Below are 56377 nucleotides of genomic sequence, written 5' to 3'. Positions count from 1 at the left end.
GGCAGGACGGGGTCGTTCTGCCGGAAAAGGCGCTGTGCGGCATGCTCGGCGCGCTGGTGGCTGTGACGGCCGGCTGCCATGTGCTCGACCCCGGCGGAGCGCTTCTGGTCGGTGCCCTAGGCTCGATCATCGCCGTCTTCGGCAACCAGTTTGTCGAGGAAAAGCTGAAGGTCGACGACGCGGTCGGCGCCGTCGGCGTGCATGCCTTTGCCGGCGTGGCAGGCACGCTGGCGCTTGCCCTTCTCGCTCCCGTCGACCGTCTTCCAGCCGGTGGGCGTTTCGACCAGCTCTATATCCAGATCTTCGGCTCGGCTCTCAATTTCTACTGGGCCTTCGGCCTCGGCTACGCCTTTTTCTGGACCCTCGACAAGCTGGTCCCGATCCGTGTCTCTGCCGAGGTCGAGGATGTCGGTCTCAACGTTGCCGAACACGGCACGCGCCTCGGTGTCGGCCATGTGGAGGATGCGCTGGCGAAACTGGTTTCGGGGAGCGCCGATCTCGGTGACCGGTTGACAGTCGACCCGGGTGACGAGGCGGAAAAGCTCGCCCGGCTGTTCAACGGCCTGATGGACAATATCCAGCAGCAGGAGCGCAGCCGCCAGGAACTCGAGGGGCAGGTGCGCGACCAGGAGGAATCCGAGCGGGTGTCGGCGCTCGCCAACGCCACGTTCGAGGCGATCGTCATGTATGAAAACGGCACGATCATCGACGGCAACGAGCAGCTCGAGCTGCTGACGGGCCGAGATCTGAAGACGCTCGTGGGATCGTCCATCCTCGATCTGGTGGACGCGGAAGGGCGGCGCATGCTGCTGGACGATCCGAACCCGGCGCCGAATGTCTCCCGTGAGCTCCACATCGTGCGGCCGGACGGACAACGAATTCCGATCGAGGCGAGAGGCCGCAACATCGAATATCGCGGTCGCCACATTCGCATCGGTTGTCTCGTCGATCTCAGGGAGCGCAAGGCCGTCGAAGGACGCATGCGCCATCTCGCGGAGCATGATCCGTTGACAGGCCTGGCCAACCGCGCACTCTTTACCGAGACGCTGTCAGCCCAGGTCGACCGCCCCAATCGTGATTGGGGTTGTGGTGTCCTGCTCGTCGATCTCGACCACTTCAAGGATGTCAACGATCTCTACGGTCATCCGGCCGGCGACGAGGTCATCCGCGAGACCGCCCGGCGGCTGTCGGCGGCTCTGGGATCAGCGGACATGGCTGCGCGGCTGGGTGGCGACGAATTCGCAGTCATTCTCGGCAATTGCCATTTCGAGGCACAGCTCGAGGATATGAGCCGCCGGCTGATCGATGCCTTTCGGCAGCCTTTCGATACGGGGCAGGGCGAACGCATCAAGTGCGGCATCAGCATCGGCGGCGCGCTGTTTCCCGAACATGCAACCGAGCTGGACGAATTGATCGGCCGCGCCGACGTTGCGCTCTATCATGCCAAGAAATCGGGGCGGAACACGTTTCGCGCCTATCGCAAGGGCATGGACGAATTGATTGAGAAGCGGCGCGCCCTGGAGGCCGATATCGAGCGGGGGCTGGAGCGCGGCGAATTCGAGCTCTATCTCCAGCCGCGCGTCTCGGCCCGAGACGGCGCGATCATCGGCTACGAGGCCTTGCTGCGCTGGAACCACCCGGAGCGCGGCATGGTGCAGCCTGGTGATTTCATTCCCGTGGCGGAAGTCTCCGGCAAGATCATCGGTCTTGGAGAATGGGTACTGCGCGAAGCCTGCCGGCTGGCGGTCGACCTGCCGCCGCATGTCCATTTGAGCGTCAATGTCTCACCGGTCCAGTTCCGGCACCCGGATTTTCTGGCCGGCATCGAGGCAATTCTGCAGGAGACCGCCGTCGCGCCGCAGAAGCTCGAGCTGGAGATTACCGAAAGCGTCTTGATCGACGACGACCAGAGGGCGCGTCTCATCCTCGGCCATCTGAAGACGCTGGGGGTCAAGATCGCGCTCGACGATTTCGGCACGGGCTATTCGTCGCTGAGCTATCTGAGCCGGTACCCGTTCGACGTCATCAAGATTGATCGCAGCTTTGTTTCGGCCCTGGGCGAGCAGGAGACCGCGAACGCCATCGTGCGCACCATCATCGAGCTCGGCAACGGACTTGGCATGCGTGTCGTGGCGGAGGGGGTGGAAACCGTGGAACAGGCTAGCTACCTGAGTGCTGCCGGTTGCGACGAGCTGCAGGGCTATCTGCTCGGTCGACCGCAGCCGGTGGTCGCCATCGCTCGTGAAATCAGTGAGACGGTCGCCATCGAGCTGAGGCGGATCGCGCGGCGCACAGTCCATCGGGACAAGCGCCCGCCCCATGCGGGGAACGAGACAGCGCTTGCCCTGGCGGCAAACGGCAACTGAAGGTGCTTGCCGTTTGCAAAGGCGAGTACGGCCGGTTTGCCGCGCTCGTAGGTTCTGGAAACAGGAGAGCTAAGGATCAGGCGGCCTGGGCCAGTTCCACGACCTTGGCCTGTGCGGCCGCGACGGCCTTTTCGGCTGCTTCCGGGCCGTAGGCCAAGCCTTCGACATAGACAGTTTCGACAAGATCAATGCCGAGAAAGCCGAGGACCGTCTTGAGGTAAGGCACCGCGTGGTTCATCGGCGCACCGGGACCGGAGGAATAGACGCCGCCAGCGGCCAGCACCAGATAGGCCTTCTTGCCCTTGGCAAGGCCGACCGGACCGTTTTCGGTATAAGTGAAGGTGAGGCCGGCACGAGCGACGTGGTCGATCCAGCTCTTCAGCGACGAATAGATGTTGAAATTGATCAGGCCGGTGCCGATGACGATCGTGTCTGCGGCCAGGAGTTCGGCAACGAGCGCGTCGGACATGACAACGGATTCGGTTTCTTCGGCAGTGCGGGCATCGGCCGGCTTGCGGATGGCGGCGGTGAAGATGCCGTCGACATGGTCGAGCTGGGTCTCGACAAGATCACGGCGGACCAGCGCGCCACCGGTCTGGGCTGCGAATTTCTCGGCGAGCTGGGATGCAATCGAGTTCGAGAGGGAGTCAGAGCCGCGTGGGCTGGAAGTGACGAGAAGGATGGACGACATGGCAGTTCCTCGGATGTTGGAGGGCCCTTGGGAGCAGGCCTGCCATGCATGTAATCCTGCGCACCTATCGATGAAACTGTGATAATGTAGATCGATCTTATCGAACAATTGGATGGATGCTCGAAAGCCATGGATGCCAACCCCACCCTCGACCAGCTTCAGGTCTTTCTCGCAGTGGCCGATGCCGGCAGCTTTTCGGCCGCCGCCCGCCTGCTCAACCGGGCGCAATCCGTGGTGAGCTACACGATCGGAAACCTGGAGAGCCAGCTCGGCGTATCACTCTTCGAACGGACCGGCACGCGCCAGCCAAGGCTGACCGAGGAGGGCAGGGCGATGCTGACCGATGCGCGCCGGATCGTTGGCGACCTGCAGGTGATGCGCGCCAAGGCACGCAGCATGCGCCAGGGCCTGGAGGCCGAACTGTCGATCGCGATCAGCGTGCTCGTGCCGATGCCGGCGGTGCTTGCGGTGCTCCGGGAATTCCAGACCGAGTTTCCCTCCGTCTCCCTCAGGCTTGAAGTGGGGGAACTCGGCCGGCTTGTGGAACTGGTCCTGAGTGGTCGGGCGACAATCGGCATCGGCGGTGCGCCCCTTCATCAGGACGATACACTGGTTGCCGACCGCATCGGCCACAGCTTTCTGTTGCCGGCCGCCGCAGCCGACCACCCGCTGGCGGCCCGCAAGGTCAAGCTGTCGCTGCGGGACGTGCGGGAGGAAACGCAGATCGTCGTCAGCGATGCCTCGGACCTGACCCAGGGGCGAGACTTCAATGTCCTCTCCTTCAAGACCTGGCGGGTGAGCGACATGGCGACGAAGCACCAGCTCATTCGCGGCGGCCTGGGCTGGGGCGGGCTGCCGGTCTCGATCATCCACGAGGACCTGGCGCAAGGCCGGATCGTGCATCTCGACCTGCCGGCCTATGAGCAGGGGGCGTACAACCTCCATGCCATCCGCAGGGCCGACAATCCTCCGGGACCTGCCGGCCTCTGGCTGATCCGCGCATTCGAGGAACACCTGTCGAATTGCCCGGCAGAATTTCCGTCGTCCCTTCTTTCCGAAGCGGTTTAAGGAATCGATTCAAGCCTTTGAATCGATTCCCAACCCGTTGATCCGCAACGCGCCGAAGCTCGGCCGTCAAAGCGTCAGCCGGAACTTCGCGAATCCATCAGCCGCTTCACCGGCATCCTCGATCTTGGCGCCCTGGAAGCCGGCGAGATGCTCGCGCGCCCTGGGGCCCGTTTCGAAGGTGACGGTTGTGTCGCCGATTGGCGCGAAGGACCAGTTGCCATCGGCCGAGGGATTGATCGTGCCCTGCTCGACGATGTAGCGGACGATGATGTCGCGGTTGGTGTCCGGTCCGACGAAGATCACCTTGTCCGCAGCGATCTCGGGGAACTTGCCACCGCCTCCGGCGCGGTAGTTGTTGGTCGCGACCGCAAACGTCTGGCCCGGATCGATGGGCTTGCCATCGAACTGCAGGTTGACGATGCGGCTCGTTTCCGGGTGCACGGCGACGCCGTCCTTGTCATAGCGCGCGGGTTTGGTCAGGTCGATCTGATAGGTGACGCCGTCGATCACATCGTAATTGTAGGATGGGAAGTCCGGGTTGATGAGAGGCGCATCCTGCGCTCCCGGCTCGATCTGGTTGAAGATACCGGCCGACATTTCGAGCCAGTTCTTCACCTGTTCACCGGTGATCGCGACCGCCTGGATCGTGTTCGGATAGAGATAGAGATCGGCGACATTCTTGATCGCGATGTCGCCGGCCGGCACGTCGGTGAAGTAATCCGCACCGCCGCGACCGCCCGCCTTGAACGGGGCGGCAGCCGACAGGACGGGAAGGTCCTTGTGCGGGCCGTCCTTCAGCATGGTCTTGATGTACCAGGACTGGGCGATCGAGACGATCTGGATCGAGGGATCGTCTGCGACCAGCGCGAAATAGGAATAAAGTGGCGCGGAGGTCTTGCCGACCGGCGTGCGGACATAGTCGAGCGTTGCCTGATGTTCGGTCGCGACCGAGGCGATCACTTCGGGCTTGTCCTTGGTATCGGCGACGACCTTGCGGTTCTCGTCGCGGTGGTAGATCGGCCGCGCCTCGCAGGTGAAGTCGACGATCTTCCAGCTCGCGCCGTCCTTTTCCAAGAGCAGATCGATCAGGCCCATATGCGAGCCCCAGAAGCCCGCCATGACGGCCGGCTTGCCCAGTAGCGTGCCCTTGACCGCATCGGCCCCCGGCACCTCCTCGAAATCCTTTGGTCCGGGGAAAACGAGATGCTGGTGGCCGGTGAAGATCGCATCGATGCCTTCGACGCCGGCGAGATAGAGCGAGGCATTTTCCATGCCCTCGCTCTCGCCATGGCCATCGATGCCCGAATGGGAGAGCGCGATGACGATGTCGGCGCCTTCCTCACGCATCTGCGGCACCCAGGCGCGTGCCGCCTGAAGGATGTCGCGCGTCTGCGCGCTGCCTTCGAGGTTCTTCGCATCCCACAGCATGATCTGCGGCGGCACGAAGCCGATGAAGCCGACCTTGATCGGGCTCGTGGCGCCCGAGCCGTCGCGGATCTGCTTCTCGATGATCACGTAAGGCTTGAAGTAGAGCGCATCCTGCTTCGGATCGGCAGAGAGCTCGCCCTTGGTCAGGTTGGCGCAGACAAAGGGAAACTGCGCGCCGGCCAGCGTGTTGAACATGAAGTCCAGGCCATAGTTGAATTCGTGGTTGCCGAGCGTGCCACAGTCATAGCCCAGCACGTTCATCGCCTTGATCACCGGATGCAGGTCGCCAGGCTTCATGCCCTTCTGATAGGCCATGTAATCGCCCATCGGATTGCCCTGCAGGAAGTCGCCATTGTCAATCAGCATGGAGTTGCCGGCTTCCGCGCGGATGGAATCAATCAGGCTTGCGGTGCGCGCCAGTCCCATCGTGTCGTTCGGCTTGTCGGCGTAATAGTCGTAAGGCATCACGTTGACATGGATGTCGGTTGTTTCCATCAGCCGCAGATGCGCCTGATTGGCGGAAGCGCGCGCGGCAAACGGATGAAGCGTGACGAGGGCTGCCGAGGCGGCGATGCCGCTGAGGAAAGAGCGGCGGGAAATCGGGTGGAGATCGAGGATGGACGACATGGGGGCCTCACGAAGAACTGGTTCTGAAAGAGAAGGAGGTTAAGTCGCTTTCCAGAGGCTTGCACCTGGAAAATGACAGGGGTGAGACATGGAAGGATCCAATGCAACCCATGCTAGATGGCGGTTGAATATTAGCGCAATGATTGATTTTGCCGGGCCTGCGAGGTATTGTTCTCTTGTCATCGATGGGGGATCGACTCATGCCATGGCTCAACACGGCATTCTTTGCAGGTGCAATCGGCGGAATGTCGCCTGAACTGGCGCGGATCCTGGTTCGTGCCCAGGGAGGGCAGATCGCGGACTGGTTTGAGAAACTTGCGCAAGAGCCCTGGCTCTCGATCCTGGCACCGATAGCCGGTTCGATCGCCATCCTGGTCCTGTTGGGCCTCATCGGCGGGATCGTGGCCCATTACGGTAATGAGCCGAACATCAGCAAGGCATTCGTGCTCGGCATTGGCGCGCCCGCCTTTCTGCTTTCGACTGCCGGTGCGATTGCCCCGGTGAAGGACGTTGTCAAAGACACCGAGGTCAAGGCCGTCAGCGTGGAGATCGATCCAAAGCCAACGGAGCTCTTGAACTACCTGGGCGAAATACTGGTCACGACGGGGCATGCTCAGGATCTCCCGTCAGAGGCTGCCCCCGCACCTCAGCTGATCTTCGACACGAAGGCGATTGCCGGAGCTTGCCCGGCATGCCGCGTGGAATTCCAGGATTCGTCCGGCAGCGTGTTGTCGTCCGAAACGGTTGGCGGCGACAAGGCAACTGTCGTGACGGTACCCGATACCGCAACCTCGGCCATCCTCTCCGGCGTCCCCGATTCCAACAGCGCAAAGTTTTCACTGGAGTCTTTGGCGCCGCCCAGTGCGCAAGAAGGCGATCGCCCGATCTCGGTGGAGGTCACCAAAAGCCGAAACTATCTCAATGACGTCCTGTACATCCTGGGCAACAGCGCAATCGAACCGTTCGATCTCGAATTGAAGGCTGCCGGGGCCGAATGACGGGCGCCCACCTGTCAGGTGTGGCCCAGGGATTGATGGAAGTTCCGGAAATAGGCCGTGATCTGAGCGACCGCATTGGTGGACTGATCGAATTCCAGTCCCATCTTTCCTGCCCTGTACCAGCGCACGGTGCAGTCGATCCGACCGAGTTCGGCACACCGCACGCAGACCATCGCGCCGCGCTTGGCCTCGATCCACCCTTCGAGCTGCAGCGCCATGCCGCTATGTGAAATGTCGAGAATACGCACGTCCAGCCTCTGGCCGATAAATTCCAGCGTGCCTCTGATATGACAGCGCAGGCGTTGGTTTCGACGACCGTCCGGATTGAGTTTGCCAGCAAGCATCTGACTGCGCTCCATCAAAACTGATTGGAAGAAACGCAGGAAATCTCGGTCAGGCGCCTTAACGGCATCTGGCCGAGGTCATTAGAATGCGAGCAGTCACCCTGGCAGATTTAGGGTATTTGACCTGTATTTGCGGGTGTTTACCGTTAATTGCGCTGTGGAGGCAGACCTTAGCGCGTGAGAACCGGGCGGACTTCCTGGTGGAAGTTGCGGAAATAGGCGGCGACCTTGGCAATCGAATTGCTGTTGGGCCTGAACATGATGCCGATCCGCCCGCCATAGTTCCAGCGAACCACACCTTCGAGCAGGCCGATATCAGCGTTCTCGATGATGACGGGGCTCCCGGCGGCGGCCGGGAACTTGGACGAGAGTTCAAGCGCCAGGCCATTGCGCGAGATGTTGACTACGCGTCCATCGGCTTCCTGCTTGAAGTAACGAACCTTGCTGTCGATCCTGCAGCGACTGCGAGGAGATTTGCGAACATCCATTCCGAGATTATTGCTCATGATGCCGTCCTGATGAGAAGAATGGCGGGAGCTTACGTACAATCCGTGAGAACGGTCTAAATCGAATCATTAGGATTTTCAGGACCCCTGCTCAAAGCCCCACATTGGGACGCTCGATGACCTCGCGCAGCGCAAAGCTAGAATTGATCTTCACCACATGCGGCAGCGCGGACAGCCAGTCGCGGTGGATGCGCTCGTAGTCTTCGAGATCCTTGGCGGCCACTCTGAGTATGTAATCATACTCCCCCGACATCAGGTAGCAGACCAGCACGTTCGGACAGCGTCTCACGGCCGCCTCGAACTCGGTCAGTGTCTTGGCGAACTGGCCCGACAGCGAGATATGCACGATAACCATCATCTTGTAGTCGATCGCCTTGTGCGACAGGCGCGCATGATAGCCGCTGATGACGCCAGACTTTTCCAGCATGTCGTGCCGCCGCGAGCAGGCGGAGGGCGACAAGCCCACCGTCTCGGCGAGTTCGGCATTGGTCATCCGACCATTCTCCTGAAGCGCCTTCAGAATGGCACGATCGATGGCATCCAGTTCCGCCATTCGTAGAATTCCCCGTTATTGGCATGCGTCACGCAAGAAGCTGCGAATTCTGTCGCGCTCCATGCCTCATTTTGCAAGGACATTTTACGGGATCGATGGTTGAATTTTAGCATCTGAAACAAAGCGGCTTCGGCTGCAGATAAAAGAGAGGAACGCTTCATGCGTGTCGGTTGCCCGAAGGAAATCAAAAACCATGAATACCGTGTCGGCCTGACCCCGGGTGCCGTCAGAGAATATGTGGCGCATGGCCATGAGGTCCTGATGGAAACGGGTGCGGGCGCCGGGATCGGTGCCGATGACCACGCCTACATCGCCGCTGGCGCGAAGATCGCAGCCTCGGCCAAGGACGTGTTCGAAAAGTCTGACATGATCGTCAAGGTCAAGGAACCGCAGCCCTCGGAATGGGTGCAGCTGCGTGACGGTCAGATCCTTTACACTTATCTCCATCTCGCGCCGGATCCGGATCAGACCAAGGGTCTGCTCGACTCTGGCGTGACCGCCATTGCCTACGAGACCGTGACCGATGAACGCGGCGGCCTGCCGCTGCTGGCTCCGATGTCGGAGGTCGCCGGGCGTCTCGCGATCCAGGCCGGTGCCACGGCGCTGCAGAAGGCCTATGGCGGCCGCGGCATCCTGCTCGGCGGCGTTCCGGGCGTTCTGCCGGCCAAGGTAACCGTCATCGGTGGCGGCGTCGTTGGCCTGCATGCAGCCAAGATGGCGGTGGGCCTCGGCGCCGACGTGACCATTCTCGACCGTTCGCTGCCCCGCCTGCGCCAGCTCGACGATATCTTCGGCGGCCGCGTGCACACGGTCTATTCGACGATCGATGCACTGGAGCAGGAATGCTTCTCGGCCGACCTCGTCATCGGCGCCGTCCTCATTCCCGGAGCAGCTGCCCCGAAGCTGGTCACCCGCGAAATGCTCTCGGGCATGAAGAAGGGCTCTGTCGTCGTGGATGTCGCCATCGACCAGGGCGGCTGTTTCGAGACATCCCATGCCACGACCCATTCCGACCCGACCTATGTCGTCGACGGCATCGTGCATTACTGCGTTGCCAACATGCCGGGTGCTGTGCCGATTACCTCTGCCCATGCGCTGAACAATGCGACCCTGGTGCATGGCCTGGCGCTTGCCGATCGCGGTTTGCGCGCCATTGCCGAGGATCGGCACCTGCGCAATGGTTTGAACGTGCACAAGGGGCGCATTACCAACAAGCCGGTAGCCGAAGCCCTGGGTTATCCGGCCCATGCGCCGGAAGCCGTGCTGAACGTCGCGTAAGGTCTGCCTCTCCGGTTACCTGACGTTACGTCAGGTCCGCGCATGTCTCGCGTAAACGCGGCCATCTGGGCCGGCCATCCCATCGGCCGGCCCATTCTTATTGGGGGGTGATGCCAGATTCAGTTCGACAGCGTATTGCGGCCTCGCGGACCGAACAGCCGCCGCGGCAGTCGACCGTCGATCAGGACGAGGCCGGCCACGATCGTCGCCATGCCGATGAAGTGCTGCGGCGCGAGTACCTCGTTCAGGAAGAGCCAGCCAAGAAGGATCGCGCTCACCGGAATGAGGAAAGTCACCAGCATGAGGTTGGTCGCCCCCGCCGAGGCGAGGATGCGGAAGAAGAGAATATAGGCAAGCGCCGTCGAGATCAGCGCGATCGCGACGAGAGCAGCCATCGTCGGCAGTCCCGGTGCCGCGAGGGTCCAGGGCTGTTCGATGACGAGCGCGAGCGGAATCATCAGCATGGCAGACGCGGAGATCTGACCGGTGGCGGTGACAATCGGGTTGATGCCCATTGCCTTGAATCGTCGGCCATAGACCCCGGCAAAGGAGTAGGAGAGTGCGGCTCCGAGAATGGCAAGTTCCGCCATGAAATGCGAGCCGATACCGGACAGGGCAGACGGCCCGATCATCAGGGCCACGCCGGCAAAGCCGACGATCGTTCCGGCGAGGCGCCCGCCGGTCATCTTCTCGTCGCGCGTCAGCAGATGGGCGACCACGACCCCGAACAGGGGCGTCGTCGCATTGAGGATCGAGGCAAGCCCGCTGGCGATAGTTCCCTGACCCCACACGATCAGCGAGAAGGGGATCATGTTGTTCAGCAGACCCATGCCGAAGAAGGCGAGCCAGATCTTCGGCGCACGCGGCATCGAGATCCCGGCGAGCCTGAGACCGAGGAGAAGTGCCAGAGCGGCAAGTCCGACCCGCGCCGCAACGATGGTGAAGGGGGGAAGCTCCTTGACGGCGACCCCGGTGAAGAAGAAGGACCCGCCCCAGATCACCGAGAGCAGCAGCAGGAGGCTCCATTCCGTCGGGTTCATGCTTCTGTGCTGTGTCATCTGGATGTTCCGGATTGGGCTGGCGGCGCGAGCCGCTCGATTCGACATTGATAGCAGTTGTTGCGGGCCGAGCGGACATGAACATAGGCGATGTCGGGATCGTCGAAGAGTGCCTCCGCCCGCACCATGATCGCCTCGGTCGGCACCACGCTGCCGCTGCCATAGACGATGCGATCGTCCGGGCCATATCCGCGCATGATGTAGTCGGGGCTCGCAAGCGCTGGCGGCAGAACCTCCGTCGCCTCGTAGCGCGGACAGGCCTCCGCATGCAGAAAGATCGGTCCGGTCTCGGCATAGGGCTGCAGCGTGGGGAAGGGGCGATAGGCCAGCGTCAGATAGGCTTCGCCGGCAGCGATCTCGGCGAGGCAATGCCGGCAGGGATAGCCTCCAGGCGAAATGCGGCGTTCGGGCGCAAGACCGTAGGCGTCGACTGCCCCGGCCCGGTAGGAAGCGGCCTCGGTGGAGGACATTGGAACAAAGCAAACAGCGGTCATGAAAGCCTCTCGGATGGAGTGAAGGCCGCATTCTCACCCCGGCAGCACCTGCGCCGCCACCCGAATCCTGCGCAGATTGTTCATGTCAAAAATGGCGTTTTTCTCTCGCTTAACCTCTGCGCTACATAGTGCGGTGATCCAATTTCGGGTGAGGGGCTCCCATGATTTCCTATCAGTCCGCCGCGGCGGCCGTGCTGGCGCTGTCTGCCGCATGTCTCTTCCAGCCATCCTCGAATCTTCGGGCAGCCGAATTGACCGAGGAACAGGTGCAGGAAGGCCAGAGATTCGTCGTCAACAACGCGATCTTCATCCTGTTTCACGAGGCGGGCCACATGCTGGTTTCGGAGCTTGGCCTGCCGGTGCTCGGGCGCGAGGAGGATGCCGTCGACGCGCTCTCCTCCGTGCTGCTGCTCGGCGCCGAGGACGAGGAGCTCTACACCACCATGCAGGACAGCGCCGATGGCTGGTTCCTGCTGGACGAGGCGAATGAAGGCGGTCCGCAGGAGGACGACTTCATGGGGACCCACGGTCTCGACCGGCAGCGGGCCTATGCAATCGTCTGCATGATGACCGGGGCGAACGGCGAGTTCTTCGAGGAATTTGCTGATTCGCTCGAATTTCCGGCAGAGCGACGGGAAGAATGCGTGCTCGAATACCAGAAGGCCCGCGACAGCTGGATGGGCCTGCTCGCCGCCAACATGAAGGATGGCGCGAAGACGAAATTCGAGGTCACCTATGAGCCGGCCGGCAATGAGGACCTGCAGGGCTTTGCCGATCTCTTGAAGAGCGCCGGTGCGCTGGAGGCCGTCGCCACGGTTTTCGAAGATGGCTACGCCCTGAAGGACGGGATCAAGATCACCGGCAAGACCTGTGGCACCGAAAACGCCTTCTGGTATGCCGGCGATCGCGAGATCACCTATTGCTACGAAATGGCGTCTTTCCACGCCGGTCTGATCGCCAACTGGTTCGAGAACCAGGAGGTGGACGAGACCACCGGGGATGCCCTTGCCGAAGACGAGAGCGCCACGCAGGCCGACCTCGGCACCGTGAAGCTGAAGAAGAAGGAATGAGCGACGGCGTCACCCGTCGCGCTTGATCAGCGCAAGCAGCTCCTGATCGGTCATCGGATCGACCAGTGCGTCATAAGTCCCGACCGGCGAGAAACCGAACTGCTGATAGAGCTGCAGCGCGCGGGGATGGTCGAGCGTGTTGGTGGTGACCGTCACCTTCTTCGGATCGGTTGCCCAGGCCGCATAGAGACATTGCAGCAGGAACCACTTGCCGATGCCAAGGCCGAGCGCGTGTTCGAACAGGCCGAAATAGGAGAGTTCGACGAGATCGTCGTTTTCCTGCGACAATTCGTAGAAGCCGGCCGGGGCGCCATTCACGTAGAGAACCGAGATCGAAACCTTCGGCTGGTGGATGATCGCCTTCAGCTGGTCGTCGGGCATGCGCAGCCGCTCGTACCAGTGCCAGCGGGCGCCGACCTGGCGATGCAGGAAGCGGTAGAAGGACAACGGAATTTCATGCGTGCGCATGATTGCCGTCTGGATGTTGACCGGCACCGGCAGGCTGGACTTCGGCGGTGCCGTCATCTCGAGCTGCGTCACATGCGCCGTCAGCGGGCCTGATGTCTTCGAGCCAAGCGGCTCCGCCTTGCCGGTTGCAACAGGCGTATCGGTCTTCGAGCCCCATTCCGACCAGGAGCCATCATAGAGCGAATTGTCGGTATGCCCGAGGCTTTCGAGCGCGAGTGTCACGACCGCAGCCGTGATCCCCGAGCCGCAGCTCGTGACGACAGGATTGTTGAGGTCGATACCGGCATCGGTGAAGATCGAGCGCAGTGTGGCGAGATCCTTGAGGCGGCCATTCTCGGAGAGCGAGGCTGCAGGCACGCTGCGGGCTCCCGGCATATGGCCGGAGCGCATGCCCTCGCGGGGTTCGGGTTCCTCGCCCGTGAAACGACCGGCGGGGCGGGCATCGGCGATCTGTTTGTCGCCCTCGTCGGCAATCCCGGACATCTGGTCAAAGGAGGTGAGCTTCGCGCGGTCGAAATGCGCCTCGAAGGTAACCGGTGCCGGTTCGGGCAGGTCAGTCTCGAGCCTGCGCCCTTCCGCCTTCCAGCCGTCAATGCCGCCTTCGAGCACGTAGACGCGGCGTGCACCCATGACACGGAACATCCACCAGACGCGCGGAGCCGAGAAGAAGCCGGGGCCGTCATAGACGACGATCGTGTCTTCGGCCGAAATGCCGAGCTGGCCGACGGCTTGAGCAAAGAAGGACGGCGAGGGCAGGGAATGGGGAAGGCCGGTCGTGGTATCGGCAATCACGTCCTGATCGAAGAAGACGGCACCCGGAATGTGGCCGGAGGCATATTCGACGGCGCCGTTACGCCCCTGTGCGGGCAGATACCAGGAGGCATCGACGAGTTTGAATCCGGGGGCTCCGAGGTTCTTTTCGACCCAATCCGCCGAAACGACGAAACGGCTTCTTTCACCGGACATGCACTTCTCCCGTAACGTTCCTAGAGCTCAGGCGTCCGGGGCTCCGAAGCGAATGCGGAACCGGCGGTTCTCCTTGCCCTTCTTTTCAATCTTGGCGATATGAATCGCACCGACCTCCTGGGTCTCGGAAACATGTGTGCCCCCGCAGGGCTGACTGTCAACGCCGGAGTTCTCGCCGATGCAAACGAGGGAGACACGGCCGAGGCCGACAGGTGGGCGGACATTCTTCGACTTGACGATGCCGGGATTGGTGGCCAGCTCGTCGTCGGTGATCCACTGAAGAGTGATCGGATGGTTTTCCCCGACGAGTTTCATCAGGTCCGCCGTCACCTGATCCTTGTCGATCGTTTCGCCCATGTCGAAATCCACCCGGCTTTCCTCTTCGCCGACGGCAGCTCCGGTGATCGGATAGGGGCAGACGACGGAGAGCAGGTGGCAGGCTGTGTGCATGCGCATCAGCTTGTAACGGCGCGTCCAGTCGACATGCAGCACAAGTTTCTCGCCAACCGAGGGCAGCGGCTCGCCTTCCAGAGGGCGGTGCAGGATGACATGTTTGGCGGTGCCGTGGCGGGTCTCTGACAGCTGGATGCGGCTGCCGTCTGCGCGCTCAACGAAGCCGGTATCGCCGGGCTGGCCGCCGGATGCGGCATAGAAGCAGGTCTGGTCGAGTTCGACGGCGCCGTCCTCATGCACTGCGGTCACCACCGCCTCCGCCGTCGAGAGATAGAAATCGTCGCGGTAGAGGGCGATGGTGGTCATGACAATGCTTTCGGATGGATGCGGAGATCAGACGGTCTCGAAGGGCAGGTCGAAATCGGCGCGCTTTTCGAGCCAGGCCGGGATTGGCAGGTTCTTCGAGCGCAGGAAATCCGGGTTGAACAGTTTGGACTGGTAGCGGTTGCCGTAGTCGCAGAGGATCGTCACGATCGTGTGGCCGGGGCCGAGTTCCCTGGCAAGCCGGATGGCGCCCGCAATGTTGATGCCCGAGGAGCCGCCGAGGCAGAGGCCCTCGTTTTCGACGAGATCGAAGACGATGTCGAGCGCTTCGGAATCGGGGATCTGATAGGCGAAATCGGGCTTGAAGCCTTCGAGGTTTGCCGTGATGCGGCCCTGGCCGATGCCCTCGGTGATCGAGGAGCCCGAGGACTTCAATTCACCGTTCTTGTAATATTCGAAGAGGGCGGCGCCTTCCGGATCGGCAATGCCGATCTTGACGCCGGGCTTCCTGTTGCGAAGTCCGATCCCGGTGCCGGCAAGCGTGCCGCCCGAGCCGACCGCGCAGATGAAGCCGTCGACGGCGCCGCCGGTCTGCTCGAAGATTTCCTTCGCCGTCGTTTCGATATGCGCGTCGCGATTGACGGTGTTGTCGAACTGGTTTGCCCAGATGGCACCATTCGGCTCGGTCTTGGCGAGTTGGGCCGCCAGACGGCCGGAGATCTTCACGTAATTGTTCGGGTTCTTGTAGGGCACTGCCGGGACTTCGACGAGTTCGGCGCCGAGCAGTTTCAGCGCGTCCTTCTTTTCCTGGCTCTGGGTCTCGGGAATGACGATCACGGTGCGATAGCCCAGCGCCTTGGCAACCAGCGTCAGTCCGATGCCGGTATTGCCGGCCGTGCCCTCGACGATCACGCCGCCGGGGCGCAGAAGCCCGCGCCGCTCGGCGTCACGGATGATGAAGAGGGCTGCGCGATCCTTGACCGACTGGCCCGGATTGAGGAATTCGGCCTTGCCGAGAATGCTGCAGCCGGTCGCCTGGGAGGCGCCTTTCAGCCGGATGAGCGGCGTATTGCCGATCGCCTCGAGCACGGAGGGATGAAATGCCATGATGTCTGCCTTTTTTGTCTGACGCGGACACTAGAACCAAATGCGCGGGGAAGAAAACCGCCCTCGTGAGAGATTTTGTCCTTCTGGACAAGATTGTGCGGGCGGCGGTCCGCGCGGGAATGAACGGGTCTTTTCCGCCCGGAGCCAGCAATTGGCAAGGAATGGCTTTTCGCGGTGGCCCAAGGGGAGGGAAAATGCGTTCGGGGAGGGGTTAGGTTGTGAACTTCGGGTCAATCGCTGTGGATCCGATATCGGCGGGGCCTGGATAGGACATCAGGAACTCGCCGAAATTCGGTCTCGGCTTTGTCATCACCCTTTTTGCCGCCTCTCCGGCGTCGACGCTGACCAGCATAGCGACGGGCTCGCCGTGGCGAGTGATGGTAATGAAGGCACCGTTGGCGGCGGCGTCCACCAGACCGGCGAATCCGGCCTTGGCATCGGCAATGCTCATGCTCGACATGCTCGCCTCCGAAAATAACTGGATGTGGTCAACTTAATGCTGGGCTGTGCATCGGGCAAGCGAGGCCCGAATCCTCTGCCGATCGTTACAAGTTTAAGCATTCTCTTCACCGGATTTTCACGCCTGACCGGGAAGTCTGCTGCTGATGCGGCTCAAGGTTGTGCGGAGAGAGGATGCTGAGGGTTCTCGTGGCTTTGGCCGTGTTTCTGCCGATCGCCGGCTGCGATCTGCTTTTCGATTTTCCGGAATGGCAATGGCATCAGAAACTCACGGTGTCGGTCATGACGCCAGAGGGCATGAAGGTCGGCAGCGCGGTCACCTCGGCGCGGATCGAGTTTCCGCCCAAATGGACCGGCGTGGGCGATGCGGCCGGTATGCAGCGTGGCGGCGTTTCCGGCGAGGCGGTCGTAGTCGATCTCGGCGAGGGCCGTTATCTCTTCGCGTTGCTGCAGGGCTATAGTGAGTGGACGGCCTATACCGCCTTTTTCCCGGAACTTGAGGGAAAGGCGATGCTGAAGGAGGAGATGTTTCCTTACCTCGACCGGATGGTGGCGAGCGACGGGCAGTCCCGCGACGTGCCGCGCAAGCACTATCCGCTACTGGTCACGTTCGATGACATAAACGACCCGGCCTCGGTGCGCCGCGTCAATCCCGGCGATCTCGCTGCTACATTCGGGCTCGGCTATAGGCTCAATGCGATTACGCTGTCGATCACGGACGAGCCTGCGACCGAGGGGAGGGTGGAAAAGGTGCTAGGATGGCTCGATAATGTTCAAGGCCGCCTAAAGCCGACCAACAAGCGATATGCCGATCAGCTCCATATCGAAGAAACCCTGTATAGCTTGGACTTTCAGCGAGATGTCCGTCTATAGAAAACAGTACCGGTTTGTTGGCGCGATATCTTAGATGAACGCGCAATAAGGCTGAACAAGTCTGCGCGCGCCCGCCCTCACTCCGTCTTCAACCCTTGAAACGCCGACATCGCCGTATCCCTGGCCTTGCCGTGATCGACGATCGGCTTGGGATAGGTCTTGCCGAGGCTCACCCCCGCTTCCTTCAGCACCAGAAGCGGCGCGTCGAACGGCCGGTGGATGAACTTGTCCGGCATGTCCTTCAGCTCCGGCACGAAGCGGCGGACATATGTGCCGTCGGGGTCGAATTTCTCGCCCTGGGTGGTGGGGTTGAAGATGCGAAAGAAGGGGGCGGCGTCGGCGCCGGAGCCGGCGACCCATTGCCAGCTGGCGGCATTCGATGCCGGGTCGGCATCGACAAGCGTGTCGCGGAACCAGCGCTCGCCTTCGCGCCAATCGATGAGCAGATCCTTGATCAGGAAGGAAGCGGTGATCATGCGCACGCGATTATGCATCCAGCCGGTCTGCCAGAGCTGCCGCATGCCGGCATCGACCATCGGATAGCCGGTCTGGCCGCGCTGCCACTTCTCCAAAAGGTCCGGCGCGACGCGCCAGGGAAAGGCATCAAACTTGTCGTTCCAGTTCTTCACCGCCAGATCGGGGAAATGGAAGAGCAGATGGTAGGAGAAGTCGCGCCAGACCACCTCCTTGCGGAAATGGATGTAATCTTCGCTGGAATAGTCGTCGGAAAGTCCGCGCGTTGCGTGCCAGACGGATGCAGGCGAGATTTCGCCGAGAGCCAAGTGCGGCGACAGCATCGAGACATGCGCCTCGCCGGGAAAGTCGCGGCGGGTGCGATAGCCCTTAAGCCCTGTCTCGACGAAGTCCGCGAGGCGTTCCTGTGCGCCGGCTTCGCCCGGCTGCCATTCGGATTCGAAGCCTTTGGCCCAGTTCGGTTTCGTTGGCAGCAGGCTCCAATCCTCAAGCGAGTCGCTTGTCGGCCAGTGCTCGGGCGCGGGCAGGGACTTGGGGGATGGGATCGGCTCGGCTGGTTCGCCGGAGCCGTCCAGCGCCTTCCAGAACGGTGTGTAGACGCGGAAATGGCCGCCGGCCCCGGTCTTCAGCTTGGTTGGCTCGTGCAGGATCTGGCCGGCAAAGGTGCGCACCTCGATGCCGTTATCGATCAGCTTTGCCTTCAGGGCCTTGTCGATGGCGATGCCGGGCGGATCGTAGCGCCGGTTCCAGAAGACGGCGGAGGCATCTGTCTCGGAAATCAGGTCGGTCAGCACACGCTCGGCCGGACCGCTGCGCAGGATGAGGCGCGATCCGAGCGCGTCGATCGCCTGGCCAAGCGCCGTCAGCGAATGGTGCAGCCACCAGCCTTGTGCTGCGCCGAGCGGCCCGGTTCCAGCCTCCTCGGGCTCGCGGATATAGAGAGGAAGGATGCGGAAACCTTCATCCGCGGCCGTCGCTAGGGCTGCATGATCAGAAAGCCTGAGATCCTTGCGGAACCAGAGAATGAGCGTCTTGGCGGAAGTATGGGGCATGCAATGTCTTCTTTGTTGGCTTTGTCTGCCATACGAAGACCAGCGGCGAAGGGATCATGCCGCAATCACGAATCTGTTGTGAATTCGGGTGAACGCCCGCGTCAGGCGGCGGGGCGTCAGGCGGCGGGGCGCCCGGCGGCCGTGCGGCGTGCCTGTTCTGCCCGGATCATGGCGAGGATCTGCTGGGCATTCTCGCGGACATAGAGACGATGCAGCTTTTCGGCGACCGGGGCGGTTGTCAGCAGGCATGTGTAGCCTTCCCGCTCGTACCAGCGGAAATCCACCACATTGTCCATGTTGACGTGGAAGGGAAAGCCGTCCCCGTCGTGAAGCTCGAGCCACATCGGCCGTCCTCCTTGCATGCCATTTCGATAGGGCAGGCAAATAGCAGCCAAAGGTGAAGAGGAAGTTTCCCCGGTGTTGAACAATTCAGGGTGGTGAGATCAGGCCCGCGAGATGACGGGCGCCAATGCCGGGCTTCTGGCCAGAAAGCAAAAGGCCCGCCGCCTTGTTGAGGCGCGGGCCTTTGAAAGAAATGGCTCCCCGGGCCGGATTCGAACCGGCGACCTGTCGATTAACAGTCGAATGCTCTACCGCTGAGCTACCAGGGAACAGCCGCTTGGCGCGGTGTGAGCGGGGTAATACTGATGCTCGCCTCGTTTGCCAAGCGGTTTTTCAAAAAAAATGTCATGCGCTTGTTTTTATTTGTGGGTTCACCATCTCTTTAAGGGTCGAAACAGGGCCGGAAAGCCCGAAAAACCGGGAGTTTCAACCTTTGCCGCAAAGACGCTATCGTCTCGACCAGGCGCGGGGCCGGCTTGTCCTCGGCCGTTTGGAGATCCCTGTGCCCCGCTCCCGGGGCGGCAGGATCGCGACCGGAACGGCGCTGGTGGGCGGCGGTTTCCTCGGTTTCTTGCCGATCCTCGGTTTCTGGATGGTGCCGGTCGGCCTCGTGGTCCTGTCGCATGACCTGTCTTTCGTGCGACGCAGGCGCAGGCGTGTGGCCATCTGGTGGCATCGGCGCAACAAGGGGTCGCGCAGCGACCTTGACGCCTGACGTCACAGGCCGGTCCGGCTTTTACCCCTGGGCACATGTCTTAGTGAAATGACCCCGCATCTTGCGTCCGACTATTATGGGCGGACTGAGCCGGGAGACCGAACTGCGATTGCCGTGGTCGGTTCCGGCGCTGAGCCAAGGACTGGTCGAGATGTGCAACCCACCCGAACTCATGATGATCCTGACGCCCGCGGATTTCCACATCATGGAGGGCGCGATGCGGGCGATGGCTCCGAAGCCGGATCGAATCATGATCGACGACGGTCACCGTGAGGCCGTCGGCCGGGCGGTCATCCGTCTCTACACCGCCGGTGTGACCGATCCGGTGCGTCTTGCAGATGCGGCGACCGTCATGGCGGCGACACGGCTTCTCGATCGTCGTAGGTGGTCGACGCAGGACGCCTGATGCCTTCATGAGATAGGCAAGGGCGGTCCGCCGGGAGGCATCAAAATTCGCAGAAATTCCCCTTGCGCTCTTTCTCGATCCGTTCTAAATGCCGCCCACCACACGCACTTTTATACTCGGATGGCCTCGTGGCGGAGTGGTGACGCAGAGGACTGCAAATCCTTGTACCCCGGTTCAATTCCGGGCGAGGCCTCCATCCGAACCTTCAACATCTTTCAGGTTTTCCGGCATTTCAGGCGGTCGCGCGCTGTGGCGCCTTCGCGCATGCACCTGCGTTTCGCTCTCAAGGTGAGGGCGCGCAATATGCTGCAACCGCGATATTCTCGTGTGCGAGGGGAAGAGCCGCTTGAAAGCGTCCCGGCCTGCAATTAAAGACACGGGGGCAAGTAGCCGCTATGGCCGGTCGACACGGGGCGCGAATAAGATGATGGATTACGCAGCAGCACGCACCAAGATGGTGGACAATCAGATCAGGACCACGGATGTCACATCCCATTCCGTCCTGAACGCCTTCCTCACGGTGCCGCGCGAAGCCTTCGTTCCGGCCGAGCTGAAGCCGCTCGCTTATATCGATGAGGACACGCAGGTCTGTCCGGCCCGGGATGGCAGCCCGGCCCGCTACATCATGGAGGCGTCGCCGCTCGCCAAGCTCCTGCAACTCGCCGCCATCACCAAAGATGACCTTGTGCTGGAGATCGGTTGTGGTGCGGGTTATGCCGCCGCCATCCTGTCGCTTCTGGCTGGCTCGGTCGTTGCGACCGAAAGCGACGAGGCGCTGGTCACCAAGGCGACCGAAAAGCTCTCCGAACTCGGCTACGACAATATCGCCGTCGTTTCGGGCAGGCTCGAAGACGGTTATGCCGCAGAAGCCCCATACGACGTGATCTTCGTCAACGGTGCCGTCGAGGAACTGCCGGAAGCGATCCTGTCGCAGTTGCGTGAAGGCGGCCGTCTGGTCGCCGTCGTTGGCTATGGCAATGCGGCCCGCGCCCGCCTCTATGTCAAGAATGGCGGCATGACCTCCTATACCGAATATTTCAATGCCGCCGTGAAGCCGCTGCCCGGCTTCCGCAAGGCTGCCGAATTCGTCTTCTGAGACGTGATCCGGACGACCGTATTCAAAGGCCCGCCGCGTGCGGGCCTTTTCGTGATGGCCAAACAAAACTGTGCATCACGACAATTCCTGCAGCAGGCGTGATTTTTTTCGGCAAGTGCGTATCCTAGGGTGAGCGCGAATCGGCTCGGCAGCAATCTGCCCGGTCGACAGTTTCTGAGGACAACGGGGATTAGTATGGCTCAGCCAAGCGTAGCGCGTGAACCGTCCATGGAAGAGATCCTGGCATCCATCCGCCGGATTATCGAAAGCAATGATCCGGTGAATGGCGGAAGCCTGTCGCAGGATGCGTCTGATCTCACGGACGAGGACGGTGCCGACGACGCCGACATGGGTTATGATGGCGGCGAATTCGTCGCGGCCAATGATGCCGGTCCGTCTTTTTCAATGTTTGACCGGGAAATCCCGCGTGTCGAAGTCGAGCCACGCCGTGAAGCGCCGCAGGCCGAAGGCGACGACATGCCCAAGAGTGTGTCGCTTGCCGATCTCGCGGCCCGTGTCCGCTCGGCCTCCGAACGCATCGAGCGGCCCGTTCAGGCCCTGAACCGTTCGGAAATGCCTGGCATGCCGGAAGCCTTGCGTCGTGAGCCGGCTGCAGAAGCCCGTGATGCCCGTCCTGTCGAGGCACCTTCGATGACGGCGCGGCTCGCCGAAATCCGTCAGCCCGATCTGCGCGCATCTTTCGCCGCCGAGCCTGTGGCGCCTGCAGCGCTGCGCGCGCAGGCAGAGGAGGAACACACGTCTTTTGCAGCGCCGGAAGCGTCGATGGCCCGCATTGCATCGGTCGAGGTGCGCGTCGAGCGTGCTGCACCTGCCGCGGAGCAGCCGGTGTCCGAAGCACAGGAGGAGATGTCGATGGATGCGCCGGAACTTGAGCCCCGCGCCGAACCCGAAAGCGAAGCCCGCGACCTGACTGCGCTGGTTTCGGCCGCAACGGTCGAGCAGGTCTCACGTTCCTTCTCTGAACTGGCTGCTGCCTTCGACGGCACCGAGCGTCGCTCGCTCGATGAAATGGCGGAAGAAATGCTGCGTCCCATGCTGAAAGACTGGCTGGACGACAACCTGCCGACGCTGGTGGAGCGCCTCGTGCGCGAAGAGATCGAACGCGTCGCCCGCGGCCCGCGACGCTGACCGTAGCCCCTTCAGGGATCACGGGCCGCTCGCAAGAGCGGCCTTTTTTATTGACTTGGTTTTGCCAGTCCTGTTTACCAACCCACATCCAGAACTCGAATATCCGGTCGGAAAATGCTCGAAAAGACCTATGATTCAGCCGCCGTCGAACCGAAGATCGCGAAAGCCTGGGAGGAGGCGGATGCCTTCCGCGCCGGCGCCAACGCGAAGCCGGGCGAGGACACCTTCACCATCGTGATCCCGCCGCCGAACGTGACCGGTTCGCTGCACATGGGGCATGCGCTGAACAACACGCTGCAGGACATCATGGTCCGCTTCGAGCGCATGCGCGGCAAGGACGTTCTGTGGCAGCCGGGCATGGACCATGCCGGCATCGCGACCCAGATGGTGGTCGAGCGCAAGCTTGCTGAAAACGGCCAGAACCTCTCGCGCCGTGACATGGGTCGCGACGCCTTCATCGAGAAGGTCTGGGAGTGGAAGGAAGAATCGGGCGGCCTGATCTTCAACCAGCTGAAACGTCTCGGCGCCTCCTGCGACTGGTCGCGCGAGCGCTTCACCATGGATGAGGGCCTTTCGGCCGCCGTGCTCGAGGTTTTTGTCACGCTCTACAAGGAAGGGCTGATCTATCGCGGCAAACGGCTGGTCAACTGGGATCCCAAGTTCGAAACCGCGATTTCCGATCTCGAGGTCGAGAACAAGGAAGTTGAAGGCCATATGTGGCACTTCAAGTACCCGCTCGCCGGTGGTGAGACCTATACCTATGTCGAGAAGGACGAGGACGGCAACGTCACCTTCCAGGAGGAGCGCAACTATATCGCGATCGCGACCACGCGCCCCGAAACCATGCTTGGTGACGGCGCGGTGGCTGTCCACCCCTCGGACGAGCGTTATGCCGATATCGTCGGCAAGCTCTGCGAGATCCCCGTGGGCCCGAAGGAACATCGCCGCCTGATCCCGATCATCACCGACGAATATCCGGATCCGAAGTTCGGCTCGGGCGCCGTCAAGATTACCGGCGCGCACGACTTCAACGACTATCAGGTCGCGCGCCGCAACAAGATCCCGCTCTATCGCCTGATGGATACCCAGGCGAAGATGCGCGAAGACGGCGAGAACTACGCGGACTACGCCGCTCGTGCCCTGGAGATCGCAAGGTCCGGCCAGCTGCCGAATGAGGCTGAGGTCGACGACATCAATCTGGTGCCGGAGGAATATCGCGGTCTCGACCGCTACGAGGCCCGCAAGCGCATCGTCGATGCGATCAATGCAGAAGGTCTCGCCGTCACCGTCAAGGACGGGGAGGGCAATGATATTCCCTTCGTCGAGAGCAAGAAGATCATGCAGCCCTTCGGCGACCGCTCCGGCGTCGTCATCGAGCCGATGCTGACCGACCAGTGGTTTGCTGACGCAAAGACGCTCGCCGAGCCGGCAATCGCTTCCGTTCGCGAGGGCCGCACCAACTTTGTCCCGAAGAACTGGGAAAAGACCTATTTCGAGTGGATGGAAAACATCGAGCCCTGGTGCATTTCGCGCCAGCTCTGGTGGGGCCACCAGATTCCGGCCTGGTATGGCCCTGATGGGCAGGTCTTCGTCGAGAAAACCGAGGAAGAGGCGCTGCATTCGGCGATCCAGCACTACATCGCCCATGAGGGTCCGTGGAAGGCCTGGGTTGAGGAGAAGCTCGAGAATTTCCAGCCCGGCGAGATCCTGACCCGCGACGAGGATGTGCTCGACACCTGGTTTTCATCGGCGCTCTGGCCCTTCTCGACGCTCGGCTGGCCCGAGAATACGCCGGAACTGGCGAAATATTACCAGACCGACGTGCTGGTCACGGGCTTCGACATCATCTTCTTCTGGGTCGCCCGCATGATGATGATGGGCCTGCACTTCATGAAGGACGAGGACGGCAATCCGGTCGAGCCCTTCCACACGGTCTATGTCCACGCGCTCGTCCGCGACAAGGCCGGCCAGAAGATGTCGAAGTCGAAGGGCAACGTCATCGACCCGCTGGAACTGATCGATGAATATGGCGCGGACGCCCTGCGTTTCACGCTGGCGATCATGGCCGCCCAGGGCCGCGACGTGAAGCTCGACCCGGCCCGCATCGCCGGCTACCGAAACTTCGGCACAAAGCTGTGGAATGCCACCCGCTTCGCCGAGATGAACGGTGTGAAGGCCGATCCGACCTTCCTGCCGGAAACGACATCGCTGGCGATCAACCGCTGGATCCTGACGGAACTGGCGCGCACCGAGAGCGAAGTGACCGAAGCAATCGAAAGCTACCGCTTCAACGATGCGGCCAGCAGCCTTTACCGCTTTGTCTGGAATCAGTTCTGCGATTGGTATCTGGAACTGCTGAAACCCATCTTCATGGGCGAGGACGAGACGGCGAAGAAGGAAGCGCAGGCTTGCGCTGCCTATGTGCTGGAGCAGATCTACAAGCTCCTGCATCCCTTCATGCCTTTCATGACCGAAGAACTCTGGGCGCATACGGCAGGCGAAGGCGCGTCTCGTGACCTGCTGCTTTGCCATGCCGACTGGCCGGCGCCGGAATTTTCCGACGAGAATTCGGCAGCCGACATCAACTGGCTGATCGACCTCGTGACCGGCATTCGCTCGGCGCGCTCCGAGATGAACGTGCCCCCGGGTGCGACAGCACCGCTCGTCGTGGTCGGCGCCAATGGCGTCACCCAGGAGCGGCTGCTCCGGCACGAGGCATCGATCAAGCGTCTCGCCCGCGTCGAGGCGATCACCGTGGCTGATCTTGCCCCGAAGGGGGCCGCCCAGATCGTCGTCGGCGAGGCGACCGCCTGCCTGCCGCTTGGCGCGCTGATCGATCTCGGCGCCGAAAAGGCCCGCATCGAAAAGGCGATTGCCAAGGTCGACCAGGAAATGGCCCGTATCGCCGGCAAGCTGAACAATGAAAAGTTCGTCGCCAATGCCAATCCCGATGTCGTCGCCGCGGAGCGCGAGCGTCACCAGGAGCTGGAGGTGCAAAAGGCAAGCTTGGAGACGGCCCTGAAGCGGGTTGTCGAGGCCGGGTAAGCCGCTACGCATCAAGAATGAAATTCTAAAGGCCGGGTCTGCGATCCGGCCTTTCGCTTTTGCAGACGAAGGGCGAGTTCGGGCAGAAGAATGCTGCACTGCATAACGATTCTGGCCGATATCATGGTCATCTGGGGACCGCTTCAGATTATTGCGAATGCAACTGCCTGAAATATGCCCTTTGCGATCATCGGCCAGCCTGTTGCGTTCCGGCAACGCCACTGCGCTTGCTTGGAATAATGTTCTTCCCAGGATCAAATTTTCCGGGTGTGTACGAAAAAAACATCCAAGCGGTGGCATGTTTTACGTGCGCGTCAAAAACGTTACGTAAAAATTTCGGTGATGGAACAATGGTGTGACGGCGATCACCGGATTGTCATTCTGTCGCACATGTCTACTATCGCAAATCACAGTTTTGCCGGAATTGGGGAGAGACATGGCGAACCACTTGATGAAGACAACCGCCCTCGGGCTGATCGCAGCATGCGCATTCGTGGGAGGCGCGCAGGCAAGCGGTCTTGAACGTGGCGGCTACAACATCGATCTTCTGTTCGATCCTGGCCAGTACACGTTCGAAAGCGGCGTCACCTATGTTGCGCCGCAGCGTAAGCTTGAGAACGCCGTCGACGAAGATGCTTCTGACAGCACGATGACGACGGCACAGGGTTACTCGGACAGTACAACGGAAACCGAGAATTATTTCGTGCCGCGGATTGGCTTCAAGGCAAGCCTGGTCGAAGGTGTGGACTGCCTTGCAGACTATTCGCAGCCTTGGGGTGTGCACACGAATCCGGGCGCGGATTGGGTTGGTGCACAGCATAACATCGAGACCAAGGTCGATAGCGACAATTATGCCCTGACATGTTCGTACAAGTTCGATGTCGGTGCCGGTCAGCTTCGCGTTCTCGGTGGTGCGTTCTACCAGGAAGTTGGAGGCTTCAAGGAGCGGCAGGTCATTACGAGCGAGACACTGACGGCATTGGGTCAGACCACGTCAGGCGTGGGACGACTGGACCTCGAAGGTGACGGCTTCGGATGGCGAATGGGCGTTGCCTATGAGATCACAGAATATGCATTGCGTGCGAGCCTCGTTTACAACAGTGAAGTGAAGCTCAACAACATCACCGGCACACTTGATCTGACGGAAATTCCTTTTGTCGCCGGTTTCCTTACCAACCCGCTCTTCGGCAAAGTGACCGACGTGTACGGCTCGGCCGTCATGCCTGATACGGTCGAGTTCAAGCTTCAGTCCGGCATCGCGCCAGATTGGCTCGCCTTCGGTTCCGTCAAGTGGACTGATTGGAGCCAGTTGCAGCGTATCCCGTTCTACGTGAACGGCACGACCTCCGAGGCGACGGCACTTGAGCTTGCCTATCGCGACGGCTGGACCATCAGCGGTGGTGTCGGCCACAAGCTGAACGAACAGTGGAGCGTTGCGGGCTCTGTCACCTGGGATCGCGGTACCGCGCAGGGCTTCGGCAGCCAGACCGATGTTTGGACATTCGGCACAGGCGTATCCTATAGCCCGTCAGAAAATGTCGAGTTCCGCGTCGCTGGCGCTCTCAGCCTGTTGACCTCGGGCAGCTCGGGCGAAGTTACCGTCGATGGCGTCACCTATGGCGACGACGTCTCCTATGACTTCGGCACAGACTTGGCGGCCGCAGTTTCCACCTCCCTCAAGGTCCGCTTCTGAGCATCGCTGAGGAAAATGTGTCAGAAGCCCGGCTCGTCCGGGCTTCTTTCGTTTCAAGCCGTCGACCGCTATTTCAGCTTTCCGGAATGTGATGATTCTGCAACAGCGCATCTATCCTTCTTCGGCTGCCGCGCTCGCGCCGAATTTGTCCATTTCCCGCCACAAACAAAGAGCACCGGTGTTGCGAGAGACGGCGGGGGCTGTTTCCGGTGGGTGGCGTTAAGAGTTCAACATGAGCCTCTGGGGCAAAAATTCGGTGCTGATAGCAATGACTTCGACTGTTCTTGGGGAGCGGTCGGCCTGTCTGGAAAAGGAAATGGAGGGGGCGTTTGCGATCGCCCCGGTCTTGCCGGAAATCCGGTCTAGTCTCCAGACCATGCAGAAGAGAATAATATTGAGCCTGGGCGGCAAGGCCATCGACAAGGTCGGGCATGAACCGTCTGTTCATCGCTGTGGTGCAATCTCGAAGTCCGGCGCAGTTGAACCGGCCGCAAATGCGGGGCGGTGTATCTGATGTCCATTATGTCTTGGAAATTGTGCGGACCCATGCGGCTACGTGACTGGAAATCTTCGGTAGTGCTTGTGACGGCAGCTTTGTTGCTGTCCAGCGGGCCCTCTGCGCTTGCCTTCGATATGAACGCCGGTGTCAGCAAGGAATCCGGCCCATTCGACCTCTTCAAGTTCGGCTTCAACGCCTACAAGAAGGGCCAGAAGGAAGAGGCGGTCGAGGCGTATCGCTATGCCGCGGAAAAGGGCCATACCGGCTCGCGCTGGGCGCTCGCCAACATGTATGAGGCCGGCGACGGTGTCGTCGAAAACGACTTCGAAGCCTTCAAGATTTATGCCGAGATCGCAAACCAGGGCGTCGAGCCCGGTTCTGCGGACACCGGCTTCTTCGTCAATGCGCTTCTGTCGCTTGCCCGGTATTATCGCCAGGGTATTCCCGACAGCCCCGTGAGGGCGGACCTCGCCCAGGCGCGGCAGATCTATTTCCAGGTCGCTTCAACCTTTGGAGTGCCGGAAGCCCAGTTCCAGCTGGCCCGTATGATCCTGGCCGGCGAGGGCGGTCGTGTGAACGTGCAGCAGGCGAAGAAGTGGCTGAACATGGCACGCAAGGGCGGCCATGCCGGCGCCATGTCGATCTTCGGCAACGTCTTGTTCGAAGAAGGTCAGACCGTTCGCGGTCTCGCATTCCTGACGGCCGCACTGGAGCGCTGCAGCCAGAAGGATTGTCCATGGATGCAGGATCTGCAGGAACGGGCTTTTTCGCTCGCGACCGAAGACGACCGCCGGGTGGCCGTGGCGCTGGCGCCTGAGGTCTTCACGCAGGGCGACTGAGCGCAGGGCGCGCGACGACATTGGCAGGAACATCAAAAAATGGGCGCCTCAGCGCCCATTTTCTTGTCTGCGATTGGATTTTCTGAGGTCAGAAAGCGAAGTGACCGACAACAGGCACATGGTCCGAGGGTTTCTCCCAGGCCCGGACATGTTTTTCGATCGCCGTCGAGCGCAGCCGGTCGGAGGCCTCAGGCGACAGCATCAGGTGGTCGATGCGGATGCCGTTGTTTTTCTGCCAGGCACCGGCCTGATAGTCCCAGAATGAGAAGAGCGGCGTCTCGTCAGTGGTGGCGCGCACCGCATCGACGAAGCCGAGATTCTCCAGCCGCCGGAAAGCCGCCCGCGTTTGGGGCAGGAAGAGCGCGTCGGTCACCCACTGGCTGGCATCCTTCGCATCATGCGGCTCGGCAATGACATTGTAGTCGCCGGCAAGGATGAGTGGTTCCTCAAGCGCCATGCGGTCACGCGCGAAGGCTTCCAGTCTCGCCATCCAGGCGAGCTTGTAGGGGTATTTGACCGGATCGTCCGACGGATTGCCGTTCGGCAGATAGAGCGAGCAGACACGCAGGACGCCGCCGTCGACCGAAAACACGCCCTCGATGAAGCGCGCCTGTTCGTCGGTGTCGTCACCCGGCAGGCCGCGATTGACTTCGTCCGGCTTGATCTTGGAGAGCAGGGCAACGCCGTTGAAACCCTTCTGACCGTGCGTCTCGACGTGATAGCCGAGCGCCTCGATCTCGCCGCGGGGAAAACCTTCATCGACCGACTTGATCTCCTGCAGGCAGGCAATGTCGGGATCGCTGTCCTTCAGCCACTGGCACAGATTCTCGATGCGTGCCTTGACGCCGTTGATGTTCCAGGTGGCAATTTTCATCATGCACTCACACGGAGAAACTGGTGCCGCAGCCGCAGCTCGCCACGGCATTGGGATTCTTGATCTGGAACGACTGGCCGAGCAGGTTGTCGACGAAGTCGATCTCGGAGCCGGCCATGTAGATCAGTGACATCGGATCGATCAGAACGGTGGCGCCGTCGCGGCTGATCACGATGTCGTCGCCTGCCGGTTGGCCGTCGAGGTCGAATTTGTAGGAGAAGCCGGAACAGCCGCCGCCTTCGACAGACACGCGCAGCGCCTGTTTCTCGGCATCGGCAGCGACGATCGCCGCGATTCGCTTCGCTGCGGCTTCGGAAAGGGTAACTGTTTCGGTGCTCATTCTGCCTCCTGCCGGGTTCAAGGCCCGGTGAAAACGGTTCACTTCGGTGCAAATCACCGCATTGTCACGCAATTGCGCGATTTTTGATAAGGCAACGCGGGCTGAAGGCGCTTCGGAACCCGCATCGCCTTGCGGCTTTGTCCGCTATAGGTATGAAGGCACAAGAGTTGCGTCAATGGGGAGCAAGCGGCACAGGCATGACGATTGATCAATCAGCACTGGGTTTCGGCACGGGCGAACGGGCGATTTACGCCACCAATCCGCTGCAAAGCCGTGGCCGGCTCTTTGCCGAGGGCGGCAGCCTCACCCGGTCCGATTTCCAGCGCGACCGCGACCGCATCGTCCACACGACCGCCTTTCGCCGCCTCAAGCACAAGACGCAGGTCTTCATTGGGCCGGACGGCGATCATTATCGCACCCGTCTGACGCACACGATCGAAGTTGCCCAGATTGCCCGAGCATTGGCTCGTGCGCTGAAGCTCGATGAAGATCTGGCAGAAGGCGTGGCGCTCGTGCACGATTTTGGCCACACACCCTTCGGCCACACCGGCGAGGATGCGTTGCACGAGGTGCTGGAACCCTATGGCGGCTTCGACCACAATGCGCAGTCGCTGCGCATCGTTACCAAGCTGGAGCGCCGCTATGCCGATTTCGACGGGCTCAATCTCACCTGGGAAGCGCTCGAAGGCCTGGTCAAGCACAATGGGCCATTGAAGACCAAGGACGGGCAGGGGACACGCGGACCAGTACCGCAGCCGATCCTGGACTATTGTGAAATCCATGATCTGGAACTGGAAAGCTTTGCCGGGCTCGAAGCCCAGGTTGCGGCCATCGCCGACGACATTGCTTACAACACCCATGATATCGATGACGGTCTGCGCTCCGGTTACCTCACATTCGACATGCTGGAGGACGTGCCCTTTCTCGCCGGTCTGATGAAGGAGGTGCGCGACCGCTATCCGCATCTCGACCCTGACAGGTTCACCCACGAGATCATGCGCCGGCAGATCACGCGAATGGTCGAGGATGTGATCGGAGTGGCGCAGGAGCGGCTGAAGCTGGTGGCGCCCCAGAATGTCGAGGATGTCAGGGCGGCCTCGATGACGATCGCCACATTCTCCGACCAGATGGCCGAGACCGACAAGGCGATCAAGAAGCTCCTGTTCAGTCGCATCTATCGTCACCCCGACATCATGCGCATTCGGGCCGCCGCCGCCGAGATCGTCACCGATCTCTTCAATGCCTACATGGCCGACCCGACGCTGATGAAGAGCCACTTCTGGGTGAACCATATTTCGGGCCTCAATGACGGGCAGAAGGCCCGCCATGTCGGCGACTATCTGGCCGGCATGACGGATACCTATGCGGTGCGCACGCATCGGGAGTTGTTTGACCGGACTCCCGAATTGCGATAGGCACCCGACGAAATTCTAAGGAAACGCCGTTGCGAAGCGCCGGCGCGCAGGGACACGCCATGAATCTTTTCGCCGATTTCGAAATCCGGATCAAAGCAGCGCTCGACGAGATCGAGGCGGTGCGCGAGAAGCGGGACAGCCTCGACTTCAGCCGCATCGTCGTGGAGCCGCCGCGCGATCCGAGCCATGGCGATGCCGCGACCAATGCCGCGATGGTGCTCGCCAAGGGCATGGGCATGAACCCGCGCGCGCTGGCCGACCTGATCGGCGAAAAGCTGAAGCAGGATCCGGATATCGCCGAAGTCGGCGTCGCTGGCCCCGGTTTCATCAACATCCGGCTCTCCGTTGCCTATTGGCAGCGGCTGCTGGCGGTCATGATCCGTGAGGGCACGGATTTCGGTCGTGCCTCCGTGGGTTCCGGCCACAAGGTCAATGTTGAATATGTCTCGGCCAATCCGACCGGCCCGATGCATGTCGGCCATTGCCGTGGCGCCGTTGTCGGCGACACGCTGGCCAACCTGCTCGGTTTTGCGGGTTACGAGGTCACCAAGGAATACTACATCAACGATGCCGGCGCTCAGATCGAGGTCCTCGCCCGTTCTGCCTTCCTGCGCTATCGGGAAGCCCTGGGCGAGACCATCGGCGAGATCCCCGCAGGTCTCTACCCGGGTGACTATCTGGTTCCGGTTGGCAAGGTCCTGGCCGACGAATATGGCACCAGGCTCCTCACCATGCCGGAAGAGGAGATGCTCGATATCGTCAAGGACAAGGCCATCGCTGCAATGATGGTCATGATCCGCGAGGATCTCGCCACGCTGAACGTGCATCACGACGTCTTCTTCTCCGAGCGCACCCTGCACGCCGGCAACGGCGGCCGCATCCTCTCGGCCATCAATGATCTGACCTTCAAGGGCCATGTCTACAAGGGCAAGCTGCCGCCGCCGAAGGGGCAGTTGCCGGAAGATTGGGAAGACCGTGAGCAGACGCTGTTCCGCTCGACCGAAGTCGGTGACGACATCGACCGCCCGCTGATGAAGTCGGATGGTAGCTTCACCTATTTCGCTGCCGACGTTGCCTATTTCAAGGACAAGTTCGATCGCGGCTTCACCGAGATGATCTATGTGCTGGGTGCCGACCATGGCGGCTATGTGAAGCGGCTGGAGGCGGTCAACCGCGCCGTGTCGGAAGGCAAGTCGAAGCTCACCGTCCTGCTTTGCCAGCTGGTCAAGCTTTACCGCGACGGCGAGCCGGTGAAGATGTCGAAGCGTTCAGGCGATTTTGTCACGCTGCGCGAAGTGGTCGAGGAAGTCGGCCGCGATTCGGTCCGTTTCATGATGCTCTACCGGAAGAATTCCGAGCCGCTCGACTTCGACTTTGCCAAGGTGACGGAGCAGTCGAAGGACAATCCGGTCTTCTATGTGCAGTACGCCCATGCGCGTTGCATGTCGATCATGCGCCAGGCAAAGGAAGCCTTGCCCGATCTCGATATCGAGAAACTCGACCTTGCCAGTGCCGTAATGGGACAGATCCAGGACCCAACGGAACTGTCACTGGTTGCAAAGCTTGCCGAATATCCGAGAATCATCGAGGCAGCAGCATTGTCCCAGGAGCCGCATCGACTTGCATTTTACCTGCATGATCTGGCAAGCTCGCTCCATGCTCACTGGAACAAGGGCAAGGATTCGCCCGAATTACGCTTTGTTAACGATAAACATAGAGAATTAACCATCGCCAGGCTTGGGCTGGTGCATGCTGTCGCCTCCGTGTTGAAGTCGGGACTCGCCATTACTGGCACCGAAGCTCCGGTCGAAATGCGATAGTATCGTCACCAATTCCCCACATTACGCTGGCAGGCGTTGAGTCGCGTGAGTGAGTGGAACAGGGTATGGTACAGAAGCAGGCTGCAAACAGCATTCGATCGCAGGGCGATGGTTTCGCGGATGATGATCCGCTGGCGGAGCTCGCCCGCATCGTTGGGTTCGATCAGCCTCTGAAGCGCGAAACTGTCGTTGCGCTGCCGCAGGCGCCGGATATGTCTTCGGCTGACTTCAATCTGGAAGACGAGTTGATGCGCGAGTTCGAGGGCTATGAAGCCTCTCCCGCGCCGTCTTCCTATGCGCCTGAGCTCGAAGCGCCCGAGCCTGTGCTGCCCCGCCCTTCCGCGGTTGAAGCCTACGAAACACCGCGCCATCGCGAAGAGCCGAGTTTCGAGCCGCAGGCCGTTGCCTATGCGGAGCCAGATTCTGGTCTGGTGCCAGAGCATGTCGAGGTCGAGGCTCCGCACATTGCGCAAGCTGACGCCTATGCGCCGGATGCCGATCGCTATGTCGCAGATCCGGCTCCCGCATATGATCACGACGAAATGCGATCCGAGCAGGTGGTCGAGCCTGATCTTTCCTTTGATCTGGCCGATGAGCTGGAGTTCGCGGTCGCAGATGCCGACATTCGCCCAGAGCCGTTTGGCGCGCCAGCGCGTCCGGTTCAGCCCGAGCCGCCGCGCCTGCGCCTGCCGCTTGCCAATTTCGCCGCGCAGCCGGTTCGTCGGACCGAGCCGCCGGTCGCGACTGTGCCGGCATTCGAAGCTTCGAGCTTCGAGGCACCGAGCGCACCCGCCGTTGAGGCGTCACGACCGCTTGGCGATCTCGACTTTGGCAAGGCGAGCTTCGATTGGGCCTCCGGTCCGGTCGAACCCATTCCGGCCATATTGTCTTCTGCTCCCGAATTGGCCGAGGCGCCGACACCTGCGCCGCAATTCGACCCATTTGCAATCGAGATGGAGCGGCCAGTTGCGCCGGTTTCGACGGATGCTGTCGCGGGCGTCCAGCATGACGAGCTGGACTTCGGCTTCGACTTTCTCGATGAACTCGCCTTCGAAGAGGATGCGCATCTCGCTGCCAAGGTAAGGGAGCCGGTCGAGCAGCCCGCAGCGCCCGCCGTATCCGAGGAGGATTTCGATCCCTTCACCGACCAGGAGTTCGAGCTGCAGCTGGATGAGATCGAGCTGGACTTGTCCGATCTCGAAGTGGCGCCCGAATTGCCTGCGGTTGAGCCCGCGCCTGCGACCGTCGCGGCCGTCGCAACGGCGGCACCCGCTTTCGCCGCTGCTCCTGCGCCTCTGGCTGCCGTCCGTCCAGAGCCAATGGTTGCCTCGTCTTTCGCAGCTGCCCCGGCGGCGGCGGCTCTCGCCGTTCCTCCGACAGCTTCAGTCTCGTCGTCATACGCAGCGCCGGTGACCCGCCCTGCGGCTGAAACCTATGCGCCGGCGTCCGCTCCGACATCGTCGCCGTTTCGTCCTGCTGCGCCGACCGAGGACAGCTTCGGCTTCGACCCTTCCGAGATTTCGGAACAGGATGACCTGCTCGAAACCCTGAGCGGCATGGATGTGCCGGATGTGCCGGTGGCGGAGGCACGCGCGACCCAACCGGCTCAGCCGGACTATGACATCGACATCGATGCCGAGCTTGCGACACTCTTCGAGGAGCCCGCAGCGCCGCAACTGAAGCCGGTCTCGGCAGGCCGCGTGACCGCTGCGCCGATCGCAACGGCTCCGCAGGCAACGGCACAGCCACCGCTCGAGGATTTCGAAGCCTTCGAAAAGGCGCTGGAAGAAGATCTCATCAGCACCATGTCGGCCTCTGGCCACTTCGAGCCTGAGAGCCGTGGCCACATCACCATCGCCGGTGAAGGCCAGGGATTCCGCTTCCGCCGCGTCAAGCCCTATCTGATGGCGGGAACTGCGGTCGTGATGCTGCTTGCCGGTGCGGGGGGACTCTATGCCTGGCTCGGCAGCGGTGCCGTGGGCACGCTGTCCGGTGGAGAGCCGGTCGTGATCGCCGCTGACAAGACGCCGGTCAAAATGGTGCCGGAGAATCCGGGCGGCAAGTCCGTTCCGAACCAGGACAAGGCGGTCTATGATCGTGTGGCGGGAAGTGGCGTCGAAGACCCCAAGCAGCCGAGCCTGATTTCCTCGGAAGAAGAGCCCGTTGACGTGGTGCAGCGCACGCTGATCCCCGAATCGCTGCCGCTGGAAGGCGAGAACGATGCCATGGCAACGCCGGTCGGCGAGACCGAGGATCCGCGCCTGCTGCCCGACGGCCAGCCTCCGCAGGCAAGCGCCGAAGATCCGGCGACGATCACCCCGCGCAGGGTCCGCACGATGATCGTGCGTCCGGATGGCACGCTGGTCGCACAGGAAGTGCCGGCGGAGCCGACAGCCGCCGCAACGCCATCGCAGTCAACGGCGGATACGCCGGTGCTCGCACCGCCGAGTGTGCCTTCTTCCAATGGCGGTGATACCGTCAGGACCGTCGATACGCGCGTCGTGACCCCGGGTGGCCCGACCGAGACCGCTGCGTCGCAAACCGTGCCTGCCGCAACGGCGCAGGCAGCCACCGAACTGGCGGCCGTGACACCGGAGACGGTGGAGACATTGGCGGCCACGGATGTTGCCGCGGCACCGACTGCCAACGATCCGAGCGCACCGCGCGCCCCGATCCCGACAAGCCGCCCGGCCGACCAGCCGGTCAATGTCGTGGGAACCGTCACCGATCAGGGCAATGTACGATCGGCCCAACCGGCTGCGCCAGCGCCTGCTGAAGCGCCCGCGGAAGTGGCTGCGGCATCCCCGGCGGCCACAGCGCCGGCCGCTGCTGCACCCGCCGGCAGTTTCGGCATCCAGATCGCCTCGCTGCCGTCGGAAGCGGATGCGCAGAAGAGCTATCGCAACCTGTCGTCCAAGTTCGGCAACATCCTGGGCGGCAAGCCCTGGGAAATCCGCCAGGCGGACATTCCCGGCAAGGGCACCTTTTACCGGGTGCGCGTGGGGGCCGGTTCCAAGGATGATGCCGTGGCGCTGTGCGAACAATATCGTGCCGCTGGCGGCAGCTGCCTCGTCTCCCGCTGAGAACAGGCCTGATTATCTGAGCATTCGAGAGGCGGAACCGCGTGTTCCGCCTCTTTTCTTGTGTATGAGCGCCTGAGGTCACCTTCCGGTCCCTTCGGCTTTTTCTTCCCCCTCGATATGGTCTTCCCATGACAGCACAATCCCGTTCCGCCAAAGCCATGATCCTCGGTTGCCTCGGCCAGCGTCTCACCGCTGACGAGAAGGCCTTTTATCGCGATGAGCAGCCCTGGGGATTCATCCTCTTCGGTCGCAATATCGGCGAGGCCGAACAGGTGAAGGATCTGGTTGCGGAGATGCGGGATACGGTTGGCGGTGGACACCACGTGCCCGTCCTGATCGACCAGGAGGGCGGTCGCGTGCAGCGCATCCGCGAGCCGATTGCGCCGCGTTATCCCTCGGGCGCCGATTTGGGCGCGCTTTACGGCCAGGACAAAGCGAAGGGCCTGCGGGCGGCCTGGCTGATGTCACGCCTGCATGCCTTCGATCTCTATCGCCTCGGCATCAATGTCGACTGCTTGCCCGTACTCGACGTGCCCATTGAAGGGGCCAGCAATGTCATCGGCAACCGCGCCTATTCCAACGATCCAGATGTGGTCGCGAAGATGGGACAGGCTGCAGCGGACGGGCTGAAGGCCGGCGGCGTGCTGCCGGTCCTGAAGCATATCCCGGGCCATGGTCGCGGCATGGCCGACAGCCATCATGAACTGCCCGTCGTCACCGTACCGCGCGCCGCACTCGAGGCGCATGACTTCGTGCCCTTCAGGGCGCTGGCACAGGAGCTGATGGGCATGAGCTGCCATGTCGTCTATACCGATATCGACCCCGATCATCCGGCCTCGACCTCGCGCATCGTCACCGAGGAGATCGTGCGCAAGGCGATCGGCTTCGAGGGCTTGCTGATGTCCGACGATATCTCAATGAATGCGCTTGAGGGCACGATCGGCGAACGCGCAGTGCGGATCGCAGCGGCGCTTGATGTCGTGCTGCACTGCCACGGCCAGATGGACGAAATGAAGGCTGTTGCCGCCGCCGTATCCGAACTTTCGGGCCAGGCGCGCAGGCGGGCGGATGCGGTGGAAGCGGCTTTCGTTGCGCCCGATGATGCTGACGAGCAGACCTTGCGTGAAGAATTCGCCAACCTGATGGCGGTGGCCTGATGGTGCGCGGTCCTGTCCAGCCGACGATCCTCAACCGGCCCTCCCAGGGAGAGACACCGGTGCCGACGCCGATGGACAGCCTCTGGCAGGACAATGCCGAGGAGCGGGCCGCAAGCGACCCGGCACTTCTGATCGACGTTGCGGGTTTCGAAGGCCCGCTCGATCTCCTACTTTTCCTCGCCCGCAATCAGAAGGTCGATCTTGCCCGCATTTCGGTGCTGGCCCTGGCCGAGCAATATTTGCTCTTCATCGAAACCGCCCGGCGCATTCGCATCGAGCTGGCTGCCGACTATCTGGTGATGGCGGCCTGGCTCGCCTATCTGAAATCGCGTCTCCTGATCCCGCAGCAGCCGAAAGACGACGGCCCCTCGGGCGAGGAGATGGCCCAGACGCTTGCCTTCCGCCTGAAACGGCTGGAGGCCATGCGCGAGGCCGCAAGCCGGCTCGTCAACCGCAACCGTCTCGGCCGTGATGTCCACCCGCGCGGTGCGCCGGAACATGTGCCCTCGCGCGCGACGAGCGCCTATGAGGCTTCGCTCTACGACCTGCTGACGGCCTACGCTTCACTGCGCCAGCGCCAGGCAATCACCCAGGTGACGATCGAGCGGCGGCGGGTCTGGTCGCTGTCGGATGCGCGCGGGATCCTGACCCGCATGATCGGCGAGATCACGGACTGGACGGCGCTCGACCATTTCCTGTTGCGCTACCTGCCGAGCCCCGAGGACCGGGTGACCGCGATTGCGAGTTCCTTTGCAGCCTCCCTCGAACTCGTGCGTGAAGGCCGACTTGAGATCCGACAGGATGGGGCCTTCCAGCCGATCTACATGCGCAGCGGTCCCAGGGCCGAAGCTTTGAAATCGGTGGAGTGAAGCTGAGATGATCGACGTCGACGAGAGGGAGCCGGATGACGGCGAGGAAGCCGAGGAGGGGGGGCATTCTGCATCGCTCCGCGCCGAGCTCGACCGTCGCGAGGCGTTGCGCATTGCCGAGGCCCTGGTTTTCGCGTCTGCCCAGCCGGTTTCGACCACCTTTGTCGAAGAGCGTCTGCCACACGGCATCGCGGCGACGGAGATCCTGCATCAGTTGAAGGAGGATTACGCTGCGCGCGGGGTGAACCTCGTCCAGGTGGACGACCACTGGGCGTTTCGCACGGCGGCCGATCTCTCATTTGCCATCCGCAACGACGAGGCCGAGGTCAAGAAGCTCTCGCGTGCTGCTCTCGAAGTGCTCGCGATCATCGCCTATCACCAGCCGGTTACGCGTGCCGAGATCGAGGACATCAGAGGCGTGCAGACCTCCAAGGGCACGCTCGACGTGTTGATGGAGGCGGGCTGGGTGCGTTTTCGCGGGCGACGGCGTTCGCCCGGACGCCCTGTGACCCTTGGGACGACCCGTGATTTCCTCGATCATTTCGGGCTGGAGGAACTGCGCGATCTGCCGGGTCTCGAAGAGTTGAAGGGGGCAGGGCTGCTCTCCGGCCGTATTCCGGCGAACTTCAACATCCCGCTTCCCATGGGCCATGACGAGCTTGGCGAGGAGGAGGATCCGATTACCCAGCTGGACCTCGAAGAGCTCGGCCTCTTGACACCGGGCGGTGAAGCAGAGGAATAGGGTCAGCTTTTTCAACGATGACCGGTAAAGCCGGCTCGTCTGCGGTCCCTGTGTCTGCAACGATCCGGTCTGAACCGCGCGGACGGCAGAATGAATCCAGCGAAGACCCAGCACGGAAACGGCCAGCGCACGGCGGGCGTGACCTTCGCCGCACGTCTGACCTTCGAGGAGATTCATCACTGCTATCACGGCAAGGAGACGATTGGCGGTCTTTCGCTGACGGCGGAACCCGGCGAAGTCCTCTGCCTGCTCGGTCCCTCCGGGTCTGGCAAGACGACGCTGCTCAGGATTGCCGCCGGCATCGAGGCGCAGACGTCAGGTCGCGTGGTGATCAACGACCGTGAAGTCGCTGGACCCCGGACCTTCCTGCCGCCGGAGAAGCGTGGCATCGGGCTGATGTTCCAGGACTTCGCCCTTTTCCCTCACATGTGCGTGCTCGACAATGTCCGCTTCGGCCTGACGGCGCTGCCGCGCAAGGACGCGGTGGCGGAAGCCATGGCCGCTCTGGATCGGGTCGGGCTTGCCCATTATGCCGACAAGTTTCCGCATGCCTTGTCCGGCGGTGAGCAGCAGCGCGTGGCCCTGGCGCGAGCGCTCGCTCCCCGTCCCAGCGTGCTCCTGATGGACGAACCTTTTTCCGGTCTCGATTCGCGGCTTAAGGACACGGTGCGGGCCGATACGCTCGCAATTCTCCGTGAGACCCGCGCGACTGCCGTCGTCGTCACCCACGACGCCGAAGAGGCCATGCGCATGGCAGATCGCATTGCGCTCCTCCGGAACGGGCGTCTCGTGCAGGTCGGGACATCGGACGATCTCTATCGCCGACCGAACGACATCTTTGCGGCCGCGTTCTTTTCTGAGATCAACGAATTCGCCGGCCGCGTGCGGGGCGGACAGGTGGAAACGCCGCTGGGTGCGGCCGAAGCCGGCCATCTCGCCGAGGGTACCGAGGTCGAGATTGCGGTTCGCCTGTCCGATCTTGCCGTGCGCGACAGTGGCGGCAGCATTCCGGCCCGCATCATTGCTCGACGTTTTCTCGGCGTTGTCGAACTGCTCGACCTTGCAGTCCCCGGCACCGAGAGGCCCGTCCGCGCTCGAATCCGGGCCGATGTCCTGTCGGCCGGTGTGCGTGACGTCACGATTGCGGTTGAGCCGAAAGACATTTTGGTGTTTGAAAAGACACCGGAAAGCCCCTACATCGGGGAAACAAAAATCTAAGGAGTGGCAGGCATGGGTTCGTTTAGCATTTGGCACTGGATCATCGTTCTGGCGATCGTCCTGCTTCTCTTCGGCCGCGGCAAGATCCCGGAACTGATGGGTGACGTGGCCAAGGGCATCAAGAGCTTCAAGAAGGGCATCAGCGAAGAGGACGAGAGCGAAAAGCCGACCGCCTCGACCCCTCCGGCCCAGCCGACCGCGACGAAGACGGTCGATCACAAGGCCGACGAGGTAAAGTGATCGGCATCCGCCAATTGGACGGGCGGCTCTTCGGGCTGCCCGCTCTTCGTTGAAGTGTTGGAAGTCCGGCGCCCGTTCCGAGGCGCCCTTGGTGGCATCAGGAGCCCGTTTGCATGCTGGATATAGGCTGGACCGAGCTTTTGGTGGTCGCCGTGATCCTGATCGTGGTCGTGGGTCCCAAGGACCTGCCGCCGATGATCCGGGCCTTCGGCAAGATGACGAAGCGTCTGCGACAGACCGCGGGCGAGTTTCGATCCCAGTTCGATGAGGCCCTCCGGGAGGCCGAGCTCGATGACCTGAAGAATTCGGTCAACGACATCCGTTCGCTCAATCCTGCCAATACGATCCGGGAGACTTTGAACCCGCTGCGCCAGATGGGGCAGGAGATCAAGTCGGATCTGGAGCGTTCCACGCGCCCCCAGAGCAAGCCCGCGCCGCAGGATGACGGTTACGAAGAGAATTCCATTTTGCCGGACGTGCCGCTCGGCCTCGGCGAAGTGCCGGATGCGCTGAAACCGGCCGCAGTCCCGCCAGCCGCGCAAGCTGCTGCTCCCGCTGCGACCACGCCAGTCACCGGCCCGGCGACCTCGGCGCCCGCCGCGGCGGCTCCGGTCACCACAAAGAAGCCGGCTGGTCGCAAGGCTGCCGCCAAGGCCGATGCTCCGGCGAAGGCGGCCTCCAGGACCTTGAAAGCCGCGCCCGTGGCAGCCGCTGTCCCGGTCGCCTCTCAGCCGAAGGCGACGAAGGCGAAGGCCGCTCCCGTCAAACCGGCAGCGACCAAGCCCGCCCCGGCCGAAAAGGCTATTGCCAAATCGGCACCCAAGGCACGCAAGCCCAAGAGTGAGGACCGCGCATGAGCGGCGAGACAGACGACAAGCCCCAGCCGCTGATCGAGCATCTGATTGAACTGCGGTCGCGCCTCATCTGGGCGCTCGGCGCATTCTTCCTCGCCTTCATCGTATGCTTCTACTTCGCCAAGCCGCTCTTCAACATGCTGGTCGTTCCCTATAAATGGGCCGTGTCCTGGGCTGGCATGGATTTAAGCAAGGCGGAGCTGATCTATACGGCGCCCCAGGAATTCTTCTTCACCCAGGTGAAGGTGGCGGCCTTCGGCGCCATGGTCATCGCCTTTCCGGTGATCGCCTCGCAGATCTACAAATTCGTGGCGCCCGGTCTCTACAAGAACGAGCGCGCCGCCTTCCTGCCGTTCCTGATTGCCTCGCCTCTGCTCTTTCTGCTCGGCGCCTCGCTCGTCTATTTCTTCTTCACGCCCATGGTGATGTGGTTCTTCCTCGCCATGCAGCAAAGCCCCGGCGAGGGGGAGGTGGCGATCTCGCTGCTGCCCAAGGTTTCCGAATATCTCAGCCTGATCATGACGCTGGTCTTTTCCTTCGGTCTTGTGTTCCAGCTGCCCGTCATCACCACGCTTCTGGCGCGGGTCGGCATTCTGGACAGCCGGTGGCTGGCGGACAAGCGCAAGTACTTCATCGTCGTCGCCTTCGTCGTTGCAGCCGTCCTGACACCGCCGGATCCGCTCTCCCAGATCGGTCTTGCACTGCCGACAATCCTTCTCTACGAGGTGGCTATCTACGCGGCGCGACTCGTCGAGAAGAACCGTGCTCGGTCTGCAGAAGCCGCCGACCTTGCCGAGGCTTCCTCGTCAGAGGAAACCTGAATCGGCGCCGACGCCGTTTCGACGACGCCAAAACCCATCACGACATGGGGCCGGACATGGCCGCCGGCCACTCCGCTCCCGGTCGAAGCACAAGACCTGGAACGACGATGCTCGATATCAAGTGGATCCGTGAAAACCCCGAGGCCCTCGATGCCGCACTCGCCAAGCGCAGTGCCGAGCCGCTGTCTGCCTCACTGATCGCGCTCGACCAGAAGCGCCGCGCCGTCGCCCAGGCGATGCAGGACATGCAGTCGCGCCGCAACAGCGCCTCCAAGGAGATCGGCGCCGCCATGGCGCAGAAGAACATGGAGCTGGCCGAAAAGCTGAAGGCGGAAGTCGCCTCGCTCAAGGACACGCTGCCGGCCGCCGAAGAGGAAGAGCGTCAGCTTACTGCCGAGCTGACCGACGCCCTGTCGCGCATCCCGAACATTCCGCATGACGACGTCCCTGTCGGCAAGGACGAGCACGACAATGTCGTCGCCCGGGTCGTCGGCGAAAAGCCGATGTGGAACCACAAGGCGTTCGAGCACTACGAAATCGGCGAAAACCTCGGCTACATGGACTTCGAGCGCGCTGCAAAGCTGTCCGGCGCCCGCTTCACTGTGCTGACCAGCCAGCTTGCCCGGCTCGAGCGCGCCCTTGGCCAGTTCATGCTCGACCTGCACACCTCGGAACACGGTTATACGGAAGTGTCGTCGCCCCTGATGGTGCGTGATGACGCCATGTACGGCACGGGGCAGCTTCCGAAATTCGCCGAAGACCTGTTCAGGACGACGGATGGCCGCTGGCTGATCCCGACGGCGGAGGTGACACTGACCAATCTGGTCGCTGGCGAAATCCTCGACCAAGAAAAACTGCCGCTGCGCTTTACCGCCCTGACGCCGTCCTTCCGCTCGGAAGCAGGCTCGGCCGGCCGCGACACGCGCGGCATGCTGCGCCAGCACCAGTTCTGGAAATGCGAGCTCGTCTCGATCACCGACGCCGAAAGCTCCATGGCCGAGCACGAGCGCATGACGGCCTGCGCCGAAGAAGTGTTGAAGCGCCTCGGCCTGCACTTCCGGACCATGACGCTTTGCACCGGCGACATGGGCTTCGGCGCCCGCAAGACCTATGACCTCGAAGTCTGGCTGCCGGGGCAGAACGCCTACCGCGAAATCTCGTCCTGCTCCGTCTGCGGCGATTTCCAGGGGCGTCGGATGAATGCCCGCTATCGCAACAAGGACGGCAAGGGCACGACCTTCGTGCACACGCTGAACGGTTCCGGCACGGCCGTCGGCCGCTGCCTCATCGCTGTCATGGAGAACTACCTCAACGAGGACGGCTCGATCACCGTTCCCGACGTGCTCCTGCCCTATATGGGCGGCATCAAGAAAATCGAGAAGGCGGCCTGATCACGCCGCGCCCGGAGTGACCATGCGCATCTTGCTGACGAATGACGACGGTATCCATGCTCCGGGGCTCGGCGCCCTGGAGCGCATCGCCCGCAACCTCTCCGACGATGTCTGGATCGTGGCACCGGAGACCGACCAGAGCGGCCTTGCCCATTCGCTGACGCTGTCGGAACCCTTGCGTCTGCGCGAACTCGGAGACCAGAAATTCGCATTGCGCGGCACGCCGACGGATTGCGTCATCATGGCGATCCGCAAGGTGCTCGACCGCAAGCCCGATCTGGTTCTTTCGGGTGTCAATGCTGGCGCCAACCTCGCGGACGACGTGACTTATTCGGGAACGGTTGCAGGTGCGATCGAGGGAACGGTGCATGGCATCCGCTCCTTCGCTCTGAGCCAGGCCTACAGCTACGAGGCGGGTTCACCGATCCCATGGCATGTGGCCGAAGCTCTGGCGCCGGACCTGTTGAGGAAGCTCTCGACGGTCGATCTGCCACCCGGCACTTTTCTCAATCTCAATTTCCCGAATTGTGAACCGGCGGACGTGCAGGGCATCGATGTCACGTCACAGGGCAAGCTCGATTTCGGCCTCTCGGTCGAAGAGCGTCAGGACGGGCGCGGGCTTCCCTATTTCTGGCTCCGCTTCGGCGATCGCAAGGGGAACTTCCGCGCAGGAACGGATATCAACGCGCTGAGAGAGAACAAGATTTCGGTCACGCCGCTGAAACTCGATATGACGGATTACACGGTGCAGGACATCGTCGCGGAAGCCCTTGCGAGGGGAGGCGCGGCTTGAGGTCGGCGCTTGTCGAGCGCGAAGGTTTCGCCGCTCTGGTTCTCCGTCTGCGCGCTGAGGGCATCACCAATCTGGATCTTCTGACGGCGGTCGAACAAACGCCGCGCTCGATCTTCGTGCCACCGGAATTCGCGCAAAGCGCCTATTCGACCCGTTCCATTCCCATCGAATGCGGGCAGTTCATGGAAGGGGCCGACCTTTCGGTCCGGCTGTTGTCGCATCTGCAGGTGAAGCCCGGCCATCGTGTCCTGGAAATCGGCACGGGAAGCGGGTTTCTGACGGCAGTAATCGGTCGGCTCGCCGAGCGGGTCATCTCCATCGAGCGTTACAAGACGCTGCTTGCGGCGGCACAGCGGCGACTTGAGCAGCTTTCGATCCGCAATGTCATTCTGCGTCAGGTGGACGGGATGAACGGCCTGCCGGGAGAAGGGACCTTCGACCGGATCGTCTCGACCGCTGCCTATCCGGCCATGCCACGCTTCTACGCCGAACAACTGGTTTCGGGGGGCATGCTTCTCGTGCCCCTGATGGTGGACGAGCAGCGATGCATCATGGTGCGTCTGACCAAGACAGGCAGCCGTTTCGAGCGGGAGGATCTCTTCGAGGTTCCCTTCCTGCCGCTGCAGCCGAAGATCGCCCAGCACCTCTGAGGCCGTTTTTTGTATTTGTCTCGGGCCGCTGGAGGGCCTGCGCAGACGCCGGTCCGGTGTCTTCTTATATGCGCTTGGACGAATTCGTTCACGGCGAATCCCCGGGGGTTAACTGACCGGTAATACTAACGCGCTTTAATGAACCCACATCAAGTTGTGTCATTTGTGGGTCGAGTCATGCGTAAAAGTGTATCGCCGAAAGCTGGATTGTCCTTTGCTCGTTTGTGCGGCGCGCTTCTCCTGGCTGGCACGGCAGCCGGTTGCAGTTCGGATGCCTCGCGGTTCGGCTCGGTCTTCTCGACTGACAGTTTGACCACAGCGTCCATTCCCCGCCAGTCCGCCATGCGCGGTCAGCCGCCCGTTCCTGCCGAAAACATCGGCAACGGTGGTGGGATGTACGCCCAGAACCAGGCCATGGTTCAGCCGATGCCGGCAAGCCCAGGCTATGAGCAGCCGGCTTCAGCCCGGGCTGCAAGTACCCCTGCATCCGTCCAGCGATCCGAACTCGCCGCACCATCGGGCATGGCCCAGGCGCCGGTGTCCGGCAACAATTCCGAACGCGCTGCAGCGCTCTCGCAGCCCTTCCCCTCGGCACCCCAGCAGGGCGCTCAGGTGGCAATGGTAAATGCGAACCAGGTGCTCGCAGAGCCTCGCAGCACCGGTACCACGCCGAAGCAGGGCGGCTGGTCAACGGCGGGTGCTGCCCGCGTGACGCTGCGCCCCGGCGAAACCATTGCGACGCTCGCCGATCGTTATGGCGTCCCGCAGAAGGAACTGCTCAAGGCCAATGGTCTGACCCAGCCCACAGACGCTGCTCCGGGACAACTCGTCATCATCCCGACCTTTGGCGGTCCGAATGCAGCACGCGCTGCTGCCGACGCCTCCGGTCTGCCAGCCGACGGTCGCAAGCCGATCCTGCCGGGCGACCAGCAGCAGAATGTTGCAGTTCTGCCGAATGCGCCGAATTCTCGCGAAAAGCAGCAGGTTCAGGCGTCTGCAGCCACCGGCAAGGTGGCGACGGGGGCAGGCGAGGGTGCTGGCTCCTATGTGGTGAAGCCCGGCGATTCTCTCGTGCGGATCGCGAAGGCGAATGGCGTCTCGGTTGATGAACTCAAGAAGGCGAATGGCCTGACAACCGGCAATATCCGCATCGGGCAGGCGCTCGCCGTCCCGGCGAAGGGTAACAAGTCGACAGCGACTGCGCAGGTTGCGGCCGACCTGGTCAAGACCGCGTCCGTTCCGGCCAATGGTCAGCCCGCCGGCTACACGGCGCCTGCCGCGACCAAGTCGGTCACCGAAGTCGCCGCCGTCAAGTCTGATACGACAGCCCCTGAAATGACGGGGATCGGCAAATATCGCTGGCCCGCCCGCGGCGCGGTCATCGCCAACTTCGGCTCCAATATCGACGGCAAGCGCAGTGACGGGATCGCGATCTCCGTACCGCAGGGCACGCCGATCAAGGCTGCTGAAAATGGTGTGGTCATCTATGCCGGCAATGGTCTGAAAGAGCTCGGCAACACGGTCCTCGTCCGTCATGACGACGGCAAGGTCACCGTCTACGGCCATGCCGACAGCCTGTCGGTCCAGCGTGGCCAGAAGGTCCAGCGTGGCCAGACGATCGCAACCTCCGGCATGACCGGCAACGTCAAGCGACCGATGCTGCACTTCGAAGTCCGCAAGGACGCGGCCCCGGTCAACCCCATCACTTTCCTGGAATAGTATTGCGTACCAGGTGAGTGAAAAGGCCCGGAGCTCGCGCTCCGGGCCTTTTTGCGTAATTTCAGGCTCCAGGTTCAGCGCCGGTCGGTCGATATGCGCAGCCGGCCGGCGAGGTCCTGAATATACTGCCAGGCGACACGGCCAGATCGCCCGCCTCGCGTGGTGGCCCATTCAAGCGCCTCGTGTTGCAATTGCTCGCGCGGCAGCGGCAGGTCGAAGTGATCGGCATAGCCGTCGATCATTGTCAGGTAGTCGTCCTGGCTGCATTTGTGGAAGCCGAGCCACAGGCCGAAGCGATCCGAAAGCGAGACTTTCTCCTCCACGGCCTCGGATGGATTGATGGCCGTCGACTGTTCGTTTTCCATCATGTGGCGGGGCAGCAGATGGCGGCGGTTTGAGGTCGCGTAGAAAAGGACATTGTCCGGCCGTCCCTCGACACCGCCATCGAGCGCGGCTTTCAGCGACTTGTAGGCCGTGTCGTCATGGTCGAAGGAAAGGTCGTCGCAAAAGACGACGATGCGGTGCGGGGCGTCCTTGATGATGTCGAGCAGGGCCGGCAGGCTGGAAATGTCCTCCCGGTGAACCTCGACCAGTTTGAGCGAGGCGCCTGTGGTCTTCACGATGTCGGCATGTACGGCCTTGACCAGAGAGGATTTGCCCATGCCGCGCGCACCCCACAGCAGGACGTTGTTGGCCGGAAATTCCTCGGCGAACCGCAAGGTGTTCTCGTGCAGGATGTCGCGGACATGGTCCACGCCCCGGATCAGCCCGATCTCGACGCGATTGGGGCGCTTGACCGGTTGAAGGTGCAATCGGTGCGGGGCCCAGACGAAACAGTCTGCCGCCTGCCAGTCGTTGGCGGCAGGTGCTGGCCCGGCAATCCGCTCCACGGCATCGGCGAGACGCTTCACTTCGGCCAGAAGTGCAGCCACGGTCTGATCGGCCATTCGTCATCCTCCTTGTCGTCTGGTCCGGCTCTTTGAGCCTGTGGCCGGGCGGTATCACGCAGAATTGCGGGCAGAAAGGGTAGGCGGCTGGAAAATGGTACGCCGCGGTGCTGTTTCTGTTGCATTCATGGGGCCTCTCACTATATTCCGGCGACCTGACGAGGGGGCCGCGTGGCTCCTCCACTTGGATTCAATGGGAGTTTTTTCATGTTTATCACACAGGCCTTTGCCCAGGACGGCGGCGCTGCTTCGGGCGCCATGGGTTCCGGATTGGAGATGCTGCTGCTCTTCGCACCTCTGATGGTGGTCTGGTATTTCTTCCTCATTCGTCCGCAGCGGAAGCAGATGAAGAAGCGTGAGGAAACCCTCTCGTCCATCCGTCGCGGCGATCAGGTCGTGATGGGTGGCGGCATTGTCGCCAAGGTGACCAAGGTCATCGACGACAAGGAGCTCGAAGTCGAGATCGCCGATGGCGTGAAGGTTCGGGCCATGCGCCAGTATGTTGCGGAAGTCCGCGTCAAGGGTGAGCCGGTCAAGGCCGAGACTGCCGCCTGATCCCGCAGGGCCGGCCTCGTGCCGGCCTTTGCCATTTTCCGCTGCCTTAATTCGAGAGTTCCATGCTTTACATTTCTCGCTGGAAGACATTGTTCATCTGGTTGGTCGTCGCGCTCGGCGTCCTGGTTGCCCTGCCCAATGCCTTCACGGACGAGGAACTGGAAACATTTCCTTCCTGGTTCCCGACCCAGAAGATAACGCTGGGCCTCGACCTTCAGGGCGGCTCGCATATCATGCTGAAGCTGGAGCGCCAGGATATCGTCAAGGAACGCCTGGAGACGATCGTCGGTGACGTTCGATCGCAGCTGCGTGACGCCGGCATCCGCTACACGGGTCTGTCCGGCGTCGGCCAGCAGATCCAGGTGCGCATCACCGATGCCGATAAGATCCCGGCAGCCATCGAGGCGCTGCGTTCCCTGACCGATCCGGTCAGCGTCGGTGGCCTCACCGGCGGCACGGTGAACGAAGTGGCCGTCGAACAGGCCGAAGATGGTCTGTTGCGTCTTTCTCTGACCGACGAGGGCATCGATTACCGCGTTTCGTCCGCGCTGACCCAATCGATGGAAGTCGTTCGGCGCCGCGTCGATGAACTCGGGACCACCGAGCCGTTGATCCAGCGCCAGGGCGATGACCGAATCATCGTGCAGGTCCCGGGCCTGACCGATCCGCAGCGCCTTAAAGCGCTTCTGAACCAGACCGCCAAGCTTTCCTTCCATATGGTCGATACCAGCATGCCGGCGACGGAGGCGATCAACAATCGGCCGCCGGCGCAGTCGGAAGTGCTCTATTCGACGGATGATCCGGTCGTTCCCTACCTGATCGAGCGCCGCGCGCTGATTTCCGGCGAGAACCTGGTTGATGCGCAGGCCTCTTTCGACCAGCGCACCAATGAACCCGTCGTCAGCTTCCGCTTCGACAGCCGAGGCGCACAGCGTTTCGCCCAGGCGACGCAGGAAAACGTGGGGCGCCCCTTTGCCATCGTCCTCGATCAGCAGGTGATTTCGGCGCCGGTCATTCGCGAGCCCATTCTGGGCGGTTCGGGCCAGATTTCCGGCAACTTCTCCGTCGAAGGCGCAAACGATCTCGCGGTCCTTCTTCGCGCGGGTGCCCTTCCGGCGACATTGACCGTAGTCGAGGAACGAACCGTCGGTCCCGGTCTCGGCCAGGATTCGATCAATGCCGGCGTCACAGCCAGCATCATCGGTGGCGTGGCCGTCATCTTCTTCATGATCGCCTTCTACGGTACCTTCGGCATTATGGCGAACATCGCGCTCGCCGCAAACATCGCCATGATCCTTGCGGCTCTGTCGCTGATCGGTTCGACACTGACGCTGCCCGGTATCGCCGGCATCGTGCTCACCATGGGCATGGCGGTCGACTCCAACGTTCTCATCTACGAGCGCATCCGCGAGGAAGCGCGCAATGGTCGACCACTGATCCAGGCAATCGATGTCGGCTTCAAGAAGGCCTTCGCGACCATCGTCGACGCCAACCTGACGACGCTGATCGCAGCCGTGGTTCTGTTCTTCCTCGGGTCCGGCCCGGTACGCGGCTTCGCCGTGACGCTGTCGATCGGTATCGTCACCACCGTTTTCACCGCCTTCACCCTGACCTTCTGGCTGATGGCCTTCTGGTATCGCTGGAAGCGCCCGAAGCATATGCCGAAGAGCGTTCGCACCGGTTTCTTCGACAACCGCAACATTCGCTTCATGGCAGCGCGCAAGTTCAACTTCGGGCTCGCCATGGTGATTTCGGTGGCATCGCTCGTCGGCTTCGCGACGGTCGGCATGAATCTCGGCATCGATTTCAAGGGCGGCTCCATCATCGAGGTCCAGGCCCGAGACGGTGCCGCGGATCTCTCTGACATCCGCGAGCGCCTCAGCCAGCTGAACCTCGGTGAGGTCCAGGCCCAGGGCTTCGGTGACGATACGAGTGCGCTGATCCGCCTGCAGGCGCAGGACGGCGGTGAGAATGCCGAACAGTCGGCCCTGACCAAGGTCCGAGGCGAGCTCGAAGCCGAATACGACTTCCGCCGCGTCGAGGTGGTCGGCCCGTCCGTGTCGAGCGACCTCACCTATTCTGCAACGATCGGCGTTGCCGCAGCGCTCTTCGGCATCCTGATCTACATCTGGTTCCGGTTCGAGTGGCAATTCGCTCTGGGTGCGATCATCGCGACCTTGCACGATGTGGTGTTCACGATCGGCCTGTTCGTGGTGACGGGGATCGAATTCAACCTCACCAGTATCGCCGCGATCCTGACGATCATCGGTTATTCGTTGAATGACACGGTCGTCGTCTATGACCGCATGCGCGAAAACCTCAGGCGTTACAAGAAGATGCCGCTCGAGGTACTCATCGACGAATCGATCAATCAGACCCTTTCGCGAACGGTTCTGACGGCCGGCAGTACGATCCTTGCTCTCGGCGCGCTCTATCTCTTCGGCGGCGAGGTCATCGCTTCCTTCACCTTCGCCATGCTGGCAGGCGTCCTGATCGGCACCTTCTCGTCGATCTACATCGCCGGCCCGATCCTGATTGCCTTCAAGCTGCGTCCGGAGAACTTCCAGCGGGACGAGACAGAAGGCGAAAAGGTACCGGCCAAGGCCGGGGCCTGAGCCGATGGTGTTTGGCTTCGGAGACAAGGGCGTCACCATCCGTGATGCCCATTTCCCCGGGCGACCCGGCATTGACAGTTACGGCAATGGCGGGTTCCGCTTTGCCGACATGTCGCATCGCGGTTCGCTTCTGCTCCTGCCCTCCGGTGTCTATGGCTGGGAGCAGACCGAGGAGGAGCCGCTGACCGTGGAGTCGCTCTCCCGTGTCTTCGCCGAAACGGGGATCGAATTCCTGATCCTCGGGACCGGCCGTCAGCTGCGTCTCATCGATCCGGATCTCCGCGCGACCCTGAAGGCAAAGGGCATTGCCGCAGATCCGATGGGAACAGGTGCTGCCATCCGCACGTATAACATCATGCTGGCCGAGCAGCGGCCGGTCGCAGCCGCCCTCATTGCGGTCTGACCCCGTCCCCGGAGAGGTGCATCGTGAACGATATACCGTCGGCCAATGAGGCACTCTGCCTGCAGACGCTGCGCGAGACGGACCGGGACCGCTATCTCGCGGCCTTGCTGACGCCCGCAGACCGACGCGCGGCCATCGTCGCGCTCTACGCCTACAATGCCGAGCTTGCCCGTGTTCGCGACCTCGTGCGCGAGCCCTTGCCGGGCGAAGTGCGCCTTCAATACTGGCGCGATCTTCTGGAAGGCGCCGCCCATGGCGAGACTGCGGCCAATCCGGTCGCAGCCGAATTGATACGTGCCGTACAGGCCTGGCGTCTGCCGGTCGCACCACTCATTGCCATGGCGGACGCCCGGACCTTCGATCTCTATGACGATCCCATGGAAACCACCAACATGTTCGAGGGTTATGCCGGCGAAACGGCGTCCGCGCTGATCCAGCTCGCAAGCCTTGTGCTGGACCCTGAAGCTGCGGAGGGCGCCGCCGACATCGTCGGCCATGCCGGCGTGGCGCTGGCTGTCGCCGGTGCCATTCTACTCTTGCCGATCCACAGGGCACGCGGACAGGTCTATCTGCCGACGCAGATCCTTGCCTCCGTCGGTCTGGATCGCCACGCATTCTTGACTGCAGGTAAGGACGATCGCGTCGACGCGGCCATCCAGGCCTTTGCCGGTTTCGGCCTCGATCACCTGCGCAAGGCACGTTCTGCCGGGCGCCTGCCGAAAAGCCTGGTTCCGGCCTTCCTGCCTGTGACCTTGGCCGAGCCGGTTCTGAAGAGAGCCGCAAAGGCGGGAGCCGCTTCCCTCACGGCAGATATCCGGCCGCCGCAATGGCGGCGCCAGTTCGCCATGATGCGCTTGCTGCTCTCCGGGCGGCTCTGACGCGTCCCAAGTTGCGACGCCACGTTCACGCAAGGCTCGTCTGCTAGCTGCCGTTGCGATAGAGTATGTGTCGAAGGAGGCGAGAGCAGATCATGGTGACTTGGGGTATCGTCTTTGCGCTGATCCTGGCACTTGCCTATTTTTCCTCGCGCATGGTGCGGCAGGAGGACGAGGGGTTTCAGGACGCCGGGCTTGCTATCCTTGAATTCGGCCGTGCCTTCCCCCAGGAAGCGATCCGCAGTCTTCATGCCACGTCCGACGGCAAGGCCGTTTTCGTGCGTCTGCACGACAACAAGGCAGGTTTCATGCGCAGCATGCGCAACCACTTCGCCTGCCATCTGATTGAGCCGGGCACCGTGCGCGTGCAGCCTCTGCCGACCGGCAAGGGGTTTGCGGTCGAGTTTCTCGACGCACCCTTTCACAACGGCGAATTCACCTTCGTCAATCCCGCCGTCGCTGCCGAAGTTTCTCTCTGGCTGCTCGGAAACTATGTCGGCCATGCCGACATGGCGCCGGAAACGGTATCCGGCGCCGGAGGCTGATAACTCTGCCGTCAGGCGGCGCCGAGCCAGGTCTTGCAGTCGGCGAGCGCGCGCGCCGAGACCAGTTGACGCTTCATGATCGTCTTGTCCTTGCCGCGGAAGCGCTTCACGCCCTCCGGCTTGACGATCGAGCCCGGTTCCAGTTCCGGGAATAGCCCGAAATTGATGTTCATCGGCTGGAACGACCGTTTGCCAGGCTCCTCGTCCGAGACGATGTGGCCACCGGTGATGTGGTTCAGCAGCGAACCCAGGGCGGTCGTCGCAGGAGGCATGCTGATCGTCTCGCCCTTGCGCTGTGCAGCAGCGAAACGACCTGCGAGCAGCCCGATCGAGGCGCTTTCGACATAACCCTCGCAGCCGGTGATCTGGCCGGCGAAACGCAGGCCGGGTCGTGCCTTCAGCTGAAGGCTCTGGTCGAGCAGGGTCGGTGAGTGGATATAGGTGTTGCGGTGCAATCCGCCGAGGCGGGCAAACTCCGCATTTTCGAGGCCCGGTATCATCCTGAAAATCTCGGCCTGGGCGCCATAGCGCAGCTTTGTCTGGAAGCCGACCATGTTGTAGAGCGTGCCGAGTGCATTGTCCTGGCGAAGCTGTACCACGGCATAGGGTTTGACGGTCGGATTATGCGCATTGGTGAGGCCCATGGGCTTCATCGGGCCGTGACGTAGTGTCTCGTGGCCACGTTCGGCCATGACCTCGATCGGCAGGCAGCCATCAAAATACGGTGTGCCTTCCCATTCCTTGAAGCCGACGGCATCGCCTTCGATCAGCGCATCGATGAAGGCATTATACTGGCTCTCGTCGAGCGGGCAGTTGATGTAGTCCTTGCCCGTGCCACCCGGTCCGACCTTGTCGTAGCGCGACTGGAACCAGCAGACGTCCATGTTGATGCTGTCGGTGTGCACGATCGGCGCGATGGCATCGAAGAATGCGAGTGCATCCTTGCCGGTCTTTTCGCGGATGGCTTCAGCCAGCGCCGGCGAGGTGAGGGGTCCGGTCGCGATGATCGCGAGGTCCCATTCCTCGGGCGGAAGGCCGGTGACTTCCTCGCGCGTCACGGTGATGAGCGGGTGTTGCTGGATCGCGGCCGTCACGGCTTCGGAGAAACCATCGCGGTCGACGGCGAGTGCGCCACCGGCCGGGACCTGGTGTTTGTCGGCGCAGGCCATGATCAGAGACCCGGCCAGCCGCATCTCGGCATGAATGACGCCGACGGCATTCGCCGTTGCGTCGTCGGAGCGGAAGGAATTGGAACAGACCAGTTCGGCAAGGCCGTCGGTCTTGTGTGCATCCGTGCCGCGTACGCCGCGCATTTCGTGCAGAATCACCGGGACACCGGCTTCAGCCGCTTGCCAGGCAGCCTCGGAGCCAGCAAGGCCACCGCCGATGATGTGAATGGGAGAGAGTGTGCTGTTCGTCATGGGCGGCTCCATATCACGGCTGGTGGCGCAAGGTCCATCGACGGAGGAGCGGCTTGCCGCGGCAGGCGTTCACATTGTTAACGCCGGAATCAAAAACGGCACCATGCGGTGCCGTTTGACAGGCTGCTGTAGGCAGTTCCGATTAACGGAACGAGCGTGCAGCGATGTTGCGGATTTCGTAGCGAGTTACGCCGATGTCGTTCAGGGTCTGGGAGGACAGGTTGCCCAGTTCGGCCATCGTGCGACGGTAGCTCATCCAGTTCTTGGCAATGCGGATCGGGTTCATGGTGGTTTCCTCGGTGAAGGTCTTGGCTGATCCTGCGGTTGTTCCCGCATCAGCGATTGACCTTCTTATACGCCCGTAAAACAAGATTGTGCAGTGCAATTAATGTGCGACTGCTATGCGTTTGTGCAGGAGGTTGCTGCGTTTATCGGCAATGCCGTTCTACTGGTTAAAAATGCGCCAGGAGTTAAGCCGTGTTTACGAATGCAGAAAAGCCCGCAATCGCGGGCTTTTCCGAAGGTTTCTAATGGTGTTTTCCGACGGTCAGACCGGCTTGACGAGAACGTGCTTCTTCTTGCCGAGCGAAAGCTTGATCACGCCATCGGCAGTGACCTCCGCGCTGCCGATGGACGAGCGCTCGTCGGAGACGGCGGCGTCGTTGATTTTCACAGCACCACCCTGGACATGGCGACGCGCTTCACCGTTCGAGGCAGCAAGACCGGCCTTGACGATCAAGGCGAGCAGACCGATCCCGGCATCGAGTTCGCCCGCGGCCACTTCGACGGTCGGCAGATTGGCTGAAACAGCGCCTTCCTCGAAGGTCTTGCGCGCGGTTTCCGCCGCTTCCTCGGCCGCAGCTCGACCGTGAAGGATCGCAGTGATCTCGGTGGCGAGGATCTTCTTCGCTTCGTTGATCTCGGAACCGCCAAGTGACGCAAGCTTCTTCACTTCGTCCATCGACATGGTCGTGTAAAGCTTCAGGAAACGCTCGACATCGGCGTCTTCGGTGTTGCGCCAGTATTGCCAGAAGTCATAGGCCGAAAGCAGGTCTGCGTTGAGCCAGACGGCGCCGTTGGCCGACTTGCCCATCTTGGCGCCAGACGAAGTGGTCAGCAGCGGCGAGGTCAGTGCATAGAGCTGCGGCGTGCCCATGCGATGTCCGAGATCGATGCCGTTGATGATATTGCCCCACTGGTCCGAACCGCCCATTTGCAGCCGGCAGCCGTAACGCTGGTTGAGCTCGACGAAGTCGTAGGCCTGCAGGATCATGTAGTTGAATTCGAGGAAGGACAGCGACTGCTCGCGATCGAGGCGCGTCTTGACGCTGTCGAAGGAGAGCATGCGGTTGACCGAAAAGTGACGGCCAACGTCGCGCAGGAACTCGAGATAGTTCAACCCACGCAGCCATTCGGCATTGTTGATCATCAGGGCGCCGCCCTTGGGGCCCTTGTCGTAATCGAGGTAATTGGCGAAACAACGCTTGATCGAGGCAATGTTGTCCTCGATCTTGTCGATCGTCATCAACTGCCGGGCTTCCTCCTTGAAGGAGGGGTCGCCGACCATGCCCGTACCGCCGCCCATCAGCGAGATCGGCTGGTGGCCGGTTTCCTGGAACCAGTGCAGCATCATGATCTGGATCAGGCTGCCGGCATGCAGTGAAGGCGCTGTCGGGTCATAGCCGATATAGGCAGTCACGCTTTCCTTGGCGAGCAGGTCGTCGAGGCCGGTTTCATCGGAGATCTGATGAATGAAGCCGCGCTCATGCATGGTGCGGAGGAAATCGGACTTGAACTTCGTCATGACGCTGTTGCTTTCGGTTTCTCTGGTCTTTCGGTGGCAATCGGTAAAATCCGCGCGGGCTTTAGCATTGTTTTTTGAATTGTGCACCCGTCTCGGTCATGAATGTCCGGCGTGAACGGCAGTCGAATCGGGTGGCAAATGGCGGAAATCAGGACGGCGATCGGGTTGATGAGCGGCACCTCGATGGATGGCATCGACGTGGCGCTTCTGCGCACCGATGGCGAGACGGTGGTCGAGCAAGGCGCCTTTCTCTCGGTGCCCTACGATCCACCCTTCCGCGACCGCTTGAAGCAGGCGCTGGATGAGGCCAAGGCAATCACCCGGCGCGACGAGCGGCCGGGTGACCTCTCACGTATGGAGAGGGACCTGACTCTACGTCATGCGGAAGCGGTTCGACTTTTTCTGAGGCGCGAAAACCTCAACAGCCATGCCATCGATTTCATCGGCTTCCACGGCCAGACCGTATTGCATCGGCCAATCGAGGCGCTGACCGTGCAGCTTGGCGACGGGCCGCTGTTGGCAAGCGAGACCGGCATCGACGTCGTCTACGACATGCGCGCCAATGACATGGTCCATGGCGGGCAGGGCGCGCCGCTGGTGCCGATTTATCATCAGGCGCTGGCGCACAAGATCCCGACAGATCAATGGCCCGTCTGTTTCGTCAATATCGGCGGTATCTCCAACCTGACTTTCCTTGATCGTGACGGGACGATCATCGGCTTCGACAGCGGCCCTGGCAACACGCTGATCGACCAGTGGGTCGAGGCGCATGCCGGCATTCCCTATGATGATGGCGGGCGCATCGCCTCCGAAGGGTCCGTCGTCATGACGCTGGCCGAGCGCTA

53 protein-coding genes and 2 tRNA genes (2 of these 55 only partly in view) are annotated in these 56377 nt (G+C 61.9%); 35 read left to right on the top strand and 20 right to left on the bottom strand.

The window, feature by feature from the left end:
- A protein-coding gene (gene amt / locus LJE98_RS17045) for an ammonium transporter (RefSeq protein WP_229576410.1) crosses the window boundary here: on the top strand, positions 1 to 2366 show its 3' portion. It extends 877 nt beyond the left edge of the window; the window shows 2366 of its 3243 coding nt (coding positions 878-3243); its start codon lies off the left edge, out of view; its stop codon occupies positions 2364 to 2366.
- Between the two features lie 76 nt (positions 2367 to 2442).
- Here the strand turns inward: amt and LJE98_RS17040 are convergent, their stop codons facing one another.
- Positions 2443 to 3057, bottom strand: coding sequence for an FMN-dependent NADH-azoreductase (locus LJE98_RS17040; RefSeq protein ID WP_229576409.1), 615 nt, complete (start codon positions 3055 to 3057; stop codon positions 2443 to 2445).
- Between the two features lie 129 nt (positions 3058 to 3186).
- On the opposite strand from LJE98_RS17040, the gene LJE98_RS17035 reads away from it, so the two are divergent.
- Positions 3187 to 4125: a LysR family transcriptional regulator gene (locus LJE98_RS17035; RefSeq protein ID WP_229576408.1), complete on the top strand. Its 939-nt coding sequence runs from the start codon at positions 3187 to 3189 to the stop codon at positions 4123 to 4125.
- A gap of 66 nt (positions 4126 to 4191) precedes the next feature.
- Here LJE98_RS17035 and LJE98_RS17030 read toward each other — a convergent pair whose 3' ends face one another.
- Complete coding sequence (locus LJE98_RS17030; RefSeq protein WP_229576407.1) at positions 4192 to 6180, bottom strand: bifunctional 2',3'-cyclic-nucleotide 2'-phosphodiesterase/3'-nucleotidase; 1989 nt, start codon at positions 6178 to 6180, stop codon at positions 4192 to 4194.
- A 200-nt stretch (positions 6181 to 6380) separates the two neighbouring features.
- On the opposite strand from LJE98_RS17030, the gene LJE98_RS17025 reads away from it, so the two are divergent.
- Positions 6381 to 7178: a hypothetical protein gene (locus tag LJE98_RS17025; RefSeq protein ID WP_229576406.1), complete on the top strand. Its 798-nt coding sequence runs from the start codon at positions 6381 to 6383 to the stop codon at positions 7176 to 7178.
- Between the two features lie 14 nt (positions 7179 to 7192).
- Here LJE98_RS17025 and LJE98_RS17020 read toward each other — a convergent pair whose 3' ends face one another.
- The 3 genes from LJE98_RS17020 to LJE98_RS17010 form a co-directional block, all read right to left on the bottom strand.
- Positions 7193 to 7522, bottom strand: coding sequence for a PilZ domain-containing protein (locus tag LJE98_RS17020; RefSeq protein ID WP_229576405.1), 330 nt, complete (start codon positions 7520 to 7522; stop codon positions 7193 to 7195).
- A gap of 170 nt (positions 7523 to 7692) precedes the next feature.
- On the bottom strand, positions 7693 to 8028 hold the full coding sequence (locus tag LJE98_RS17015) for a PilZ domain-containing protein (RefSeq protein WP_229576404.1): 336 nt from the start codon (positions 8026 to 8028) through the stop codon (positions 7693 to 7695).
- A 91-nt stretch (positions 8029 to 8119) separates the two neighbouring features.
- Positions 8120 to 8581, bottom strand: coding sequence for an Lrp/AsnC family transcriptional regulator (locus LJE98_RS17010; RefSeq protein ID WP_229576403.1), 462 nt, complete (start codon positions 8579 to 8581; stop codon positions 8120 to 8122).
- A gap of 159 nt (positions 8582 to 8740) precedes the next feature.
- Between LJE98_RS17010 and ald the strand changes: the two genes are divergently transcribed.
- On the top strand, positions 8741 to 9859 hold the full coding sequence (gene ald / locus LJE98_RS17005) for an alanine dehydrogenase (RefSeq protein WP_229576402.1): 1119 nt from the start codon (positions 8741 to 8743) through the stop codon (positions 9857 to 9859).
- Between the two features lie 119 nt (positions 9860 to 9978).
- Here the strand turns inward: ald and LJE98_RS17000 are convergent, their stop codons facing one another.
- Together LJE98_RS17000 and LJE98_RS16995 are read right to left on the bottom strand one after the other, a co-directional pair.
- Entirely contained in the window at positions 9979 to 10917 is a 939-nt protein-coding gene (locus LJE98_RS17000; RefSeq protein ID WP_229576401.1) for a DMT family transporter, read from the bottom strand.
- A complete protein-coding gene (locus tag LJE98_RS16995; RefSeq protein ID WP_229576400.1) occupies positions 10914 to 11411 on the bottom strand; it encodes a DUF1203 domain-containing protein in 498 nt (165 codons plus the stop codon). The genes LJE98_RS17000 and LJE98_RS16995 overlap by 4 nt, the downstream gene beginning before the upstream one ends.
- A 161-nt stretch (positions 11412 to 11572) precedes the next feature.
- Here LJE98_RS16995 and LJE98_RS16990 point away from each other — a divergent pair, with 161 nt between their 5' ends.
- Entirely contained in the window at positions 11573 to 12481 is a 909-nt protein-coding gene (locus LJE98_RS16990; protein ID WP_229576399.1) for a DUF4344 domain-containing metallopeptidase, read from the top strand.
- Between the two features lie 9 nt (positions 12482 to 12490).
- Here LJE98_RS16990 and sseA read toward each other — a convergent pair whose 3' ends face one another.
- The 4 genes from sseA to LJE98_RS16970 form a co-directional block, all read right to left on the bottom strand.
- A complete protein-coding gene (gene sseA / locus LJE98_RS16985; protein WP_229576398.1) occupies positions 12491 to 13915 on the bottom strand; it encodes a 3-mercaptopyruvate sulfurtransferase in 1425 nt (474 codons plus the stop codon).
- Between the two features lie 27 nt (positions 13916 to 13942).
- Positions 13943 to 14674 carry an alanyl-tRNA editing protein gene (locus LJE98_RS16980; RefSeq protein WP_229576397.1) on the bottom strand — a complete coding sequence of 244 codons (732 nt, stop codon included), beginning with the start codon at positions 14672 to 14674 and terminating at the stop codon, positions 13943 to 13945.
- Positions 14675 to 14701: 27 nt separating this feature from the next.
- Complete coding sequence (locus tag LJE98_RS16975) at positions 14702 to 15739, bottom strand: cysteine synthase A (protein WP_229576396.1); 1038 nt, start codon at positions 15737 to 15739, stop codon at positions 14702 to 14704.
- Between the two features lie 211 nt (positions 15740 to 15950).
- Positions 15951 to 16190: a type II toxin-antitoxin system prevent-host-death family antitoxin gene (locus tag LJE98_RS16970; protein ID WP_229576395.1), complete on the bottom strand. Its 240-nt coding sequence runs from the start codon at positions 16188 to 16190 to the stop codon at positions 15951 to 15953.
- Positions 16191 to 16372: 182 nt separating this feature from the next.
- Between LJE98_RS16970 and LJE98_RS16965 the strand changes: the two genes are divergently transcribed.
- On the top strand, positions 16373 to 17071 hold the full coding sequence (locus LJE98_RS16965) for a hypothetical protein (protein WP_229576394.1): 699 nt from the start codon (positions 16373 to 16375) through the stop codon (positions 17069 to 17071).
- Positions 17072 to 17148: 77 nt separating this feature from the next.
- Here the strand turns inward: LJE98_RS16965 and LJE98_RS16960 are convergent, their stop codons facing one another.
- From LJE98_RS16960 to LJE98_RS16950, 3 genes are all read right to left on the bottom strand, one after another.
- The gene (locus LJE98_RS16960; RefSeq protein ID WP_229576393.1) at positions 17149 to 18597 is read right to left on the bottom strand and encodes a cryptochrome/photolyase family protein; all 1449 of its coding nucleotides are present in this window, start codon (positions 18595 to 18597) and stop codon (positions 17149 to 17151) included.
- Between the two features lie 116 nt (positions 18598 to 18713).
- Positions 18714 to 18941, bottom strand: coding sequence for a hypothetical protein (locus tag LJE98_RS16955; protein WP_229576392.1), 228 nt, complete (start codon positions 18939 to 18941; stop codon positions 18714 to 18716).
- A 192-nt stretch (positions 18942 to 19133) separates the two neighbouring features.
- Positions 19134 to 19208 (bottom strand) — tRNA-Asn (locus LJE98_RS16950).
- Positions 19209 to 19372: 164 nt separating this feature from the next.
- Between LJE98_RS16950 and LJE98_RS16945 the strand changes: the two genes are divergently transcribed.
- From LJE98_RS16945 to exoR, 9 genes are all read left to right on the top strand, one after another.
- Complete coding sequence (locus tag LJE98_RS16945) at positions 19373 to 19654, top strand: hypothetical protein (protein ID WP_229576391.1); 282 nt, start codon at positions 19373 to 19375, stop codon at positions 19652 to 19654.
- Positions 19655 to 19715: 61 nt separating this feature from the next.
- Positions 19716 to 20060, top strand: coding sequence for a hypothetical protein (locus LJE98_RS16940; protein ID WP_229576390.1), 345 nt, complete (start codon positions 19716 to 19718; stop codon positions 20058 to 20060).
- A 122-nt stretch (positions 20061 to 20182) separates the two neighbouring features.
- A tRNA-Cys gene (locus LJE98_RS16935) sits at positions 20183 to 20256 on the top strand.
- Between the two features lie 228 nt (positions 20257 to 20484).
- A complete protein-coding gene (locus tag LJE98_RS16930; protein ID WP_229576389.1) occupies positions 20485 to 21156 on the top strand; it encodes a protein-L-isoaspartate O-methyltransferase family protein in 672 nt (223 codons plus the stop codon).
- Positions 21157 to 21351: 195 nt separating this feature from the next.
- Positions 21352 to 22305: a DUF2497 domain-containing protein gene (locus tag LJE98_RS16925; protein ID WP_229576388.1), complete on the top strand. Its 954-nt coding sequence runs from the start codon at positions 21352 to 21354 to the stop codon at positions 22303 to 22305.
- 114 nt (positions 22306 to 22419) lie between these two features.
- Positions 22420 to 25350, top strand: a complete 2931-nt coding sequence (locus LJE98_RS16920; protein WP_229576387.1) for a valine--tRNA ligase — start codon at positions 22420 to 22422, stop codon at positions 25348 to 25350.
- Positions 25351 to 25786: 436 nt separating this feature from the next.
- On the top strand, positions 25787 to 27043 hold the full coding sequence (locus LJE98_RS16915) for an OmpP1/FadL family transporter (protein ID WP_420710164.1): 1257 nt from the start codon (positions 25787 to 25789) through the stop codon (positions 27041 to 27043).
- A 232-nt stretch (positions 27044 to 27275) separates the two neighbouring features.
- The gene (locus tag LJE98_RS16910) at positions 27276 to 27557 is read left to right on the top strand and encodes a hypothetical protein (protein WP_229576386.1); all 282 of its coding nucleotides are present in this window, start codon (positions 27276 to 27278) and stop codon (positions 27555 to 27557) included.
- A 32-nt stretch (positions 27558 to 27589) separates the two neighbouring features.
- On the top strand, positions 27590 to 28381 hold the full coding sequence (gene exoR / locus LJE98_RS16905; protein WP_280640731.1) for an exopolysaccharide production regulator ExoR: 792 nt from the start codon (positions 27590 to 27592) through the stop codon (positions 28379 to 28381).
- 88 nt (positions 28382 to 28469) lie between these two features.
- On the opposite strand, the gene xth is transcribed toward exoR, so the two are convergent.
- Both xth and erpA read right to left on the bottom strand, forming a co-directional pair.
- A complete protein-coding gene (gene xth / locus LJE98_RS16900) occupies positions 28470 to 29255 on the bottom strand; it encodes an exodeoxyribonuclease III (RefSeq protein ID WP_229576385.1) in 786 nt (261 codons plus the stop codon).
- Between the two features lie 7 nt (positions 29256 to 29262).
- The gene (erpA, locus tag LJE98_RS16895) at positions 29263 to 29595 is read right to left on the bottom strand and encodes an iron-sulfur cluster insertion protein ErpA (protein WP_229576384.1); all 333 of its coding nucleotides are present in this window, start codon (positions 29593 to 29595) and stop codon (positions 29263 to 29265) included.
- Between the two features lie 197 nt (positions 29596 to 29792).
- On the opposite strand from erpA, the gene LJE98_RS16890 reads away from it, so the two are divergent.
- From LJE98_RS16890 to LJE98_RS16825, 14 genes are all read left to right on the top strand, one after another.
- Positions 29793 to 31010, top strand: coding sequence for a deoxyguanosinetriphosphate triphosphohydrolase (locus LJE98_RS16890; RefSeq protein ID WP_229576383.1), 1218 nt, complete (start codon positions 29793 to 29795; stop codon positions 31008 to 31010).
- A 59-nt stretch (positions 31011 to 31069) separates the two neighbouring features.
- Positions 31070 to 32830: an arginine--tRNA ligase gene (argS, locus tag LJE98_RS16885; protein ID WP_229576382.1), complete on the top strand. Its 1761-nt coding sequence runs from the start codon at positions 31070 to 31072 to the stop codon at positions 32828 to 32830.
- Between the two features lie 65 nt (positions 32831 to 32895).
- Positions 32896 to 35913 (top strand): SPOR domain-containing protein, encoded by a 3018-nt coding sequence (locus tag LJE98_RS16880; protein ID WP_229576381.1) that lies wholly within the window; start codon positions 32896 to 32898, stop codon positions 35911 to 35913.
- A 128-nt stretch (positions 35914 to 36041) separates the two neighbouring features.
- The gene (gene nagZ, locus LJE98_RS16875) at positions 36042 to 37070 is read left to right on the top strand and encodes a beta-N-acetylhexosaminidase (protein ID WP_229576380.1); all 1029 of its coding nucleotides are present in this window, start codon (positions 36042 to 36044) and stop codon (positions 37068 to 37070) included.
- 71 nt (positions 37071 to 37141) lie between these two features.
- Positions 37142 to 37939, top strand: a complete 798-nt coding sequence (locus tag LJE98_RS16870) for a segregation and condensation protein A (protein WP_229576476.1) — start codon at positions 37142 to 37144, stop codon at positions 37937 to 37939.
- A gap of 7 nt (positions 37940 to 37946) precedes the next feature.
- Complete coding sequence (scpB, locus tag LJE98_RS16865) at positions 37947 to 38681, top strand: SMC-Scp complex subunit ScpB (protein ID WP_229576379.1); 735 nt, start codon at positions 37947 to 37949, stop codon at positions 38679 to 38681.
- Positions 38682 to 38771: 90 nt separating this feature from the next.
- Positions 38772 to 39899: an ABC transporter ATP-binding protein gene (locus tag LJE98_RS16860; RefSeq protein ID WP_229576378.1), complete on the top strand. Its 1128-nt coding sequence runs from the start codon at positions 38772 to 38774 to the stop codon at positions 39897 to 39899.
- Between the two features lie 12 nt (positions 39900 to 39911).
- Positions 39912 to 40139, top strand: coding sequence for a twin-arginine translocase TatA/TatE family subunit (locus LJE98_RS16855; protein ID WP_229576377.1), 228 nt, complete (start codon positions 39912 to 39914; stop codon positions 40137 to 40139).
- A 113-nt stretch (positions 40140 to 40252) separates the two neighbouring features.
- Positions 40253 to 40996 carry a Sec-independent protein translocase protein TatB gene (gene tatB / locus LJE98_RS16850; RefSeq protein WP_229576376.1) on the top strand — a complete coding sequence of 248 codons (744 nt, stop codon included), beginning with the start codon at positions 40253 to 40255 and terminating at the stop codon, positions 40994 to 40996.
- Positions 40993 to 41814 (top strand): twin-arginine translocase subunit TatC, encoded by an 822-nt coding sequence (gene tatC / locus LJE98_RS16845; RefSeq protein ID WP_229576375.1) that lies wholly within the window; start codon positions 40993 to 40995, stop codon positions 41812 to 41814. Before tatB ends, tatC begins: the two co-directional genes overlap by 4 nt.
- 107 nt (positions 41815 to 41921) lie before the next feature.
- Complete coding sequence (serS, locus tag LJE98_RS16840) at positions 41922 to 43205, top strand: serine--tRNA ligase (protein ID WP_229576374.1); 1284 nt, start codon at positions 41922 to 41924, stop codon at positions 43203 to 43205.
- 22 nt (positions 43206 to 43227) lie between these two features.
- Positions 43228 to 43998 (top strand): 5'/3'-nucleotidase SurE, encoded by a 771-nt coding sequence (surE, locus tag LJE98_RS16835; protein WP_229576373.1) that lies wholly within the window; start codon positions 43228 to 43230, stop codon positions 43996 to 43998.
- The gene (locus LJE98_RS16830) at positions 43995 to 44648 is read left to right on the top strand and encodes a protein-L-isoaspartate(D-aspartate) O-methyltransferase (protein ID WP_229576372.1); all 654 of its coding nucleotides are present in this window, start codon (positions 43995 to 43997) and stop codon (positions 44646 to 44648) included. The genes surE and LJE98_RS16830 overlap by 4 nt, the downstream gene beginning before the upstream one ends.
- 177 nt (positions 44649 to 44825) lie before the next feature.
- Positions 44826 to 46367: a peptidoglycan DD-metalloendopeptidase family protein gene (locus tag LJE98_RS16825; protein ID WP_229576371.1), complete on the top strand. Its 1542-nt coding sequence runs from the start codon at positions 44826 to 44828 to the stop codon at positions 46365 to 46367.
- A 74-nt stretch (positions 46368 to 46441) separates the two neighbouring features.
- Here the strand turns inward: LJE98_RS16825 and LJE98_RS16820 are convergent, their stop codons facing one another.
- A complete protein-coding gene (locus LJE98_RS16820; RefSeq protein ID WP_229576370.1) occupies positions 46442 to 47314 on the bottom strand; it encodes an ATP-binding protein in 873 nt (290 codons plus the stop codon).
- Between the two features lie 207 nt (positions 47315 to 47521).
- On the opposite strand from LJE98_RS16820, the gene yajC reads away from it, so the two are divergent.
- The 5 genes from yajC to LJE98_RS16795 all read left to right on the top strand — a co-directional run bounded on the left by yajC (position 47522) and on the right by LJE98_RS16795 (position 52307).
- Complete coding sequence (gene yajC, locus LJE98_RS16815; RefSeq protein WP_229576369.1) at positions 47522 to 47869, top strand: preprotein translocase subunit YajC; 348 nt, start codon at positions 47522 to 47524, stop codon at positions 47867 to 47869.
- 62 nt (positions 47870 to 47931) lie between these two features.
- Positions 47932 to 50484: a protein translocase subunit SecDF gene (gene secDF / locus LJE98_RS16810; RefSeq protein WP_229576368.1), complete on the top strand. Its 2553-nt coding sequence runs from the start codon at positions 47932 to 47934 to the stop codon at positions 50482 to 50484.
- A gap of 4 nt (positions 50485 to 50488) precedes the next feature.
- On the top strand, positions 50489 to 50887 hold the full coding sequence (locus LJE98_RS16805; RefSeq protein ID WP_229576367.1) for an Mth938-like domain-containing protein: 399 nt from the start codon (positions 50489 to 50491) through the stop codon (positions 50885 to 50887).
- Between the two features lie 23 nt (positions 50888 to 50910).
- Positions 50911 to 51765 (top strand): phytoene/squalene synthase family protein, encoded by an 855-nt coding sequence (locus LJE98_RS16800; protein ID WP_229576366.1) that lies wholly within the window; start codon positions 50911 to 50913, stop codon positions 51763 to 51765.
- Positions 51766 to 51857: 92 nt separating this feature from the next.
- On the top strand, positions 51858 to 52307 hold the full coding sequence (locus LJE98_RS16795) for a hypothetical protein (RefSeq protein WP_229576365.1): 450 nt from the start codon (positions 51858 to 51860) through the stop codon (positions 52305 to 52307).
- A gap of 11 nt (positions 52308 to 52318) precedes the next feature.
- Here LJE98_RS16795 and trmFO read toward each other — a convergent pair whose 3' ends face one another.
- From trmFO to tyrS, 3 genes are all read right to left on the bottom strand, one after another.
- A complete protein-coding gene (gene trmFO, locus LJE98_RS16790; RefSeq protein ID WP_229576364.1) occupies positions 52319 to 53728 on the bottom strand; it encodes a methylenetetrahydrofolate--tRNA-(uracil(54)-C(5))-methyltransferase (FADH(2)-oxidizing) TrmFO in 1410 nt (469 codons plus the stop codon).
- A 142-nt stretch (positions 53729 to 53870) separates the two neighbouring features.
- Entirely contained in the window at positions 53871 to 54014 is a 144-nt protein-coding gene (locus LJE98_RS16785) for a DUF1127 domain-containing protein (protein ID WP_112247840.1), read from the bottom strand.
- A gap of 261 nt (positions 54015 to 54275) precedes the next feature.
- On the bottom strand, positions 54276 to 55532 hold the full coding sequence (tyrS, locus tag LJE98_RS16780) for a tyrosine--tRNA ligase (protein WP_229576363.1): 1257 nt from the start codon (positions 55530 to 55532) through the stop codon (positions 54276 to 54278).
- Between the two features lie 138 nt (positions 55533 to 55670).
- Here tyrS and LJE98_RS16775 point away from each other — a divergent pair, with 138 nt between their 5' ends.
- Positions 55671 to 56377, top strand: partial view of an anhydro-N-acetylmuramic acid kinase gene (locus LJE98_RS16775; RefSeq protein ID WP_229576362.1) — the 5' portion only. 430 nt of this gene lie beyond the right edge of the window; 707 of the gene's 1137 nt are visible here — the first part of the coding sequence; the start codon lies at positions 55671 to 55673; the stop codon falls past the right edge of the window.

Source organism: Rhizobium sp. 'Codium 1' (assembly GCF_020889605.1).
GTDB lineage: Bacteria > Pseudomonadota > Alphaproteobacteria > Rhizobiales > Rhizobiaceae > Allorhizobium > Allorhizobium algae.
The sequence above is the reverse complement of the archived record's forward strand: the minus strand, read 5'-3'. Positions and strand labels throughout refer to the sequence as shown.

What these genes read in the sequence shown, in the direction of transcription:
- LJE98_RS17040 (WP_229576409.1), bottom strand. Translation starts at nt 3,057, where the DNA reads ATGTCGTCCATCCTTCTCGTCACTTCCAGCCCACGCGGCTCTGACTCC.
- LJE98_RS17035 (WP_229576408.1), top strand. Translation starts at nt 3,187, where the DNA reads ATGGATGCCAACCCCACCCTCGACCAGCTTCAGGTCTTTCTCGCAGTG.
- LJE98_RS17030 (WP_229576407.1), bottom strand. Translation starts at nt 6,180, where the DNA reads ATGTCGTCCATCCTCGATCTCCACCCGATTTCCCGCCGCTCTTTCCTC.
- LJE98_RS17025 (WP_229576406.1), top strand. Translation starts at nt 6,381, where the DNA reads ATGCCATGGCTCAACACGGCATTCTTTGCAGGTGCAATCGGCGGAATG.
- LJE98_RS17020 (WP_229576405.1), bottom strand. Translation starts at nt 7,522, where the DNA reads ATGCTTGCTGGCAAACTCAATCCGGACGGTCGTCGAAACCAACGCCTG.
- LJE98_RS17015 (WP_229576404.1), bottom strand. Translation starts at nt 8,028, where the DNA reads ATGAGCAATAATCTCGGAATGGATGTTCGCAAATCTCCTCGCAGTCGC.
- LJE98_RS17010 (WP_229576403.1), bottom strand. Translation starts at nt 8,581, where the DNA reads ATGGCGGAACTGGATGCCATCGATCGTGCCATTCTGAAGGCGCTTCAG.
- ald (WP_229576402.1), top strand. Translation starts at nt 8,741, where the DNA reads ATGCGTGTCGGTTGCCCGAAGGAAATCAAAAACCATGAATACCGTGTC.
- LJE98_RS17000 (WP_229576401.1), bottom strand. Translation starts at nt 10,917, where the DNA reads ATGACACAGCACAGAAGCATGAACCCGACGGAATGGAGCCTCCTGCTG.
- LJE98_RS16995 (WP_229576400.1), bottom strand. Translation starts at nt 11,411, where the DNA reads ATGACCGCTGTTTGCTTTGTTCCAATGTCCTCCACCGAGGCCGCTTCC.
- LJE98_RS16990 (WP_229576399.1), top strand. Translation starts at nt 11,573, where the DNA reads ATGATTTCCTATCAGTCCGCCGCGGCGGCCGTGCTGGCGCTGTCTGCC.
- sseA (WP_229576398.1), bottom strand. Translation starts at nt 13,915, where the DNA reads ATGTCCGGTGAAAGAAGCCGTTTCGTCGTTTCGGCGGATTGGGTCGAA.
- LJE98_RS16980 (WP_229576397.1), bottom strand. Translation starts at nt 14,674, where the DNA reads ATGACCACCATCGCCCTCTACCGCGACGATTTCTATCTCTCGACGGCG.
- LJE98_RS16975 (WP_229576396.1), bottom strand. Translation starts at nt 15,739, where the DNA reads ATGGCATTTCATCCCTCCGTGCTCGAGGCGATCGGCAATACGCCGCTC.
- LJE98_RS16970 (WP_229576395.1), bottom strand. Translation starts at nt 16,190, where the DNA reads ATGAGCATTGCCGATGCCAAGGCCGGATTCGCCGGTCTGGTGGACGCC.
- LJE98_RS16965 (WP_229576394.1), top strand. Translation starts at nt 16,373, where the DNA reads ATGCTGAGGGTTCTCGTGGCTTTGGCCGTGTTTCTGCCGATCGCCGGC.
- LJE98_RS16960 (WP_229576393.1), bottom strand. Translation starts at nt 18,597, where the DNA reads ATGCCCCATACTTCCGCCAAGACGCTCATTCTCTGGTTCCGCAAGGAT.
- LJE98_RS16955 (WP_229576392.1), bottom strand. Translation starts at nt 18,941, where the DNA reads ATGTGGCTCGAGCTTCACGACGGGGACGGCTTTCCCTTCCACGTCAAC.
- LJE98_RS16930 (WP_229576389.1), top strand. Translation starts at nt 20,485, where the DNA reads ATGATGGATTACGCAGCAGCACGCACCAAGATGGTGGACAATCAGATC.
- LJE98_RS16925 (WP_229576388.1), top strand. Translation starts at nt 21,352, where the DNA reads ATGGCTCAGCCAAGCGTAGCGCGTGAACCGTCCATGGAAGAGATCCTG.
- LJE98_RS16920 (WP_229576387.1), top strand. Translation starts at nt 22,420, where the DNA reads ATGCTCGAAAAGACCTATGATTCAGCCGCCGTCGAACCGAAGATCGCG.
- LJE98_RS16915 (WP_420710164.1), top strand. Translation starts at nt 25,787, where the DNA reads ATGGCGAACCACTTGATGAAGACAACCGCCCTCGGGCTGATCGCAGCA.
- LJE98_RS16910 (WP_229576386.1), top strand. Translation starts at nt 27,276, where the DNA reads ATGAGCCTCTGGGGCAAAAATTCGGTGCTGATAGCAATGACTTCGACT.
- exoR (WP_280640731.1), top strand. Translation starts at nt 27,590, where the DNA reads ATGCGGCTACGTGACTGGAAATCTTCGGTAGTGCTTGTGACGGCAGCT.
- xth (WP_229576385.1), bottom strand. Translation starts at nt 29,255, where the DNA reads ATGAAAATTGCCACCTGGAACATCAACGGCGTCAAGGCACGCATCGAG.
- erpA (WP_229576384.1), bottom strand. Translation starts at nt 29,595, where the DNA reads ATGAGCACCGAAACAGTTACCCTTTCCGAAGCCGCAGCGAAGCGAATC.
- LJE98_RS16890 (WP_229576383.1), top strand. Translation starts at nt 29,793, where the DNA reads ATGACGATTGATCAATCAGCACTGGGTTTCGGCACGGGCGAACGGGCG.
- argS (WP_229576382.1), top strand. Translation starts at nt 31,070, where the DNA reads ATGAATCTTTTCGCCGATTTCGAAATCCGGATCAAAGCAGCGCTCGAC.
- LJE98_RS16880 (WP_229576381.1), top strand. Translation starts at nt 32,896, where the DNA reads ATGGTACAGAAGCAGGCTGCAAACAGCATTCGATCGCAGGGCGATGGT.
- nagZ (WP_229576380.1), top strand. Translation starts at nt 36,042, where the DNA reads ATGACAGCACAATCCCGTTCCGCCAAAGCCATGATCCTCGGTTGCCTC.
- LJE98_RS16870 (WP_229576476.1), top strand. Translation starts at nt 37,142, where the DNA reads ATGGACAGCCTCTGGCAGGACAATGCCGAGGAGCGGGCCGCAAGCGAC.
- scpB (WP_229576379.1), top strand. Translation starts at nt 37,947, where the DNA reads ATGATCGACGTCGACGAGAGGGAGCCGGATGACGGCGAGGAAGCCGAG.
- LJE98_RS16860 (WP_229576378.1), top strand. Translation starts at nt 38,772, where the DNA reads ATGAATCCAGCGAAGACCCAGCACGGAAACGGCCAGCGCACGGCGGGC.
- LJE98_RS16855 (WP_229576377.1), top strand. Translation starts at nt 39,912, where the DNA reads ATGGGTTCGTTTAGCATTTGGCACTGGATCATCGTTCTGGCGATCGTC.
- tatB (WP_229576376.1), top strand. Translation starts at nt 40,253, where the DNA reads ATGCTGGATATAGGCTGGACCGAGCTTTTGGTGGTCGCCGTGATCCTG.
- tatC (WP_229576375.1), top strand. Translation starts at nt 40,993, where the DNA reads ATGAGCGGCGAGACAGACGACAAGCCCCAGCCGCTGATCGAGCATCTG.
- serS (WP_229576374.1), top strand. Translation starts at nt 41,922, where the DNA reads ATGCTCGATATCAAGTGGATCCGTGAAAACCCCGAGGCCCTCGATGCC.
- surE (WP_229576373.1), top strand. Translation starts at nt 43,228, where the DNA reads ATGCGCATCTTGCTGACGAATGACGACGGTATCCATGCTCCGGGGCTC.
- LJE98_RS16825 (WP_229576371.1), top strand. Translation starts at nt 44,826, where the DNA reads ATGCGTAAAAGTGTATCGCCGAAAGCTGGATTGTCCTTTGCTCGTTTG.
- LJE98_RS16820 (WP_229576370.1), bottom strand. Translation starts at nt 47,314, where the DNA reads ATGGCCGATCAGACCGTGGCTGCACTTCTGGCCGAAGTGAAGCGTCTC.
- yajC (WP_229576369.1), top strand. Translation starts at nt 47,522, where the DNA reads ATGTTTATCACACAGGCCTTTGCCCAGGACGGCGGCGCTGCTTCGGGC.
- secDF (WP_229576368.1), top strand. Translation starts at nt 47,932, where the DNA reads ATGCTTTACATTTCTCGCTGGAAGACATTGTTCATCTGGTTGGTCGTC.
- LJE98_RS16805 (WP_229576367.1), top strand. Translation starts at nt 50,489, where the DNA reads ATGGTGTTTGGCTTCGGAGACAAGGGCGTCACCATCCGTGATGCCCAT.
- LJE98_RS16795 (WP_229576365.1), top strand. Translation starts at nt 51,858, where the DNA reads ATGGTGACTTGGGGTATCGTCTTTGCGCTGATCCTGGCACTTGCCTAT.
- trmFO (WP_229576364.1), bottom strand. Translation starts at nt 53,728, where the DNA reads ATGACGAACAGCACACTCTCTCCCATTCACATCATCGGCGGTGGCCTT.
- LJE98_RS16785 (WP_112247840.1), bottom strand. Translation starts at nt 54,014, where the DNA reads ATGAACCCGATCCGCATTGCCAAGAACTGGATGAGCTACCGTCGCACG.
- tyrS (WP_229576363.1), bottom strand. Translation starts at nt 55,532, where the DNA reads ATGACGAAGTTCAAGTCCGATTTCCTCCGCACCATGCATGAGCGCGGC.